This is a genomic window from Pseudoduganella sp. GCM10020061, from assembly GCF_042683405.1.
GTDB lineage: Bacteria > Pseudomonadota > Gammaproteobacteria > Burkholderiales > Burkholderiaceae_D > Telluria.
Window position 1 is genome coordinate 55,929 of sequence record NZ_JBHUJS010000006.1, and the last position, 56,325, is coordinate 112,253.

Annotated in this window: 52 protein-coding genes (2 of these 52 running past the window's edge); 25 read left to right on the plus strand and 27 right to left on the minus strand. The window is 65.8% G+C overall.

Annotated elements, in window-relative coordinates:
• The 12 genes in view from ACFSQR_RS11965 to ACFSQR_RS12020 are tightly spaced (at most 55 nt apart) and all read right to left on the minus strand, a layout consistent with a single transcriptional unit that may run on beyond the window.
• Positions 1-8: the 5' end (the start) of an ABC transporter permease gene (locus tag ACFSQR_RS11965; protein ID WP_377730029.1), read on the minus strand. Its footprint begins 745 nt before the window's first position; the window shows 8 of its 753 coding nt (coding positions 1-8); the start codon lies at positions 6-8; the stop codon falls past the left edge of the window.
• Between the two features lies 1 nt (position 9).
• Positions 10-717 carry a type II secretion system protein gene (locus ACFSQR_RS11970; RefSeq protein ID WP_377730030.1) on the minus strand — a complete coding sequence of 236 codons (708 nt, stop codon included), beginning with the start codon at positions 715-717 and terminating at the stop codon, positions 10-12.
• Positions 714-1,430: a hypothetical protein gene (locus ACFSQR_RS11975; RefSeq protein WP_377730031.1), complete on the minus strand. Its 717-nt coding sequence runs from the start codon at positions 1,428-1,430 to the stop codon at positions 714-716. Before ACFSQR_RS11975 ends, ACFSQR_RS11970 begins: the two co-directional genes overlap by 4 nt.
• Positions 1,417-1,839, minus strand: coding sequence for a hypothetical protein (locus ACFSQR_RS11980; RefSeq protein WP_377730032.1), 423 nt, complete (start codon positions 1,837-1,839; stop codon positions 1,417-1,419). The genes ACFSQR_RS11975 and ACFSQR_RS11980 overlap by 14 nt, the downstream gene beginning before the upstream one ends.
• Positions 1,836-2,525, minus strand: coding sequence for a hypothetical protein (locus ACFSQR_RS11985; protein ID WP_377730033.1), 690 nt, complete (start codon positions 2,523-2,525; stop codon positions 1,836-1,838). The genes ACFSQR_RS11980 and ACFSQR_RS11985 overlap by 4 nt, the downstream gene beginning before the upstream one ends.
• On the minus strand, positions 2,513-4,075 hold the full coding sequence (locus tag ACFSQR_RS11990) for a hypothetical protein (protein WP_377730034.1): 1,563 nt from the start codon (positions 4,073-4,075) through the stop codon (positions 2,513-2,515). The genes ACFSQR_RS11985 and ACFSQR_RS11990 overlap by 13 nt, the downstream gene beginning before the upstream one ends.
• A 5-nt stretch (positions 4,076-4,080) precedes the next feature.
• Complete coding sequence (locus tag ACFSQR_RS11995) at positions 4,081-5,286, minus strand: type II secretion system F family protein (protein ID WP_377730035.1); 1,206 nt, start codon at positions 5,284-5,286, stop codon at positions 4,081-4,083.
• A complete protein-coding gene (locus ACFSQR_RS12000; protein WP_377730037.1) occupies positions 5,286-6,998 on the minus strand; it encodes a GspE/PulE family protein in 1,713 nt (570 codons plus the stop codon). Before ACFSQR_RS12000 ends, ACFSQR_RS11995 begins: the two co-directional genes overlap by 1 nt.
• A gap of 8 nt (positions 6,999-7,006) precedes the next feature.
• Positions 7,007-8,719: a tetratricopeptide repeat protein gene (locus tag ACFSQR_RS12005; protein WP_377730039.1), complete on the minus strand. Its 1,713-nt coding sequence runs from the start codon at positions 8,717-8,719 to the stop codon at positions 7,007-7,009.
• Complete coding sequence (gene mshL / locus ACFSQR_RS12010) at positions 8,716-10,626, minus strand: pilus (MSHA type) biogenesis protein MshL (protein ID WP_377730040.1); 1,911 nt, start codon at positions 10,624-10,626, stop codon at positions 8,716-8,718. The genes ACFSQR_RS12005 and mshL overlap by 4 nt, the downstream gene beginning before the upstream one ends.
• A 55-nt stretch (positions 10,627-10,681) precedes the next feature.
• Positions 10,682-11,566 (minus strand): ExeA family protein, encoded by an 885-nt coding sequence (locus tag ACFSQR_RS12015; RefSeq protein WP_377730042.1) that lies wholly within the window; start codon positions 11,564-11,566, stop codon positions 10,682-10,684.
• A 9-nt stretch (positions 11,567-11,575) separates the two neighbouring features.
• Positions 11,576-12,292, minus strand: coding sequence for an ABC transporter ATP-binding protein (locus tag ACFSQR_RS12020; RefSeq protein WP_377730044.1), 717 nt, complete (start codon positions 12,290-12,292; stop codon positions 11,576-11,578).
• 151 nt (positions 12,293-12,443) lie between these two features.
• On the opposite strand from ACFSQR_RS12020, the gene ACFSQR_RS12025 reads away from it, so the two are divergent.
• From ACFSQR_RS12025 to ACFSQR_RS12100, 16 genes are all read left to right on the plus strand, one after another.
• The gene (locus ACFSQR_RS12025; RefSeq protein WP_377730045.1) at positions 12,444-14,147 is read left to right on the plus strand and encodes a GspE/PulE family protein; all 1,704 of its coding nucleotides are present in this window, start codon (positions 12,444-12,446) and stop codon (positions 14,145-14,147) included.
• Between the two features lie 3 nt (positions 14,148-14,150).
• A complete protein-coding gene (locus tag ACFSQR_RS12030) occupies positions 14,151-15,380 on the plus strand; it encodes a type II secretion system F family protein (protein ID WP_377730046.1) in 1,230 nt (409 codons plus the stop codon).
• Positions 15,377-15,883, plus strand: coding sequence for a hypothetical protein (locus tag ACFSQR_RS12035; protein ID WP_377730047.1), 507 nt, complete (start codon positions 15,377-15,379; stop codon positions 15,881-15,883). Before ACFSQR_RS12030 ends, ACFSQR_RS12035 begins: the two co-directional genes overlap by 4 nt.
• Before the next feature lie 83 nt (positions 15,884-15,966).
• Entirely contained in the window at positions 15,967-16,347 is a 381-nt protein-coding gene (locus ACFSQR_RS12040; RefSeq protein ID WP_377730048.1) for a type IV pilin protein, read from the plus strand.
• A gap of 72 nt (positions 16,348-16,419) precedes the next feature.
• Positions 16,420-16,944 carry a prepilin-type N-terminal cleavage/methylation domain-containing protein gene (locus tag ACFSQR_RS12045; protein WP_377730050.1) on the plus strand — a complete coding sequence of 175 codons (525 nt, stop codon included), beginning with the start codon at positions 16,420-16,422 and terminating at the stop codon, positions 16,942-16,944.
• The gene (locus tag ACFSQR_RS12050) at positions 16,934-17,503 is read left to right on the plus strand and encodes a prepilin-type N-terminal cleavage/methylation domain-containing protein (protein WP_377730052.1); all 570 of its coding nucleotides are present in this window, start codon (positions 16,934-16,936) and stop codon (positions 17,501-17,503) included. The genes ACFSQR_RS12045 and ACFSQR_RS12050 overlap by 11 nt, the downstream gene beginning before the upstream one ends.
• The gene (locus ACFSQR_RS12055) at positions 17,487-18,347 is read left to right on the plus strand and encodes a type II secretion system protein J (protein ID WP_377730054.1); all 861 of its coding nucleotides are present in this window, start codon (positions 17,487-17,489) and stop codon (positions 18,345-18,347) included. The genes ACFSQR_RS12050 and ACFSQR_RS12055 overlap by 17 nt, the downstream gene beginning before the upstream one ends.
• Positions 18,344-18,775, plus strand: coding sequence for an agglutinin biogenesis protein MshP (locus ACFSQR_RS12060; protein WP_377730055.1), 432 nt, complete (start codon positions 18,344-18,346; stop codon positions 18,773-18,775). The genes ACFSQR_RS12055 and ACFSQR_RS12060 overlap by 4 nt, the downstream gene beginning before the upstream one ends.
• On the plus strand, positions 18,772-21,813 hold the full coding sequence (locus ACFSQR_RS12065; RefSeq protein ID WP_377730056.1) for a DUF6701 domain-containing protein: 3,042 nt from the start codon (positions 18,772-18,774) through the stop codon (positions 21,811-21,813). Before ACFSQR_RS12060 ends, ACFSQR_RS12065 begins: the two co-directional genes overlap by 4 nt.
• A gap of 195 nt (positions 21,814-22,008) precedes the next feature.
• Positions 22,009-22,881 (plus strand): type IV pilus biogenesis protein PilM, encoded by an 873-nt coding sequence (gene pilM / locus ACFSQR_RS12070; protein ID WP_377730057.1) that lies wholly within the window; start codon positions 22,009-22,011, stop codon positions 22,879-22,881.
• Complete coding sequence (locus tag ACFSQR_RS12075) at positions 22,878-23,522, plus strand: hypothetical protein (RefSeq protein WP_377730058.1); 645 nt, start codon at positions 22,878-22,880, stop codon at positions 23,520-23,522. Before pilM ends, ACFSQR_RS12075 begins: the two co-directional genes overlap by 4 nt.
• Complete coding sequence (gene gspM, locus ACFSQR_RS12080) at positions 23,519-24,313, plus strand: type II secretion system protein GspM (RefSeq protein WP_377730060.1); 795 nt, start codon at positions 23,519-23,521, stop codon at positions 24,311-24,313. Before ACFSQR_RS12075 ends, gspM begins: the two co-directional genes overlap by 4 nt.
• Before the next feature lie 29 nt (positions 24,314-24,342).
• Positions 24,343-24,657, plus strand: a complete 315-nt coding sequence (locus tag ACFSQR_RS12085; RefSeq protein ID WP_377730061.1) for an MSHA biogenesis protein MshK — start codon at positions 24,343-24,345, stop codon at positions 24,655-24,657.
• A gap of 18 nt (positions 24,658-24,675) precedes the next feature.
• Positions 24,676-26,445 carry a secretin N-terminal domain-containing protein gene (locus ACFSQR_RS12090; protein ID WP_377730062.1) on the plus strand — a complete coding sequence of 590 codons (1,770 nt, stop codon included), beginning with the start codon at positions 24,676-24,678 and terminating at the stop codon, positions 26,443-26,445.
• The gene (locus ACFSQR_RS12095; protein WP_377730063.1) at positions 26,445-27,335 is read left to right on the plus strand and encodes an ExeA family protein; all 891 of its coding nucleotides are present in this window, start codon (positions 26,445-26,447) and stop codon (positions 27,333-27,335) included. Before ACFSQR_RS12090 ends, ACFSQR_RS12095 begins: the two co-directional genes overlap by 1 nt.
• Positions 27,332-28,444 (plus strand): tetratricopeptide repeat protein, encoded by a 1,113-nt coding sequence (locus ACFSQR_RS12100; RefSeq protein WP_377730064.1) that lies wholly within the window; start codon positions 27,332-27,334, stop codon positions 28,442-28,444. The genes ACFSQR_RS12095 and ACFSQR_RS12100 overlap by 4 nt, the downstream gene beginning before the upstream one ends.
• Before the next feature lie 138 nt (positions 28,445-28,582).
• Here ACFSQR_RS12100 and ACFSQR_RS12105 read toward each other — a convergent pair whose 3' ends face one another.
• A complete protein-coding gene (locus tag ACFSQR_RS12105; protein WP_377730219.1) occupies positions 28,583-29,023 on the minus strand; it encodes a putative toxin-antitoxin system toxin component, PIN family in 441 nt (146 codons plus the stop codon).
• A gap of 31 nt (positions 29,024-29,054) precedes the next feature.
• Here ACFSQR_RS12105 and yaaA point away from each other — a divergent pair, with 31 nt between their 5' ends.
• Positions 29,055-29,825 carry a peroxide stress protein YaaA gene (gene yaaA, locus ACFSQR_RS12110; RefSeq protein WP_377730220.1) on the plus strand — a complete coding sequence of 257 codons (771 nt, stop codon included), beginning with the start codon at positions 29,055-29,057 and terminating at the stop codon, positions 29,823-29,825.
• Positions 29,826-29,867: 42 nt separating this feature from the next.
• Here the strand turns inward: yaaA and ACFSQR_RS12115 are convergent, their stop codons facing one another.
• Entirely contained in the window at positions 29,868-30,662 is a 795-nt protein-coding gene (locus ACFSQR_RS12115) for an outer membrane protein assembly factor BamD (RefSeq protein ID WP_377730065.1), read from the minus strand.
• A 65-nt stretch (positions 30,663-30,727) separates the two neighbouring features.
• Between ACFSQR_RS12115 and ACFSQR_RS12120 the strand changes: the two genes are divergently transcribed.
• Together ACFSQR_RS12120 and pgeF are read left to right on the plus strand one after the other, a co-directional pair.
• Entirely contained in the window at positions 30,728-31,825 is a 1,098-nt protein-coding gene (locus ACFSQR_RS12120; RefSeq protein WP_377730067.1) for an RluA family pseudouridine synthase, read from the plus strand.
• Positions 31,818-32,597, plus strand: coding sequence for a peptidoglycan editing factor PgeF (pgeF, locus tag ACFSQR_RS12125; RefSeq protein WP_377730068.1), 780 nt, complete (start codon positions 31,818-31,820; stop codon positions 32,595-32,597). The genes ACFSQR_RS12120 and pgeF overlap by 8 nt, the downstream gene beginning before the upstream one ends.
• 1 nt (position 32,598) lies before the next feature.
• Here the strand turns inward: pgeF and ACFSQR_RS12130 are convergent, their stop codons facing one another.
• Complete coding sequence (locus tag ACFSQR_RS12130; RefSeq protein WP_377730069.1) at positions 32,599-32,802, minus strand: hypothetical protein; 204 nt, start codon at positions 32,800-32,802, stop codon at positions 32,599-32,601.
• Positions 32,803-32,834: 32 nt separating this feature from the next.
• On the opposite strand from ACFSQR_RS12130, the gene phaC reads away from it, so the two are divergent.
• The 4 genes from phaC (at position 32,835) to ACFSQR_RS12150 (ending at position 38,104) form a co-directional block, all read left to right on the plus strand.
• A complete protein-coding gene (gene phaC / locus ACFSQR_RS12135; RefSeq protein ID WP_377730070.1) occupies positions 32,835-34,556 on the plus strand; it encodes a class I poly(R)-hydroxyalkanoic acid synthase in 1,722 nt (573 codons plus the stop codon).
• A gap of 173 nt (positions 34,557-34,729) precedes the next feature.
• Positions 34,730-35,296 (plus strand): polyhydroxyalkanoate synthesis repressor PhaR, encoded by a 567-nt coding sequence (gene phaR / locus ACFSQR_RS12140; RefSeq protein WP_377730071.1) that lies wholly within the window; start codon positions 34,730-34,732, stop codon positions 35,294-35,296.
• Positions 35,297-35,504: 208 nt separating this feature from the next.
• Positions 35,505-36,950 carry a 30S ribosomal protein S12 methylthiotransferase RimO gene (gene rimO, locus ACFSQR_RS12145; RefSeq protein ID WP_377730072.1) on the plus strand — a complete coding sequence of 482 codons (1,446 nt, stop codon included), beginning with the start codon at positions 35,505-35,507 and terminating at the stop codon, positions 36,948-36,950.
• The gene (locus ACFSQR_RS12150; protein ID WP_377730073.1) at positions 36,947-38,104 is read left to right on the plus strand and encodes a cystathionine beta-lyase; all 1,158 of its coding nucleotides are present in this window, start codon (positions 36,947-36,949) and stop codon (positions 38,102-38,104) included. The genes rimO and ACFSQR_RS12150 overlap by 4 nt, the downstream gene beginning before the upstream one ends.
• Positions 38,105-38,173: 69 nt before the next feature.
• Here the strand turns inward: ACFSQR_RS12150 and ACFSQR_RS12155 are convergent, their stop codons facing one another.
• The 3 genes from ACFSQR_RS12155 to ACFSQR_RS12165 form a co-directional block, all read right to left on the minus strand.
• Entirely contained in the window at positions 38,174-39,124 is a 951-nt protein-coding gene (locus tag ACFSQR_RS12155; RefSeq protein ID WP_377730222.1) for a chemotaxis protein, read from the minus strand.
• Positions 39,125-39,251: 127 nt separating this feature from the next.
• On the minus strand, positions 39,252-39,608 hold the full coding sequence (locus tag ACFSQR_RS12160; protein ID WP_377730074.1) for a DUF4870 family protein: 357 nt from the start codon (positions 39,606-39,608) through the stop codon (positions 39,252-39,254).
• Between the two features lie 64 nt (positions 39,609-39,672).
• Positions 39,673-40,197, minus strand: coding sequence for a hypothetical protein (locus ACFSQR_RS12165; protein WP_377730075.1), 525 nt, complete (start codon positions 40,195-40,197; stop codon positions 39,673-39,675).
• A 96-nt stretch (positions 40,198-40,293) separates the two neighbouring features.
• Here ACFSQR_RS12165 and ACFSQR_RS12170 point away from each other — a divergent pair, with 96 nt between their 5' ends.
• Positions 40,294-40,641, plus strand: coding sequence for a GFA family protein (locus tag ACFSQR_RS12170; RefSeq protein ID WP_377730076.1), 348 nt, complete (start codon positions 40,294-40,296; stop codon positions 40,639-40,641).
• A gap of 61 nt (positions 40,642-40,702) precedes the next feature.
• Here the strand turns inward: ACFSQR_RS12170 and serB are convergent, their stop codons facing one another.
• The 9 genes from serB to ACFSQR_RS12215 form a co-directional block, all read right to left on the minus strand.
• Complete coding sequence (serB, locus tag ACFSQR_RS12175; protein ID WP_377730077.1) at positions 40,703-41,545, minus strand: phosphoserine phosphatase SerB; 843 nt, start codon at positions 41,543-41,545, stop codon at positions 40,703-40,705.
• 2 nt (positions 41,546-41,547) lie between these two features.
• Positions 41,548-44,994 (minus strand): transcription-repair coupling factor, encoded by a 3,447-nt coding sequence (gene mfd, locus ACFSQR_RS12180; RefSeq protein WP_377730078.1) that lies wholly within the window; start codon positions 44,992-44,994, stop codon positions 41,548-41,550.
• A gap of 55 nt (positions 44,995-45,049) precedes the next feature.
• Positions 45,050-45,991 (minus strand): 5'-nucleotidase, encoded by a 942-nt coding sequence (locus tag ACFSQR_RS12185; protein WP_377730079.1) that lies wholly within the window; start codon positions 45,989-45,991, stop codon positions 45,050-45,052.
• The gene (locus tag ACFSQR_RS12190; protein WP_377730081.1) at positions 45,991-46,983 is read right to left on the minus strand and encodes an HDOD domain-containing protein; all 993 of its coding nucleotides are present in this window, start codon (positions 46,981-46,983) and stop codon (positions 45,991-45,993) included. Before ACFSQR_RS12190 ends, ACFSQR_RS12185 begins: the two co-directional genes overlap by 1 nt.
• A gap of 10 nt (positions 46,984-46,993) precedes the next feature.
• Positions 46,994-47,989: an ABC transporter substrate binding protein gene (locus ACFSQR_RS12195; protein ID WP_377730082.1), complete on the minus strand. Its 996-nt coding sequence runs from the start codon at positions 47,987-47,989 to the stop codon at positions 46,994-46,996.
• Positions 47,986-49,989 carry an MFS transporter gene (locus tag ACFSQR_RS12200; RefSeq protein WP_377730224.1) on the minus strand — a complete coding sequence of 668 codons (2,004 nt, stop codon included), beginning with the start codon at positions 49,987-49,989 and terminating at the stop codon, positions 47,986-47,988. The genes ACFSQR_RS12195 and ACFSQR_RS12200 overlap by 4 nt, the downstream gene beginning before the upstream one ends.
• On the minus strand, positions 49,989-50,720 hold the full coding sequence (locus tag ACFSQR_RS12205; protein WP_377730083.1) for a hypothetical protein: 732 nt from the start codon (positions 50,718-50,720) through the stop codon (positions 49,989-49,991). Before ACFSQR_RS12205 ends, ACFSQR_RS12200 begins: the two co-directional genes overlap by 1 nt.
• Positions 50,721-50,789: 69 nt before the next feature.
• On the minus strand, positions 50,790-53,114 hold the full coding sequence (locus ACFSQR_RS12210; RefSeq protein ID WP_377730084.1) for a penicillin-binding protein 1A: 2,325 nt from the start codon (positions 53,112-53,114) through the stop codon (positions 50,790-50,792).
• Between the two features lie 158 nt (positions 53,115-53,272).
• Positions 53,273-54,778, minus strand: coding sequence for a peptide MFS transporter (locus ACFSQR_RS12215; RefSeq protein WP_377730085.1), 1,506 nt, complete (start codon positions 54,776-54,778; stop codon positions 53,273-53,275).
• A gap of 209 nt (positions 54,779-54,987) precedes the next feature.
• Here ACFSQR_RS12215 and ppnN point away from each other — a divergent pair, with 209 nt between their 5' ends.
• Positions 54,988-56,325, plus strand: the 5' portion of a protein-coding gene (gene ppnN / locus ACFSQR_RS12220; RefSeq protein ID WP_377730086.1) for a nucleotide 5'-monophosphate nucleosidase PpnN. The gene runs 33 nt beyond the window's last position; the window shows 1,338 of its 1,371 coding nt (coding positions 1-1,338); the start codon lies at positions 54,988-54,990; its stop codon lies beyond the right edge, outside the window.

Here is a 56,325-nt window from a genome sequence, read left to right on the forward strand (position 1 = left end):
GTGTGCATGTCAGCGGGGCAGTACGCCGCCGGCGACCATCCGGCTGTACAGGATGTTGGGGGAAACCCAGACCACCAGGTCGTCGAATTCGCCGCCGGGCGCCGAGGCATCGCTTGGCGTGCGGCTGACGAACGCGATGCCGGCCGGGCCCGCGTTGGCGCGCTCGTCCGCGTTGCCCGCGATCTCCGCGCCGACCGGCACGCCAAGCTCGCTGAACCCGCCGTAGCCGTTGCGCCCGTGCGACATGACCACCGCCGGGATGTCGCCGATGCCGGTCGCTGCGACCAGGTTGCCGGACGCGTCGCGGGTGCCGATGGTGATGTCGCGCGGCGTGCCGAGGTTGAACAACAGCTGGCTGTTGCTGAAGGCAGGCGTGACGCTGTAGCGCAGCATTCTGCCCCAGCCGTCGGCGCGCTGCACGCCAAGCGTGGCCCATGGAATGAAGCCCTGGCGCTTGCCGCCGGTGCAGTAGCCGCCGCTGCGGTCCTCGAGGCCGTTCTGCGCCGAGACCGCGGGGCAGGGCAGGTAGCCGTTGCGCAGCGCGAAACCGACCAGCGCTTCGCGCGTTTCTTCCAGCAGGCGCTGGGTCTCCGAGATGCGGCGCTGTTCGAACTGCGTGGCCAGCGGCGTGAGCAGGCCGCCGATCAGCAAGCCCACGATCACCAGCACGATCGCCAGTTCCACCAGGCTGAATCCACGTTGCGTCAGGGTTCTCATGGCAGCACGTTCGCCCTTGTCATTTGCACGTACAGTACCTGCGGGTCGATGTAGTCGACGAAGTCGTCGAACACGCCGCCGGGCATGCGCGGATCGTCGGTAGCCGGGCGCCGCATGAAGTTCTGGACCGCAGCGATGTTCGCAGCCTCGTCGACGTTGCCGGCGGCGCCATTGGCCAGGATCGCGCCGGTGTCGCTGACGCCGAAGTTGTCGCGGCCGGCCGAATGCAGCACTGCCGCCATGCAGGGGCTGGCGAGCGAGCAGTTTGGATTGCCGGCGATGTAGGCGATCGCGCCGCCCCCGCCCCGCGTGAGCACGGTCTTGGTGCCGAAGGCGGAGGTGCGCTGCACGGGCGACTCGGTGAACACCGGGGTCACGCTGTAGCGAATCAGCTTGCCCCATGCGTCCGTGCGGCGCACGCCCAGCGTTGCCCAGGGCAGGAATCCGGTACACGCGGCCTCGCTGGCGCACGGCGTGGTGCGCTCGAAGCCGTTGGTCACCGAGATGGCGGGGCGGGGCAGGCGCCCGTGGGTGGTGGCAAAGCCGACCAGCGCTTCGCGCGCGTCGCGCAGCGCCTGCAGCGTGCGCTGCTCGCGGGCCGCTTCCAGGCGCGGCTTGCCGACCGTGCCCAGGAACAGCGAAGCCGCTCCCAGGCCGAGGATGGCCACCAGGAGCAGCAGCACCTGGCCGCGTTCCCGCTCAGCGGCGCGCATCGCCAACCGCTCCCGTGGTGACGTCCACCGCCTGCCCGGCCTTCACCGTCGCCCGTTGTCCCGATGGCAGCGTGACCGTCGCGGCCGGCGTGCCGCCGGCGGCAGTGCTGACCGGCTGGCCGGACTGCGGCGAGCCATTGATCCAGACCACCGACTTGCCGTCGCTGCGGGTGACGATGCCCGTCACCGCGATCGGCTCCGGCGGGGGCGGCGGTGCCGGCGGCGCGGCCGGTTCGCTGGCGGCCGGCGCCTGCGGCTGCGCAGCTGCTGCCTTGCGCCCGCCGGCCTCGCGCAGGCGATCCAGTTCCGCGCGCTCGTCCGGCGTCGTGAACAGGCGGCCGATGTACGGTGGCTGCGCTGCCGCATACCCGGCGGCCGCGAGCAGGAGAAGGCCGGCAAGCTGCCTCATGGCGTCCCCACCGGCGCAGTAGGCGTGGCCGCGACCGGCGGCGCGGGCGGCGGACCCAATGTCACCCAGACCAGCGTGCAATCGGCGGTGATGCGCGGCGACAGCCCGGCTTCGGCCGGGACTTCCGTGCGGCGCATGCGGCAGTCCTGCACCGTGTACAGGCCGGCGTGGTTCAGGTCGTCGAGCAGGTTGAACAGGTCCATCTCGTGCAGCAGGCCGGCGCGCAGCATCATGCGGCTGGCGCGCAGCTGGTACTCGCCCATCGCCATCGGCGCGGACAGGCTGACCCATTGCTGCGGTTCGATCTCGTAGCTGACGGAGAGCAGTTTGCGCATCTGCTGGGAACGGTCGATGGTTTCGATCCATGCCAGGCGGTTCTCCACGCCCACCAGGCCCGCAGCCTGCATTTGCAGGAAGCGCGGCTGGTAGGTGCGGATCTCCTGCAGTTCTTTTTCCGCGCTCTGCAGGCGCGCGAGCGCCTGGTCGTGGCGTGCGCGCACGGATTCCAGTTCCTGCGCGCGGGCGGAGCGGATCCAGTCCGACACGCCGACCAGCAGCACGGCGCTGGCCAGCGTGGCCAGGAACAGCAGCAACGGCCGGCGCAGGAAGGAGAATTCGTCGCGCAGCGCGTCCGCCGCCGCCGTGGCGCGGTCGCGCTGGGCCGTGGCGCCCGTCATGGTAACCATGTGAGCCTCATGACGAATTTCGGCTTGGCGCCGGGTGCATCGAGGCCCGCCTTGCCGGACAGGCGCACATTGGGGCGCACGTCCAGCGGCGGATTGAGGATCTCGACCGCGATGCGCGGGTTGCGCGCCAGGTCGCCCGCGAATGCGTTCATCGCCGCGAGCACCTCGCGCGAGGCGTTCTGCGGCACGTCGATCTCGCCGTCGATGCGCAGCGTCTGGGGCGGGCGCAGCGGTATGCCGATGTCGGCCGAGTACAGCTGCGCCGCAGCCTCGCTCGGCTGGCCCATCGCGGTCGGATCCCGGGCCGCGGGTGCGCCGCCTTGCGCCTGCCGGATGCGCCACTCCAGCGCATTCAGGCGCACCGCCGGCGCGCGCTCCAGCGCCGCGCTGAGCATGGCCACCAGCGGCTCGGGCCGCGGGCCCTGGGCCCGGATCATCGCGTCGATGGTGACCGCCGCGCGCATGTTGGAGGTGCGCGTTGGGACCGGCGGAACGCTCGCCATGACTTCGTTGTAGCGCGCCTCGTGCTGCGGCGTCGCCGCCGCCAGCCGGCTGGTCTCGCCCGAGTACGAAACGGCCAGCCAGGCGTTCACCACGGTCCACAGGAGGCCCGCGGCAGCAGTCGCAATGCTGGCCGTGTACAGGCCGAGCCGCGCCTGCCAGAGCTTGAACAGGCGGCCGGCGCGGCCGGTGTCGAAGTGCGATGCCGGCGGGCGCTTGCCGGCCAGCGTGAGCATCAGGCGGTCCGCATGCTGCGGCACCGAGTCGGCGCCCACCCGCACCGCGGCCGTCTCCATGTCCACGAAATGAAAGGAGATCTCCGGCTCGTCGCGGCACTCCGCCTCCAGCGCCGGGATGTCCGCGGCGCCTGCCAGCACCACCACCTGCAGCATGTCGCCGCGCCCGGTCAGGCGGGTGCTGGTCAGGAACTGGCGCATGCGTTCGGTTTCCTCGGCCACCTCGCGCGCCAGGGTATCGTCCGGCGCCAGGCGCGTCAGGCGGCTGAACTTGATGAAGCGGCCCTGGAAGTACGTCTGGCGTAGTCCGCCCGCTTCGTGGGTAATCAGCAGCAGGTGCGGCTGCACCAGCGCCAGGCGCCGCACCAGCAGCAGCGACAGGAAGGTGGCCGAATACACTGCCGCCAGTGGAATCCCCTCGTGCTCGATCGCCTTGATCCAGGGCTGCACCAGCGACGGATTGGTCAGCGCGGCAAACAGGTAGATGTCGTCGCGCCGACCGGCCGCATCGCGGCCCTGCTGCAGGGCCATCCGGAAGGGCGTGTCGCGGAACAGCAGCTGCAGGCGCCGCTCGACCATGCTGCGGCGCGCCGCGCCGCGCACGTGCGGCAGCAACTGGCGATGGAACTCTTCTTCCACCATGTCGGCGATCACGTAGGCCGGGCGCACCGGCTCGCGCCGCAGGTAGAGCGCAAAGGCGTCCAGGCCTGCGCGGTCATTGGTGAACAGTTCCGGATCGGACAGGCGGCCGCGCTCCCACTGGTAGGCGCACAGCGCGTCGCTCGTGATCAGGAAGAGTTGTTTGGCGAGCATGTCCGTCAGGTCCTCAGTGTGCTCATTGTGTCGTAGATCGGGCCGAGCACGGACAGCATGATCCAGCCCAGCATCAGGCCCAGGACCACCGTCATGACCGGTTCGATCAGCGACTGCACCCGGTCGATCAGTTCCTTCACCTCGCGGTTGTAGAAGTAGCTGACATTGCCAAGCGCGCCTTCAAGGTCGCCGGTGGTTTCGCCGACCTTGAGCATGCGCAGCACCAGCGGCGGGAAGATGCCGGTCTGCTGGAAGGCGCCGGTCACGCCCTGGCCCTCGGAAATCAGCTGGCTGGCGCGTGCCAGCGCGGCGGCGATCTTGCGGTTGCCGACGATGCCCTCGGACAGGCGGATCGATTCGAGGATGGTGATGCCGGACGCGTACATCAGGCCGAAGAAGGTCGCGAAGCGCGCCAGGATCATCTTGTGCAGCACGGGGCCGATCAGCGGAATGCGCAGCTTGAGGGTGTCGGCCGCCAGGCGCGCTTCCTCGCTGCGGCGCAGCCAGGCGCGCAGGGCGAACGTGGCCACGATCGGCACGCCGATAATCAGGTACCAGTAGTCGATGAAGATATTGGAGACGAAGATCAGCGCGCGCGTATGGAGCGGCATCTCGCCGCCCATGTTGGCGATGAAGGACGTCAGCTGCGGCACCAGCACCGTCATCAGGAAGAACATCACGCCCAGCACCACGACCAGCACCAGCAGGGGATAGCTGATCACTTTCTTGAGTTGCGCCGCCTGCTCGTCCTGCCAGCGCAGGTTCTCGGTCAGGTTGCGGAACACCTCGGCCAGCCGGCCGCTGCTCTCGCCTGCCCGCACCAGGCTCGTGAAGGTGCTGTCGAATACCTCGTCGTGGTGGCCCAGCGCCACCGACAGCGGCTGGCCGCCCTCGATGCTCTCGATGATGTCGGTGACGATCTCGCGGAAGCGGGGGTGGTCCAGGCTGTCGCGCAGGTCGGCCAGCCCGTCCAGGATCGGCACGCCGGCGCCGGTCAGCTGTTCCATGTGGAAGGCGAAGTTGATCAGGTCGGCGCGCTTGACGCGACGCTTGCCGAATGCGACGTCCTTTTGCGCGGACAGGCGGAAATCGATCAGGTCCAGGTCCATGCGCCGCAGGCGCATCTCCAGGTCGGCGCTGTTGGACGCGTCCATCGCGCCCGGCACGATGTGGCCGGCGAGGTCCATGGCGCGGAAGGCGTAGAGCGGCATCACGCAAGCCTGTCTGTCAGGTCGACCACGCGCGACACCTCGTCGAGCGAGGTGGCGCCTTCCAGCACCCTGCGCATGCCGTCGTCGACCAGCGTGCGGAAACCGTGCGCCACGGCGAAGTTGCGCAGTTCGCGGGTGGAGGCGCGCCGCGCGATCATCTCGTCGATCTCGGGCGTTACCTTGAGCAGTTCCATGATCGCCATGCGGCCCTTGTAGCCATGCCGGCTGCACTTCTCGCAACCGACCGCGCGGTAGATGGTGGCGGGCGGGTCCTCCTGCGCCAGCCCCAGCAGGCGCCGCTCCATGTCGTCGGCCAGGTGCGCCTGCTTGCAGTGCGGGCACAGGCGCCGCACCAGCCGCTGCGCGATGACGCCGATGATGTTCCCGGCCATGACGTCGGGCACGATGCCGATGTCGAGCAGGCGCGAGACCGAGCCGAGCGCGGAGTTGGTGTGCAGGGTCGAATACACCTGGTGCCCGGTCATCGCGGCCGAGAATGCCATCTCCGCGGTCTCGCGGTCGCGGATCTCGCCGACCAGGATCACGTCCGGGTCCTGGCGCATCATCGAGCGGATGCCGTCCGCGAACGACAGCTTGACCGCCTCGTTCACCGACGTCTGGCGGATCATGTTCATCGGGTACTCGACCGGATCCTCGAGCGTCATGATGTTGATGTTCTCGGTGTTGATGTGGTTCAGGATCGAGTACAGCGTGGTGGTCTTGCCGCTGCCGGTAGGTCCGGTCACGAGGATCACGCCGTCCGGACGGGCGATCAGCACCTTGAGCAGGTGCAGCTCTTCGGGCGCGAGGCCGAGTCCTTCCAGCGGCACCAGGCCCTTCTGGCGGTCCAGCACGCGCAGCACGAAGTTCTCGCCGTGGGTGGTCGGCTGGGCGGAAGCGCGAAAGTCGATGGTGCGGCCCGAGAACTTGATCGAGATGCGGCCGTCCTGCGGCGCGCGCGATTCGGCGATGTTCATGTTGCTCATCACCTTCAGGCGCACCACCATCGCCGGCCAGTAGGATTTGTGCAGGCTGCGGATCTGGCGCAGGATGCCGTCGATGCGGTAGCGGATCCGGAGGAAGCTCTGCTCCGGCTCGAAGTGGATGTCGGAGGCGCCGTTCTGCACCGCGTCGGCCAGCAGCGCGTCGATCAGGCGCACCATCGGCTGGCTGTACTCGTCCGAGGTGGAAGTCAGGCTGGCGTAGCTGATTTCGCCCGTCTCGATCTCGTGCAGGATGCCGTCGATCGACAGCTCGAAGCCGTAGTACTGGTCGATCGCGCGGCCGATGTCGGTCTCGCCCACCAAAATGGGGGTGATGGTGATGCCCTTGACCAGCATGGCGCTGATCTGGTCGAGCGCCACGATATTGCTGGTGTCGGCCATCGCCAGGATCAGGTTGTCCGTATCGCGTTCGTACACGATCGGGAACACCCGGTAGCGCTTGGCGACGTCCTTGGGAATCAGCTGGAGCGCGATCGCATCCACCACCAGGTTGGTCAGGTCGGCGCTCTGCTGCTTCAGGTTCTCGGACAGGGCCTCGCGCACCGTCGCCTCGGTCACGAAGCCGAGCGAAATCAGCAGCTTGCCGAGCGGTTCGTTGGTGCGCTTTTGCTCGATCAGCGCGATGCGCAGCTGGTCCTCGCTGATGACGCCTTTCTGGATCAGCAGTTTGCCAAGCGGGATCTTGGGGTGGTGGTTCTGCTCCGCCATCTCGTCCCTCACCGCCCGCCGAGTTCCCGGATGCGGTTGGCCACGGCGCTGGTGTTGAAACCGGCCGCGCCGCCCGGCGCGAGCGCCAGCGCGCGCTGGTAATAGGTGAGCGCGAGCTTGGGCTGGTTGATCCGGTCCAGGCCCACGGCCAGGTTGAACGCGTTCTCGGCGCTCTGCGGCGTCACCGCATAGGCCTTGAAGTACTGCTGCTGCGCTTCGGACCAGCGCCCCTGGCGGGCGTACAGGTGGCCCAGCGCCGACAGGGCCGATGCGGCTTCCGGGTTGAGGTTGATGATGCGGCGCAGGCGCGCCTCGGTCTGGACCGGGTCGGCCTGGCGGATCGCAACCAGTCCGGCCAGTGCGTCGGCATCGTTCGGGTCCGCATCGAGCAGCCGCGCGTAGATGTCGGCCGCGCGTTCCGGCTGGCGGTCGCGCAACGCGATCGCGGCGGCGCCGAACAGCACGTCGCGGTTGCGCGGGTCGGTCTGCAGCAGGGCGTTGTACTGCTCGCGCGCGACGTCGATATCGCCCTGTCGCAGCGCGGCGTAGGCCGACTGCAGCGCCGGGTTGACCTCGCCGGACGTGGTGCGCTGCTGTACCTGCACCGGTGCGTTGCCGCTGGTGGTGGGCGGCATGGCCGCGACCGGTGAAGTGGTGACGCCGGAAGATGCCGGTGCTTGCGGGACTGCCGGCGGCGTCGTGGAAGGCGTGATGGTTACGCCGGAAGCCGCACCGGGGTTCGCCGCCGCGGCGGCTTCGGCCGCCTGGCGGTCGATGCGCGCATAGTCTTCCGGCGTCATGCCCTGCATTTGTTCGGGAGTTGGCGGCGGCACTGCTTGCGGGGCGGCGGCCACTGCCGGCGCCTGCTGCTGGACCGGAGCCGGGGCCGGGACAGGCGCGCCAGCGGCGGCGGGCGCTGGCACGGGGGCGGCGGTAACAGGCTGGGCCGGCGCTGCCGACATGTCCGGCGGGGTATAGGCCTGCGCCTCGTAGCCGGGCGCCGCCGGGTAGGCGGGGGCAGCGCCGGGGGCGACCACGATGGCGCCGCTTTCAGGTTGCGCCGGCATCGCGGTGCTGCCGGCCATGCCTGGCATCGGCACCGGCGGCAGGTTCTTGCTGGAGCCCGGGCCATACACGGCGCGCCAGTACAGGTAGCCGAAGGTCGCCACGATCAGGAACAGGATCCCCAGCAGCGCGGCAAGGCGCATCGTGCGCGGATTGGGTGCGCGCATGGGCGCCGCCGGCGCCTGCCGTGGCGGCTGGACAGGCGGGGGCGTACCGGTGCGCGAACGCTGGCGCGCCGCCTCTGCGCGTGCAGCGCGTGCGGCACCCGCTTGCGGCGGCACCGGCTTGCGTGCGTTCGCGGTCGGCGGGCCTTCGCCGGGCGGCTCGCTGGCGGCGGGCGGCACCGCCGTGTGCATGGCGTCGGCAATATCGGCCGGATCTTGCGGCTCGTTCCAGTTGGGGACGGGCAGGTCGGGGAGGGTGGCGTCGTGGGCAGGCGCCGGCGGATCGATCGGTTCCAGGCTGAAGTCGGCGGCGTCCGCGGGAACGTCCAGTTTTACCGGGTCGGTCGCGCGGCGGTTGCGCGGCAGCGGCTCCTGCGGCGCCAGTTCCAGCACCTCGTCGTATTCCTCGGAAGGCTTGACCAGGTCATCTTCGCCCGCGTGGCTGCGCTTCGCCTGCTCCGCCTTCTTCAGCGCCTGCATCAATAGGCTCATGGCTTTTGCCCTTTCACGCGGCGCGGATCGGTGGCCGGCTCGGAATACGGATGCTGGTTGATCCGGTCCTCGTTCGGCAGCAGGTAGCGGTAGTTGCGGTAGTCGCCGTTCACGCTGGCGCTCTTGACCACCACCGGGCGGATAAAGATCACCAGCTCGGTCTTGCTGCTGGTCTCGTTACGGTACGAGAACAGGTTGCCGATCAGGGGCACGCGGCTGACCAGCGGGATGCCGTCGCGGGTATTGTCCGCCGAATCCTGCATCAGGCCGCCCAGCATCGCGATATCGCCGCTGAACACCTTGAGCACGGACTCCACTTCGCGCGCCTGGATGACCGGCACGCGGCTGACCACGTTCTCGGCGGCCAGCGCCGGGTTGGGGTCCTGCTCGAAGCCGACCACGCGCGTGATCGTCGGACGCACGTTCAGGGTGACTTCGTCGGTGTCCGCGATCTGCGGCGTCACGCTCATCACAAAGCCGACCGGCACCGTTTCGAGCTTGGATTCATAAGTGGCCGGCGTGGCGATCACGCCGTTCGTGCCGACCACCGCAGGGGTTACCTTGATCGTGAAGAAGACATTGTTGTCGACCACCTTGAGCATGGCGGTCTGGTTGTTCAGGACACTGATCTTGGGGCTGGACAGCACCTTGACCTTGCCGAACGATTCGAGCAACTGCACCGCGGTGCTGATATTGCCCAGCGCCGATTCCGGATTCAGGTAGTTGAGCGTGAAGATGCCGGGCGTCGACCCGATCGCAATGCCGGAGGGCAGGGTGCCGATGCGGCCCTGCGTCAGGTTCAGTCCCCCCGAGCCCAGACGGCTCCAGTTGATGCCCTGCTGGTAATCGTCCGACAGGCGCACTTCGATCACGGTGGCCTCGATCAGCACCTGGCGCCGCGCGCTGGAAAGCACGATGTCGAGGAATTCCTGGATCTTCTCGTGCTGGCGCCCGGTCGCGCGCACCGTCAGCAGCCCGCTCTCCGGATTGATGATCACCGAAGACAGGTCGCGCTCGCGCGTGCCGGCCGTACCCGATGCGCCGCCGAACGCCGCGATGACGTTTTCCGGCGGCGTCGTTTGCAGCGGCGGCGCGGCCGGCTGGAAGGTGCCGGGCTGCTGCTGCGCGGTGCCGCCCTGCGCGCCTTGCGCCTGGGCGGACGATTGCGACGGCGCCTGCTGGGTGGGCGAGGTGCGCGCATTGATGGCGGTGAGCGGATCGGCCAGGGTCGAATCGCGCAGCATGTCGCGCACGTTGCGCTCCAGGTTGGCCCAGAAGTTGTTCTCGGAGCGGTTCACCACTTCCGTGGTCGAGTTGTTGTTGCCGGATCCGGTGGATTGCCCGCCGTAGGACGGCTGCTGCTGCGACTGCTGCGAACCCTGGGTCTGCGACGCGTAGCCCGACTGCTGCGGTCCGCCGCCGGTGGTCGAAATCTGGGTGGCGATATTGATGGAGCTGTTGGTGCTGCGCGCCATGTTCACATAGTCGATCTTGTAGTTGCGCCACTCGGGCGTGTCGCGCTCGACCACCAGCGTGCCGTTCTCGATCCGGTAGCGCATGTCCACCTGGCGCGAGATGCGGTGCAGCAGCTGGGGCAGGGTCTGGTCGATCGCGTTCAGCGTCACCTCGCCCTGGATGCCCGGATGGACATCGACATTCATGCCGGCGTCGCGCGCCAGCGCGAACAGCACCGACTGCACCGGCACGCCGGTCACGCTCACGCTGTAGGTCTGCACCTGCGGCGCGGCCTTGGGCGGAGGCAGGGGGGCCGACTGGGCCACGTCGGGAATGGTGCCGCCCACGCGTGGCGCTTCGCTCACGTGCGCCATCGACCCCGGCAACGTGGTGGTGACGCAGCCCGAAAACAGCGGGCAGGCCAGCAAGGCGAGAGATGTCTTTTTGATCATATGAACCATGTCCTGATAATGGCTGAAAAACAACTCTTCAGCAAATGAGCCGCCCTCAATCGTGCCGCGCACCGGGCGCCAGCCAGCGCACCCCGCCCAGCAGCGCCGCGCCCATGCGCGGCAGCGCGGCGCGCGGCCGGAACGGGCTGTCGCGCAGCGCCGCTTGCGCGTGTCGCAGTTCGACCCGGCGCGCGTCGTCGATATAGGCCGCCAGCAGCGCCTTGTCGGCCAGGATGCTGATCCGGCGCACCACGCCGCGCGCCGCGCGCGAGATGCAGCGGGTGGCGCCGACCGAGAACACGCGCTCGCCGCGGTAGCCCGCGGCATGCAGGCGGAACGCGAGGAAGTCGTACACCGTAGGCTCCGGCATCAGCGGTACGGAAAAGCTTTGCGTGATGCGTTCGCGCAGCTGGCGCATGTGCGGCAGGTCCAGGTGGCGGTCCAGCTCCGGCTGCCCGAACAGCACGATCTGCAGCAGCTTGTCGCGCGATGTTTCCAGGTTCGACAGCAGGCGCAACTCCTCCAGGGTCTCGAGAGGCATGGCCTGCGCCTCCTCGACCAGCAGCACGACCTGGCGGCCGCGCTCGTGGCGCGCGATCAGGTCCGCCTGCACCAGCCGGATCGCCTCGTCCAGCCGCAGCCCCGCGGTGTGCAGCCCCAGTTCGCTGGCCACCGCGTGGCAGACCTCGCGCGGCAACAGGGTCGGGTTGGCGATGTAGATGATGTCGATGTGCGGCGCCAGCCGGTGTTCCAGCATCCGGCACAGCATGGTCTTGCCGCTCCCTACCTCGCCGGTCACCTTGACGAAGCCTTCGCCGGCCTCGATCGCGCAGCACAGGGCCTCGAGCAGCTCCCCGCGCATATTTCCTTCAAAAAAGAAGTCCGGGTTCGGCGTGATGCCGAACGGCGGTTCCCGAAGGCCGAAGTGGTCCAGGTACATGGCGGGGGTCTAGTGAATGCAGCGCAGGAAGGCTTGTTCTAATGAGCTTGCATCGTAGCGCGCCCTGCAATCGGATGGCGTCCCGGTGAACAGCAGCCGTCCACGGTCGAGTATCGCGACCCGGTCGCACAGCTCTTCCACGTCGGCCAGCGCGTGGGAGGTGAAGAACACGGTGCGTCCCTGTTCGCGCAGCCGCCGGAACTGGCGCTTGACCAGTGCCCGCGCCTTGGGGTCGAGCCCGCTTGCCGGCTCATCCAAGATATAGAGCTGCTTCCCGGCCATCAGGCAGGCGGCCAGTCCCAGCTTCTGGGCCATCCCTTTGGACATTTGCCGGGCCCGTTTGTCGAGCACGCCGCGCTCGAGTTCCAGCTCGCCCAGCAGGGCCAGCGCGGCCGCTTCGTCATAGGGCAGGCCGTGCAGCCGTAGCATGTAGCGCAGGAAGTCGCGGCCGGTCAGGTAGTACGGCGGCGCGAAGCGTTCGGGAAGGTAGCCCAGCGGCGAGCGTGAGGCGCTGTCGCGGTGGTCGATGCCGCAGATCTCGATGGTGCCGGCATCGGGGCGCGTGAAGTCCAGCAGGCAGCGCAACAGGCTGGTCTTGCCGGCCCCGTTGACGCCGACCAGCGCCACGCATTCGCCGGCGCCGACCTGCAGGTCGACGGCGTCGAGCACGCGGGCGCCTCCGTACTCCTTGGCAACCCCGGAAAAGTTGAGGACAGTGGCGTTCATGGCGATGTGGTCAAAGTGGTCCTGCCGACTCTAGCGGAATTGAATGCATTACGACAACACGATTGGCCGGGGCGATGTGTTCTGGAATAGAATGACCGTTGGCATTCAATTAGAAAAACAAGGCGCTCGCGCCGTTCGTCCAAGGGTTGGTATGGCTAGGCCAGAAAAAGTTCGCCTCGGGGAGATCCTCGTCCAGCAAAAACTGCTGTCCGAAGAGCAGCTGGCGCAAGCGCTGCAGGAGCAAAAGCGCAGCGGGCGCAAGCTGGGCCGCGTGTTCATCGAGAACGGGTTTGTTACCGAGGAGCAAATCTCCGGCGCACTGGCGCGGCAGTTGGCCATCCCTTACATCAACCTCAAGTTCTACAACACCAGCCCGGACGTCGTGCGCCTGCTGCCCGAAACGGCTGCACGCCGCTTCCGCGCGATCGTGCTGGAAGACCGCCGCGGTTCGCTGCTGGTTGGCCTGTCCGACCCGACCGACCTGTTCGCGTACGACGAGATCACAAGGCTGGTGAAACAGAACATCGAGCTGGCCGTCGTGAACGAAACCGAAGTCCTGGCCGCGATCGACCGCATCTACCGCCGTACCGAGGAAATCACCGACTTTGCGCGCGAGCTGGAGCAGGACCTGGGCGACAGCTACGTCGACTTCGGAGCGCTGGCCGGCAACACCAACCTCGAAGAAGCGCCGATCGTCAAGCTGCTGCAATCGGTGTTCGATGACGCCACCCAGGTGCGCGCATCGGACATCCACATCGAACCGCAGGAGGCGCGCCTGCAGATCCGCTTCCGCATCGACGGCGTGCTGCACCTGCAGACCGAGGCGGACATCAAGATCGCCACGCCGCTGGCGCTGCGCCTGAAGCTCATGTCCGACCTGGACATCTCGGAAAAACGCCTGCCCCAGGACGGCCGCTTCGTGATCAAGGTGCGCAACCAGCGCATCGACGTTCGTATCTCGACCATGCCGACCCAGTACGGCGAGTCGGTCGTGATGCGTTTGCTGAACCAGGCCGGGATGACGCTGCGGCTGGACGCCATCGGCATGCCGCGCACGCTGGTCGAGCGCTTCCGCTCGATCGTCGCGCGCCCGAACGGGCTGGTGCTGGTGACCGGGCCGACCGGTAGCGGCAAGACCACCACTTTATATAGTGCGCTGGCGGAGCTGAACTCGGTCGAAAAGAAGCTGATCACGGTCGAGGACCCAGTCGAATACCGGCTGCCGGGCATCAACCAGGTGCAGGTCAACGAAAAGATCGACCTGTCCTTCGCCAAGGTGCTGCGCTCGGCGCTGCGCCAGGACCCGGACATCGTGCTGGTCGGCGAGATGCGCGACCAGGAGACAGCCCAGATCGGCCTGCGCGCCGCGATGACCGGCCACCTGGTGCTGTCCACGCTGCACACCAACGATGCCGCCAGCACGCCGCTGCGCCTGATGGATATGGGCGTGCCACGCTACATGGTCGGCAGCTCGCTGCAGGCGGTGCTGGCGCAGCGCCTGGTGCGCGTGATCTGCGAGAGCTGCACCACCGAATATGATCCGACGCCGACCGAGCGCGAATGGCTGCGCTCCGAACTGCACGAGCATGCCGCCACCACGCGCTTCCAGTACGGGAAAGGCTGCTCGCACTGCAACGGCATGGGCTACCGCGGCAGGACGGGCGTGTACGAACTGCTCGAGATGACGTCGCATGTGGTGGACGCTGCCAATCATCCCGATCCGACCCACTTCCTGAAAGCGGCGCACGCGGAGATGCGCGGCGAAACGCTGCGCCGCCATGCCGTGCAGCTGGCGGTGCAGGGCAGGACCACGGTGTCCGAGGCGATGCGCATCAGTAACCAGCTCGAGGACTGATCGGTGCCTTTCTACGCCTACAAGGGACGCAACGCGCGCGGCGAATTGATGCAGGGCGTGCTGGAAGGCGCCGACAGCGGAGCGGTCGCCGACCAGCTGTTCAGCACCGGCGTGACGCCGATCGAGATCAGCGAAACCAAGCGCGCGGTCTCGGACGGCAAGATGACGGTGTGGGAGCGTCTCACCGAGAAGAAGCCCACCTCGATGGACGTGCAACTGTTCAGCCGCCAGATGTACACCCTGCTCAAGTCGGGCGTGCCCATCATGCGCGGGCTGGCGGGATTGCAGGAGTCGGCGATCAGCAAGTCCTTCGCGCGCGTGATCAAGGACCTGCGCGAGTCGCTGGACTCGGGCCGCGAGCTGTCCTCGGCGATGCGCCGCCACGAAGGCGTGTTCGACAACTTCTACCTGTCCATGGTGCGGGTGGGCGAGATGACCGGCCGCCTCGACGACGTGTTCCTGCGCCTGTTCAATCATCTTGAATTCGAGCGCGACATGCGCGACCGGGTCAAATCGGCCATGCGCTACCCGAGCTTTGTGCTGATTGCGATGGTCATTGCAATGTTCGTGGTGAACCTGCTGGTCATTCCCCAATTCACCAAGGTGTTCGCCTCACTCAAGGTCGAGCTGCCGATCATGACCCGGATCCTGATCGGCACGTCGAACTTCACCACCACGTACTGGCCGGTGATGCTGGTGGGCGCGATCGCGGCGTTCTTCCTCGTTCGGGCCTGGATTGCCACCCCGTCCGGGCGCTTCACATGGGACAAGAAGAAGCTGAAAATCCCGATCGCCGGAAAGATCATCCTGAAGGCGACGATGGCGCGGTTCGCGCGCAGCTTTGCCCTGTCCTCCAAAAGCGGCGTGCCGATTGTCCAGGCGCTGACGGTCGTGTCGCAGACGGTGGACAACGCCTACCTCTCGGCCCGCATCGAACAGATGCGCGACGGCGTCGAACGTGGCGAAAGCATCCTGCGGACCTCGGTGGCCGCCGGCGTATTTACCCCGATCGTGCTGCAGATGATCGCTGTTGGCGAGGAGACTGGCTCGCTTGACGACTTGATGGATGAGATCGCGGCCTTGTACGAACGCGAAGTGGACTACGAACTGAAGACACTATCGGCGCAGATCGAACCCTTGCTGATCGTTTTCCTGGGCGTGATGGTGACCATCCTGGCGCTGGGCATTTTTGTGCCGCTGTGGGACATGGGGAAGGCTGCGCTGCCTAAATGAAGGGTTCGCTTTCGCGCAAATACAACGCTACCAGCCTGCTACGGTCACTCCTGCTGTTCAAGATGCTTGAACTTCTGGTCGTCATCTTTGTACTGTCATCCCTCTATTACGTGCTCATTGACCGGGTCATGTATTACCGCAAGCAGTACGAACAAGCAGAGGTCAGTTGGACGCTGGCGGCAATCAATAGTGCCAGACGCACCGAGCTTGCCATGGACGAAGTCTACCGTGCGCTTGGGCGCAAGGCGCATCCGGCACGGATTCGCTCAAAGCACGGAAACCCGATACAACTGATGAATCCCCAGCCGCGTAATTACATTGGGGAAATATGCGATCCGGATATCCGGGTCATCGAAGGCGGTAGCTGGTACTTTGATAAATGTAATTCTTGGTTGGTATATGTGTTTTCTAACGAAAAGATTTTTTCTCGGGAGTATCCGAAGGTGCTGAAATTCAATGTAGAATCGCTACGCTTGCTCACTGATCCTGCGGAGACTCAATAAGCGTTTCTCTACGGAAATTTTACGGGTGCAGTGAAAACATAAATAGTAACCTGAGAGAAATCTGGAGAACCTGAAAAATGAAAATGAAATATAAAGCCAGCGCCAAGCAGGCCGGTTTCACGCTGATCGAGCTGATCGTCGTTATCGTCATCCTGGGCATCATGGCCGCGACCGCTCTGCCGAAGTTCGTTGACATGGGCACCGAAGCGCGCATCGCCAAGATGCAGGCTGCTGCTGGTTCGATCAAGTCTGCGGCGGCAATGCAGTATGCGAAGACCGCTGCGACCGGGACGGCGAGCTACCCGGACGCCGCAACCGTGATGGCGGAAGCCGGCCTGGGCGATTATGTTGTCGCTGGCGCGGACGTCACCCCGGATGCAGGCCATGCTGACTGCAAGATCACCTACGTTCCAGCGGACGGCACGGTTACTGTCTCCGGCCTGACCACCGCGAACTGCGATTAAGCCAGAGCACGTAGAATAACAGGCCAAGACACAACGGTGTCTTGGCCTGTTTTACTTGGAAAACAGATTCGAATGCGTCGAGCAATCCCTGCTGGATTTACCATGGTTGAGCTGATTGTTGTAATCGTGCTCATTGGTATTATCTCCACGGTTGCCGTTTCCCGCTTTCAGGACACCCGGCAATTCACTGCATTATCGTTTTCCCAGGAAATCAAATCGCTCGCACAGTTCGGCCAGAAACTGGCCATCGCGCAGAATCGAGCCGTGTTTCTTGCCGTGTCCGCATCGCGAGCAGCCCTGTGTTATGACGCCGCGTGTACCCAGCCGGTGGTTTCTGCTGCGATGGGCAATAGTAAGCGCACAGCAACCGTCACCGCGTGCGCCAACACTTCCTGGCTCTGCGAGGGCACCCCTGGGGCGCTGGCGATGACATCGACTTCACCTGCAATGTTCTTCAATGCTGTCGGGCGGCCGTTCGCTTCGGGTGACTCCACGGCGTCCGACACCTCTACGTTCGCTAACTTCATCATTACCATTACTGGCGGTGAAGCGCCTCAGACGGTCACCATCGAGCGGGAAACCGGCTATGTCCACTAAGCGCCGCCAGTTGGGCGTCACGCTGGTCGAGCTGATCGTATTTGTTGTGATTGTCTCGATAGCGGTAGCCGGGATCCTTGGCGTGATGAGCCTCACGACGGCGCAGAGCGCGGACCCGCTGCGCCGCAAGCAGGCGCTGATGATTGCCGAAAGCCTGATGGAAGAAGTGCAGATGGCCGATTTCACGGTATGCGATCCGGCCTCGCCCGATGCAAATAATGCGACCAATGCCTTTGAATGCGCGATCGCGGAAAACTGGGGTCCGGAGGCGGGCAATTCGCGGCCCTTTGATAATGTCAACGATTATGTCGGCGGGTCCGGCACGCCAAGCACGGTTTTCATGGCTGGCCAGAATATCATCGACGCCACCGGCAGCGCATTCAATGTCACCGGTTATAGCGCCACGGTGACTATTACGCCCACGACGCTGGGCGGCATTGGTGGGGGCGGCGCATCCGCCGATACCGCCGTGCTGCACATCCGGGTGGCGGTCTCCTATGACGGCGCCAACTCCATTGTCCTCGACGGTTACAGGACCCGCCATGCGCCAGTCATCTAGGCACGCGCAGCCTGGCTTCACGCTGGTCGAGATGATCGTGACGATCGTCCTGCTGGGGATCGTCGCGTCCATGGTCGCGGTCTTCATCCGCGCGCCGGCGCAGGGCTACAGCGATGCCGTGGGCCGCGCCGAAATGTCCGACCTGGCCGATACGGTCATGCGCCGCATCGCACGCGACATCCGCATCGCGTTGCCGAACTCGGTGCGGGTCTCCGGCGATGGCCGCAGCATCGAAATGCTGGCCACGCGCACGGGCGGACGCTATCTCAGGGAAGAAGACGGGGCGTCGCCTGCCTTGCCGGTACTGGATTTCCTGCGTCCTGCGAATACCACTTTTACCCTGGTGGGCGATGTCCCCAGCGGCAAACAGGCGATCGTCTCCGGTGACCGCGTGGTGGTGTTCAACCTCGGTCCGGGCTATTCGCCGGCCGACGCCTACGCAGGCGGCAACAGCGCCGCCGTGGTATCGGTGGACGCGGCCAGCAAAGTTGTCACCCTCGCTTCCAACCCATTCGGGAACCAGGCGCCGCCGATGCCGTCTCCCAGCGGGCGCTTCCAGGTCGTGAGCGGACCGGTGCGCTATGTCTGCGCGCCCGGAGCAAACGGTTCGGGCACACTGCGCCGCCATTCCGGCTATGCGATCGTGCCCTCGATCGCAACGGCGCCCGCGGGCGGTGTCAGCGCGCTTGCCGCGAACTGGGTCACCGGCTGCCAGTTCAACTACGTATCCCTCGCCAATACGAGGACGGCGCTGGTGGTGGTGACGCTGACGCTGCAAAAGCCGGGCGGCGCGGACGGCCCGATGACACTGACCCATCAGGTCCACGTGGACAATACGCCATGAATGCGCGTTTCATTCCCACGCGCCGCCAGCAGGGCATCGGGCTGGTGACCGCCGTCTTCCTTCTGGTGGTCCTGGCCGGGCTCGGCGTGGCCATGGTCAGCATCTTCCGCGCGCAACAGGCCACCACGGCGCTCGACGTAATGGGTGTGCGCGCCTATCTGGCCGCACGCGCCGGCGCAGAGTGGGGCATCTACCAGCAGAGGATCGTCAACTCGTGTGCGCCATCGACGACGTTTGCCATGCCTGCCGGGACGTCGCTGACGGGCTTCAGCGTGACCGTCAACTGCACGCAGGTGACGCAGGCGGGCATCAACCGCTACCGCGTCACCGCTACCGCCTGCAACCCGCCGGGAGCCGGTGGCTGCCCCAACGCCGCGGTGACGGCCGACTACGTGCAGCGCGTGGTCGATGTCCGATTCGGAGAATGATTTTGCTTCGCACCTTCCTTGCCCTGATCCTGGTCGCACTGGCCGCAATCGCGCAGGCCCAGACGCCCGTCTCGCTGTACGAGAGCTTCGCCGGCAACGTGAATTTTACGGGGACGCAGAAGACCATCCGTACCGGCAGCAACCAGACCAGCCCGTGCTCGGTGGTGAGCCAGAATACCTATGTGTCGGCAACATTGTCGGGCATCCCGAGCGGCGCAACCGTGCTGCGCGCCATCCTGTACTGGGCGGGTTCCGGCGCCACCCCGGATTACAGCGTGGCGCTGGAGAACACGACGGTCAACGCGCCTGTCAATCGCCAGTACCGGGTCACCGCGAACGGCCGCAGCTATTTTGGCGGTGCTGCCGACGTGACGAGCTATGTGGCATCGCGCGGCAACGGCACCTACCGCTTCCGCCGCCTGACCGTCGATACCCAGAGTGCCTACTGCCAGGTGGAAGGCGTCACCGGCGGCTTCGCGCTGCTGGTGGTGTATTCGCACGCGAGCGAACCGTTCCGCGTCCTGAACGTCTACGAAGGCTTCCAGCCGACCTACTACAGCAACGTGATCCTGTCGCTGTCGAACTTCCGCATTCCGAACCCGCTGGGCAGCGCCACCGGCCGCATCGGGCACATCACGTGGGAGGGCGACTCGACGCTGGGCAACACCAACGCGGAGGACCTGTTCTTCAACGAGGTCGAGCTGTACGACACTCGCAATCCGCGCTACAACCAGTTCAACTCATCGAGCAACATCAATAACGATGCGGCATCCTACGGCATCGATTTCGATGCCTACACGGTTGCCTATCCCACCATCCAGGCGGGCCAGACCGTCGCCACCACGCGCTACCAGTCGGGGCAGGACTTGGTGCTGCTGCATTCGGAAGTGGTGGCGGTGCCTAACGTGCCGGTGTCGGACCTGGCCACGACGATGACGGTGGCGAACCAGATGATGACGCTGAACGTCAACAACAGCTATACGATCCGCGTGACCAACAACGGGCCCAACACAGAGCCCGGACCCATCGTCGTCACCGACATGATCGCTCCGGAACTGGCCATCGTCTCGGTGGCGGGGACCGGCTGGAGCTGCACGACCAGCGGCAGGCTGGTGACATGTACGCGGGCAGGCACGCTGGCTGCAGGCGCCGTCACCAATCCGATCACGATTACCGTGCGCCCGACTGTCAGTCCGCCGATCATCAGCAACAGCGCCACGGCGACCGGACAGAACTTCGACAACAACGAGGAAAACAGCACCGCCACGGTCGTGACCGGCGGCGCCGCCGGCGACTACGTCTTTACCGATGCCCCGTGCACGCCCGGCCTGGCGTTTTCCGATGCGAACCAGCCATGCAAACTGTATCAGTGGGATACGCTGGTCGCGGGAACGGACGCCACCAATATCTACATCACGGCGCTCGATACCAATGGCCGGCCCAAGAAGCTGCATAACAACCAGGCCGTGACGGTGAACTTCTATTTTGGCCTGTCCTGCATTAACCCGGCGACGACAGCGAACGTGGTACCGACCTTCACTGCGCGCAATCCCATGACGGTCTGCGCGCCGAACGGCACCAAGCCCGTGGGCACGCGCAATTCGGCGGTCACCTTTGCCGGCGGATTGGCCAGCAGTTCGGTCGCGTACAGTTTCCGGTACCAGGACGTCGGCCAGGTGCAGCTGTACATGGTGGACGACAACAACAACATGGGCAGCAGCAGTGCATTTGTCGTCAAACCGGACAAGATCGTGCTCAGCAACATCCTGCAGACCAGCACCTCGGCAGCCAACCCGGCCGCGACGACGCCCACCGGCGCCAAATTCGTTCGCGCGGGAGAAGCGTTCTCGATGACGATCTCTGCGCGCTCCGCCACGAACGCCGTCACCCCGAACTTCGGGCGCGAACTCGTGCCGGAAACGTTCAAGCTGGTGAGCAGCGGCGCCATCGATCCGGCCACTTCCGCCGTGTTCGCGGAAATGACCAATATTCCGGGAATCTCGGGCAGCTTCGGCGCCATCACGGCGGGTCAGGCATCCGGGGCGAACTTCTCCTGGCCGGAGGTCGGCATCCTGAGCCTGATCGGCGGCATCGCCAGCGCGAACTACCTGAACAGCGGCGACGTGCCGGGCGAGTCCGTCAACGTGGGACGCTTCTTCCCCCATCATTTCGATACCGTGACCGACGAGCCCATGCCAACCTGTCCGGCCTCCATGGCATGTCCTGCCGGCGTCGGCGCGGCTTACTCGGGACAGCCGTTCGAGGTCGAGGTCAGCGCGCGCAATGCGGCCAATGCCATCACCGCCAACTACAATGGCAGGTTTGCGCGCCAGGTCACGCTGAGCGCATGGAGCGCAAATGGTTCGGGATCCCAGAACCCGCCGGCCAGCCCGGTCGGCTCGGTGCTGTCCAATCCGACGGTCGCGGCGACCGCCTTCGACAACGGCACCGCGACTGTGGCGACGCCCGCATACACCTTCCCCAACGCCTTCACCAGCACCGCCCCACGGGGAACGAACGGGGCGCTGGATTGGGTTCCTCCCACCACCATTTACCTGCGCGCCATCGAGGCGGCGGACAGCACGGTGACATCGGCCATCGGCGCCGGTTCGCAGGAGGGGCCCATCCACATTGTCGCCGGACGCCTGCTGGTGCCCAACGCCTACGGTTCCGACCTGATCAATCTGCCGGTCGAAGTACGTGCGCAATACTGGAGCGGCGCGCGCTGGGAGAACAGTATTACCGACAGCCTGGCGCTCACCGCGATGGCCAGCGTGGTCACGCCGACAGCCGCCAACCTGGAGTTCTCGGGCTGCACCGGCGGTTTTGCCGCCAACTGCGCCACCGCCTTGTCGGCAGCGTCGGCGGCGGGGTTCGCCCTCGAATCGGGGGCGGGGACCTTCCGGCTGCGCCCCCCGGGGGCGGCGGGGAGTGTCCTCATGAAGGTGAACGGCATCCCGTGGCTGCCAAGTACCGCCGGCAAGATCGTTTTCGGCGTCAAAAAAGCGCCGGTCGACTATATCCGCGAGGTGTACTGACGTCTTTTTCCGACAGTCATCATGGGTATGAGATACGGGGAAACAAATTGTATGAATTTGTCATGTTTCCCAATATAATCAAGCAATTAATCAGCAATTCTCGATTGGAATTGCTCAAGTTGACTGCGCATGCAATTTTTTCGAAAAGCTAAGATCACGGACGGGTGGCTCACGCTGGCATTTCACGCAGACGGCGTGAGCGCTGCGTACGTGTCCCGTCCCGCGTCCGGATCGCCGATCGTTGCCGCATGCGAGTGGTTCGAGGGGGCCGCCACCGCGGACAACCTGGAACGGATCGGCAAGGAATTGCACGCCGCGCGCTACCAGTGCAGCACCCTGCTGGGTGCCCGTGAATACCAGTTGCTGTCGGTCGAAGCGCCGAACGTGCCGCCGGACGAGCTGCGCACCGCGATCCGCTGGCGCCTCAAGGACATGCTCGACTTCCACGTCGACGATGCCACAATCGACGTGCTCGACGTGCCGGTCGAGCCGAACGCGCCTTCCCGCACCCACAACATGTTCGCCGTGGCCGCCCGCAACAGCGTGGTGCGCAAGCGCATGCAGCTGTTCGGCGACGCGCGCATCGACGTGACCGTCATCGATATTCCCGACATGGCGCAGCGAAATATCGCCGCGCTGGTCGAGCCGGAGGGCAGGGGACTGGCGATGTTGTCGTTCACCGACGAGGGCGGCCTGCTGACGGTGACCTACCGGGGCGAACTGTACCTGTCGCGCCGCATCGACGTGCCGGTGGCCCAGCTGGTCGAGGGCGACTACGAACGGCGCAGCGCCGTGTTCGACCGCGTCACGCTGGAGCTGCAACGCTCGCTCGACCACTTCGACCGCCAGTACCACTACATCAACGTGGCCAAGCTGGTGCTGGCGCCGTTCAACGCCGACGGCCTGGCGGCCTACCTCACCAGCAACCTGTACGTGCCGGTTGAAACGCTCGACCTGGCCAGCACGCTCGATATCGCGTCGGCCCCGCTGTTGGCCGATCCGGCGATGCAGCAGAAGTTCTTCCTGACGCTGGGCGCTGCCCTGCGCTACGAGGAGGTCAAGCTGTGAGCCAGCAGATCAACCTCTTCAACCCGGTCTTCCTCAAGCAGCGCAAGATCTTCACCGCGCTGGCGATGGCGCAGGCGCTTGGCGTGCTGGTGGTGGGGATCGCGGCCCTGGCCTGGTACAGCCAGCGCAGCGAGGCCGAGCTGGAAGAGCAGGCCGCGCAGGTCACGCGCCAGCTGGAGCAGCGCCAGCAAAGCCTGCAGAACGCCAGCGCACAACTGGCGCCTCGCAAGAAGAGCGTGGAGCTGGAAGCGCAGATCGCGATCATGGAAATGCAGCTCAAGGCGTTGCGCGACGTCGGCGGCGTGCTCGAACGCGGCGCCTTCGGCAATACCCATGGCTATGCTGCCTACTTCCGCGCGTTCGCGCGCCAGGACCTGCCGGGCCTGTGGCTGACGGGCGTGTCGATCGATGGCGCGGGAACCAATATCGGTATCGAGGGACGCGCGGTCGATGCGGGCATGGTGCCGGGCTATATCAACTTGCTGTCGCGTGAACCCGTGCTGAAAGGGCGCACCTTCGGCAGCCTGCGCATTACCACCCCACAGCCCGCCGAGCCGGGGGCTGCTGCCGCGCCTGCGCAGGCATCGGTGCCCTTTGTCGAATTCCAGCTGCGGGCCGAGCCCGTTCGGGCCGAGGGATGAAGCAGTACTGGATCCGCATCTCCACCCGCATCGACGCGATGTCGCTGCGCGAACGGGTCATCCTGTTCGCGGCGGTGCTGGCCGCTGTGGTGTTCCTGTCGTACTGGATGGTGCTCAGTCCGATGTTCGAGCGTCAGGAGACGCTGTCCGAGAACATCACGCGCCAGCAGAAGACCATCGCCCAGATCGAAAGCCAGATCGGCGACGTGGCCAGCAAATCCTCGCTCGACCCGGACGCCGTCAACCGCGCGCGCCTTGCGGTCCTGCAGGGCGAAGTGCGCCAGTTGAGCAGCGACCTGCGCACCATGCAGGAAAGCCTGGTCGAACCGGAGCGCATCGCATCGCTGCTCGAAACGATCCTGCGCTCGAACGGCCGCCTCAAGCTGGTGTCGCTGCGCACGCTGCCTGTGACCGGCCTGTCCGAAGCGCTGCCGACGGGCGACCCTGCCGCGCCGCAGGCAGGCGCGGTGTCCGTGCCGGCCGCACCGATTCCGCCGGAAATGATGGCTGCCGCGTGGATCGCCCGCAGCCAGGCCGGGTCGGCCAAGCCGGCGGAAGGCGAGCCGGCGCCGCCGGAACTGAAGCTCCCCGAGCTGGTGTATCGCCACGGCGTGGAACTGACGCTGGAGGGTGGATACGTTGATATGGTCAACTACCTGTCGCAGCTGGAGGCGATGCCGGTGCGCCTGATCTGGGGGCGCGCGCGCCTCGATGCGAGCAACCATCCCCGCACGCGCCTGACGCTGACGCTGTTTACGCTCAGCCTCGAAAAAGATTGGATGAAGTTATGATGCGCCGTCCTGTATGCTTGGTATTGGGGATGGCATGCGCGCTGCCGGCAATCGCGCAGATGCGCGATCCGACCGCGCCGCCCGTCTCGCTGCGGCAGTCCGCGTCTGGCGCGCACGAGCAGCTGGAGGCGCCTGTCGCGCCGCGCCTGCAGTCGGTCTTGATCTCGTCGAAGCGCAGGGTGGCGGTGATCGACGGCCAGACCGTACGCCTCGGGCAGAAGCATCGCGGCGCGGTTGTCGCAAGCATCACGCCGACGCAGGTGGTGCTGGTGCGAGGCAGCGCAAGAGAGACACTGAAGTTGTACCCAGCCTCACCCGGCGCAGCCGGGCAGGGGCAACGATAAGAGAATAGACGGATACCCATGCGAACATTTCTTTTGACGTCCAGCCTGGTAGCGGCGCTTGCGCTCAGCGCATGTGCCACCACCTCGCCGACATCGACGTACGACGCGATCCGCGATGAAGTGTCGGCAGCGGCCAGGCCGGCGCCCACCGTGCAGCTCGACGAAGCCGTCTCCAGGGCGCTGCTGCCTCCGGTCTCCGAGCTGGCGCAACAGATGCCGAAGGCGCGCCAGGCGCTGGACGAACGCTTCGACGTCGCTTTCAATAACGTTCCGGCGCAGCAGTTCTTCAATTCCCTGGTCGCGGGCACCCGCTACAACATGCTGGTCAGCCCGCAGGTCAGCGGGAACATCTCCGCCAACCTGAAGGATGTGACGCTGACCGAGGCGCTCGATGCGGTGCGCGACCTGTACGGCTACGACTACACGATTGAGGGCACCCGCATCTACATCCGTCCGCTGACGATGCAGACGCGGATGTACCGCGTGAACTACCTGGTCGGCATGCGCCAGGGCGCGTCCAACCTGCGCGTATCGTCCACTTCGGTCGGGACCGCGGTCGAGAACAACAACCCGAACGGCACCAACCTGAACCAGCAGAACGGCACCGGCGGTTCGCAGCCGCCCGGCCAGAACCAGAACAACCAGAACAACCAAAACAACCCGAACGGCCAGCAGAACTACCGCAGCGACAGCTCCGCGGTGCGCACCACCTCGTCCAACGATTTCTGGGGCGACCTGAAGGAAGCGATCGAGGCGATCGTCGGCAAGGAGCCGGGCCGCAGCGTGGTCGTGAGCGCGCAGTCGGGCGTGCTGGTCGTGAAGGCCATGCCGGACGAACTGCGCAACGTCGACCAGTTCCTCAAAGCGACCCAGCTCGCCGTGGACCGCCAGGTGATCCTGGAAGCGAAGATCCTCGAGGTCGAGCTGAACGATTCGTACCAGAGCGGGATCAACTGGGCCTCGTTCGGGACCTTCTCCGGCGGGAACGGAGCGAGGTCCGGCGGCATGATCAACCCGGGCTCCCAACTGTCGACCGGCGGCACCTTGACTTCCGGCCCCTTGTCGGCGGTGCCGGGTTCCACGCTGTCGCTGGCCAACCAGGGCGCCAACGCGCTATTCGGCCTGGCTTTCCAGACCCAGCATTTTGCCGCACTGCTGTCCTTCCTCGAGTCGCAAGGGACCGTGCACGTGCTCTCCAGCCCGCGCGTGGCCGCCGTGAACAACCAGAAGGCCTTGCTGAAGGTGGGTACGGACGAATTCTTCGTCACGGGCATTACCACCACCACCACGACCAACGCAGGTGGCAACACCGTCATTCCGAGCGTGACGGTGCAGCCGTTCTTCTCCGGCGTGGTACTCGATGTGACGCCGCAGATCGACGAGAACGACAACATCGTGCTGCACGTACACCCTTCGGTCAGCCAGGTCAGCACGGTCAACAAGACGGTCAACCTGGGTACGCTGGGGAATATGAGCCTGCCGCTGGCTGCATCCGATACGTCCGAGATCGACACCATCGTGCGCGGCCAGAATGGACAGGTGGTGGCGATCGGCGGCCTGATGCGCCAGTCCGCCAGCGACGACATGGCCGGCGTGCCAGGATCGTCCAGGCTGGGTCCCGTGATTGGCAGCCTGTTCGGCAACAAGTCGCGCGTCAGCCAGAAACGTGAGCTGGTCGTGCTGATCAAGCCCACCATCGTCGAGGGCAGCGCCAGCTGGAACGACAACCTGCTGGACACCTCGCGCCGCATCGAGGCGCTGAACCCGCGTGGAAGGAACGCCCAGTAATGTATACAGCGCACTTCGGACTTCGTGAAACGCCGTTTGGCATCACTCCAGACACCAGCTACTTCTTCACCGCACCGCATTCCCAGGAAGCGCTCAACACGCTGCTGGTCGCCGCGCGCAATGGCGAAGGCTTCATCAAGATCACCGGCGAAGTCGGCACCGGCAAGACGCTCCTGTGCCGCAAGTTCATGGCGATGCTGGAGGATCATTTCGTCACCGCCTACATCCCCAATCCCTACCTGGAGCCGCGCACGCTGATGCTGGCGCTGGCCGACGAGCTGGAAATCCGGCTGGACAAGGACGTGGACCAGCACCAGCTGCTCAAGTCGATCACGCAGCGCCTGATGGACCTGGCGGCTGACGGCAAGCAGGTGGTCCTGTGCCTGGACGAGGCGCAGGCGATCCCGGTCGAGAGCCTGGAGGCGCTGCGCCTGCTGACCAACCTCGAGACGGAAAAGCGCAAGCTGCTCCAGATCGTCCTGTTCGGGCAGCCCGAGCTGAACACCAACCTCGAACTGAACTCGATCCGTCAACTCGCGCAGCGGATCACTTTCTCGTACAACCTCGGCCCGCTCTCGCGCGACGACATCGAGTACTACCTCGCGCACCGCCTGCGCGTGGCCGGATTCACCGGCAGCCGCCTGTTCACGCGCGGCGCCGTGACCAAACTGTACGCAGCCAGCCAGGGCGTGCCGCGCCTGGTGAACATCCTCGCGCACAAGTCGCTGATGGTGGCGTACGGCCAGGGCAAGCAGCAGGTGTCGGCCGGCCACGTGACGGCAGCTGCGAACGACACCATCGAGGCAAAGCGCAAGCTGTGGCCGTGGGCCGCGGGACTGCTGTCGCTGCTGGTTGCGGGAGGCTCGATCGCCTGGGCGCTGACTCGATGAGCCTGATTAACAAGATGCTGCAGGACCTGGACGCGCGCCGGGTCCAGCATGGCGGCGCCGCGGACCCCGTGATCAAGCCGATGGCCCGCGCCAGCCGCAGGTCGGCCAGCACGATCGTCACCAGCATCGCGGCGGTGCTCGCGGGCGGCCTGATGATCGCGGGCAGCATCGCGGCGTGGCGCTTCTATGAGCAACGCCAGAGCGCCGTGCCGGTTCCGCAGAAACCCTCCGTCATGATGGTCAACGCGGCAGCGCCCGCAGCGGTCAGACCTGCCGCGACTCCAGCTGTGATGCCAACAGTGACTCCAGTGGCGGCGGCCGTCCAGGCGGCTCCCGCGCCCCAGCCGGAAGTGCAGGCGCCTGCGCCGCAACGGGCGCCGGTCCAGCAACCTGCGCAAGAAGAAGCCGTGCTCGATGAGCCGGCGCCGGAGCCTGTGCGCCCCGCACCCAAGCCACCTGCACCGTCGCCCGCGAAGCGCGCGAAAGCGGTGGTTGTCGAAGAGACGCCAGCGCCCGCGCCGGTGCAGGGGCGCGTCATGTCGGCCCAGCAGCGCGCCGAGGGTGACTACCGCCGTGCGACCGCTGCGCTACAGGAAGGCCGCGTACGCGAAGCCATCGAACGCCTGCAGGATGCGCTGGAAGCCGAGCCGCGCCATGATGCTGCGCGCCAGACGCTGGTGCGACTGCTGATCGAAGCGCGCCGCGGCGAGGATGCGATGCGCGTACTGCAGGCAGGACTGGTGCTCGATCCGCGCCAGCCGGCGATGGCGATGCTGCTGGCGCGCCTGCAGATCGAGCATGGCGGCACCGGCATCGAGACGCTGCAGCGCAGCCTGCCGTATGCGAAGGGCGATGCCGATTACGAAGGGTTCCTGGCCGGCGCCCTGCAGCGCGCCGCACGCCACCGCGAGGCGATCGAGCAGTACCAGGCGGCGGTGCGCAGCGAGCCGGGTAACGGCATCTGGTGGATGGGCCTGGGCATCTCGCTGCAGGCCGAGAAGCGCGCAGCCGAGGCGGCCGATGCGTATGCGCGCGCGCTGTCGAGCGGAGCGCTGACGGGGGACCTGCGTACCTTCGTGGAGCGGCGCCTGGAGCAGGTGCGGCGCTGATCCGGCATGGGTTCCCGCGTCCGCGGGAATGACGCAGGGGGAGTATCCGACGTTTTTCCGTCAGGCTGTCCATATAAGGGGGGTATCGCCGCGTTTTCGGCATCGCGCTGAAAAACAGGGGGGTATGCCAGCGCGCCCTTAGCCGCCGGCTTCCTTGATCCACAGTTCGGGCACCATGATGCGGAACAGGCCCGCCTGCGCCGTCTTGCGTCCCAGTTTGAGCAGCGCCTTGTCCTTGGTGATCAGGATGTGCGCGCCGGCGTCGCGCGCCAGCTCCAGGAATTTCTGGTCGTCCTTGTCGGTGCAGACCGGCAGGCGCACCGGCTTTTGCGCCGGTTCGACCACGCGGATCAGCGCATCGAAGCGTTCCGCCGATTGCGTGCGGCCGGCGTCGTCCACCGGCAGGTGCGGGTAGTGCAGCACGATGCGGTACTCGTCGCGGCAGTCCGCGCGCGTCACCGCTTCCACCGCGCCGCTCTCCAGTGCAGCCAGCAGGCGCTCCCAGCGCGGATCGCGGAACACGAACAGGTCGAGGCAGACGTTGGTGTCCAGCACGATGCGCTGCGGGGCGGGTATGATGTCGGTCTTTGTGTCGTTCATTACGTTCTTTATGCTGATTGTCCTGTCGCCGGCCAAGTCCCTCGACTTCGAAACACCCGTCAAAACCAGGCTCTCCACCACGCCCCGATTCCTCGACCGCTCCGCGCAGCTGATCGACAAGTTGCGCATGCTGTCGCCCGCCGCGCTGTCCGAGCTGATGGACCTGTCGGACGCGCTGGCCGTGCTCAACGTGGGCCGCTATGCGTCGTGGACGGGGCAGGACGATCATGCGCGCCAGGCCGTGCTGGCGTTCGACGGCGACGTCTATGCGGGCCTCGAGGCGCGTTCGCTCAAGCCGAAACAGCTCGACTACGCCCAGCAGCACGTGCGCATCCTGTCAGGCCTGTATGGCCTGCTGCGCCCCTTCGACCTGATCGAGCCGCACCGGCTCGAAATGGGCACGCGCCTGGCGAACGGGCACGGCAAGGACCTGTATGCGTTCTGGGGCGAGGCGATCACGGACCTGCTGCGCGCGGATATCGAAGAGCAGGGCGCCGAGGCGCTGGTCAACCTGGCTTCGGAAGAATACTTCAAGTCGGTCCGGCCGAAACTGCTCGGCGTCCCGGTGATCACGCCGGTATTCGAGGACTACAAGAACGGCAGGTACAAGATCATCTCGTTCTTCGCCAAGCGTGCGCGCGGGATGATGGCGCGCTATGCGGCGCTCAAGGGCGTGACCAATCCGGAAAAGCTCAAGAAGTTCGACCTGGACGGCTACGCGTTCGTAAAGGGCGAATCGACCGACACCACCTGGCTGTTCCGGCGCCGCGTCGACGCCTGAGCAGCAGCGGGACCGTCCCTGCGGGACAGTCCCCTCAGTACTTCAGTTCCAGAACTTCCACCACTCTTTTTGCGCTTCCGGCTGCAGGAAGCGGCTGTTCGGGAAGCTGCGCACGAACACGCGCTGCGCATCGTCGCGCAGGTCCGCCATGCCCATCTTGTCGTACGAGCGGATCATGATGAACAACGCTTCCTCGATGGCGGGGGCGTCGCTGTAGTCGCGCACCGCGCCCTGGGCGCGGTTCAGCGCGGCGAGGTAGGCGCCGGTGCGGTAGTAGTAACGCGCCACGTGCACTTCATAACTCGCCATCGCGTTGACGAGGTAGTTCATGCGCGCGATGGCATCGGGCGTGTACTTCGAATTCGGGAACTTGTCGACCAGGACCTTGAATGCGGCGAACGCCTCGCGCGTGGCCTTCGGGTCGCGCTCGGTCGGGTCCTGGGTGTAGATGACGTTCAGGAAACCGACCGTATCGTTGAAGTTGATCAGGCCGCGCAGGTAGTACATGTAGTCCACTTGCGGATGGTTCGGATGCAGCTTGATGAAGCGCTCGACCGCGGCCAGCGCCTCGGCCTGGTCGCCGGCCTTGTACCAGGCGTAGGCGATTTCCATCTGTGCCTGAGCGGCGTAGGTGCCGAACGGATAGCTCGACTCCAGGCGTTCGAACAGCTTGACGGCGGATTCATACTGACCCGCAGTCATCTCGTCGCGCGCCTCCGAGTATAATTTCTCCGCGGGCCAATTGCGGGTCTCATCGGCTTTTTCCGGCAACAGGCTGCAAGCGGATAGACCCAGCAGGACGCACGTTGCAACCACTACTTTCAAATTCTTTTGCATAGATTTGTGCAGAAAACGTTTTAACCGAGATTCAACGAAGGCTGATTATAGCCTATGGGACAGCTGTGAACTTAACTACGAAGCCGATTCCGGCCGACCTGCCAAACGAGCTCGATCTTGACGAGGACCTGGAGGGCGATTTTGCCGCCGCCGGCCCGCAGGCGAGCGCCTCCCCGATCACGCTGGAGCTGACCCCGGACGCCTGCGGTCAGCGCCTCGACAAGGTCATCGCCGGCCTGGTGCCCGAGTATTCGCGCGCCCGCCTGCAGCTGTGGATCGACAGCGGCCACGTCACCGTGGACGGCAAGCCGGCGCGCGGCAAGGATACCGTGTACGGCGACGAAACGGTGGTCATCCTGCCGCAGGCAGCGCCCGAGGACGAAGCCTACAAGCCCGAGCCGATCGAGCTCGATATCGTCCACGAGGACGAGCACATCATCGTGATCAACAAGCCGGCCGGCCTGGTCGTCCATCCCGGCGCCGGCAACTGGGCCGGCACGCTGCTCAACGGCCTGCTGCACCACTGCCCGGACCTGCTCAAGGTGCCGCGCGCCGGCATCGTGCACCGCCTGGACAAGGACACCAGCGGCCTGATGGTCGTCGGCAAGACGCTCGCGTCGCAGACCGACCTGGTGCGCCAGCTGCAGGCGCGCACCGTCAAGCGCGAGTACTACGCGCTGGTGTGGGGCACCCCGCACCTGTCCGGCACCATCGATGCGCCGATGGGCCGCAGCCAGAAGGACCGCGTCAAGATGGCCGTTACCGCCAGCCTGACCGCCAAGCCGGCGATCACGCACTACGCCCGCCTGGCGCAGGGCGACCTGGAGCGCCGCCCGGTGAGCCTGGTGCGCTGCCGGCTGGAGACCGGCCGTACGCACCAGATCCGCGTGCACATGCAGCACCTGGGCTTCCCGCTGGTCGGCGATACCGTGTACGGCAAACCGCACCTGGCGCCGTTCTTCCACCGCCAGGCGCTGCAGGCGCGCCGCCTCGGCCTGGTCCACCCGGGCACGGGCGAACCGTGCGAATGGACCGTGCCGCTGGCGGACGATTTCGCCGAGCTGATCGCGCGCGCCGGCATCGAGGAACCGCAGGACCTGCCGGACGACTACGATCCTGAAAGCTACGTCGGTGGCGATTTCGACGACGACTACGATGAGTAATCCCTTCGTCCTGGTGCCGCACTGGCCGTCCATGCCCAAAGGCGTGGCGGCGCTGTCGACCACGCGCTGTGGGGGCTTCTCCACCGGCCCGTACGACGACGGACGCGGCGGCGGGGGCTTCAACCTGGGCCTGCACTGCGGCGACGACACCGACACGGTGTACCGCAACCGCGAGCGCCTGCAGCACCTCCTGCCGGGACAGCCCGCGTGGCTCTCGCAGGTGCATGGCGCCGCCGTGGCCGACGCGGCGAAGGTGCTGGCCGGCGAACCGGCGCGCGCCGATGCCAGCGTCGCAACCGAACATGGCGTGGTGTGCGCCGTCATGACGGCGGATTGCCTGCCCGTCATCCTTGCCGATACTGCCGGCAAGGTGGTCGGCGCGGCGCACGCCGGCTGGCGCGGGCTCGCTGCAGGCGTGCTGGGCGCAACGGTAGGCGAGATGCGCGCGCGCGGGGCCGCAGACATCGTCGCGTGGATGGGGCCAGCGATCGGTCCCGGCCAGTTCGAAGTCGGCCAGGACGTGCTGGACACGTTCATGTCGGTTGGATGGGGGGAGGGCGCAGCGGTCCGTAAATGCTTCGCCACGCACCAGGAGCACGATGGAAAATACCTCGCCGACATCTATGCGCTGGCCCGCATTGCGCTGGCCGCGGAAGGCGTCACCGATGTCGCCGGCGGCACCCACTGCACCTACACCGAGCGCGAGACCTTCTACTCGTACCGGCGCGACCACGTCACCGGCCGCCAGGCCACGCTCGTCTGGCTGCGCTGATTCACTCCGGGCCGCTGCTGCCGTCCTGCGCGGGCGGCGGTGCAGGCGGCCGGCGCGGCTTTCTCCTGCGGCCGAAAATGTAATAAATAATTGACAGGGGCAACACGCAGTAGCTTAAAAAAGTCATAATTCCGGCAACAACCGTCGGTTCGGTCAGCGCCATCAGTCCGACCACGTAGATCCAGGCAACTGCAACTATCAACATACGATTCTTCTCTTTCTATGGACGGAACACAGATGATGCGGGATACCCAAGCGATGACCCACGCATGGATGCAGCAATTCGCCGACCCGTCGACATGGCAACCCTGGCTCAAGCTGCCCCAGGCCGGCGCGGCGCCATTCGGCGGCATGCTCAAGGAACTGAACGCCGGGATCGATCCGGCCGCGCTGGACGCGATCCGCGCGGAGTATATGCAAAAGGCAGCGGCATTGTGGCAGGATTTCATCGCCTCGAAAACGCCGGAGCTGAAAGACAAGCGCTTCGCGGCGCCCGAGTGGGCGGAAAATCCTGTATCGGCCTTCAGCGCCGCCTCCTACCTGCTCAATGCCGAATTCATGACGCGCATGGTCGATGCCGTGCAGGCAGCGCCGCGCGACAAGCAGAAGATCCGTTTCGCCGTCAGTCAGATGGTCGATGCGATGTCGCCCGCGAACTTCCTCGCCACGAATCCCGAAGCGCAGAAGAAGATGCTGGAGACGAACGGCGAAAGCCTCGCCAAGGGCCTGCAGAACATGCTGGCCGACCTGCAGAAGGGCCGCATCTCGCAGTCCGACGAATCGGCGTTCGAAGTGGGCCGCAATGTCGCGACCACGCCGGGCAAGGTGGTGTTCGAGAACGAGCTGTTCCAGCTGATCCAGTACGCGCCTTCCACGCCGACCGTGCACGAGGTGCCGCTGGTGATGGTCCCGCCGTGCATCAACAAGTTCTACATCCTCGACCTGCAGCCGGAGAATTCGCTGGTGCGCTACGCGGTCGAGCAGGGCAATACCGTGTTCCTGGTCTCGTGGCGCAATCCGGGCCAGGAGATGGCCGGGGTGACCTGGGACCAGTACGTGGAAGACGGCGCGATCACCGCGCTGAAGGTGGCGCGCGAGATCTCGGGCAAGGACAAGGTGAATACCTTCGGCTTCTGCGTGGGCGGCACCATCATCGCGACCGCGCTGGCGGTACTGGCGGCGCGCGGCGAAAAGCCAGCTGCCAGCCTGACCCTCCTGACCACGCTGCTCGACTACGCCGACACGGGCGTGCTGGATGTGTTCGTGGACGAGATCCAGGTCGCGCTGCGCGAGCAGCAGCTGGGCAGCGGTGGACTGATGCCGGGACGCGACCTGGCCACCACCTTCTCCGCCCTGCGTCCGAATGACCTGATCTGGAATTACGTGCAGTCGAACTACCTGAAGGGCAAGGAGCCGCCGGCGTTCGACCTGCTGTACTGGAACGCTGACGCGACCAACCTGCCCGGGCCGATGTTCTGCTGGTACCTGCGCAATATGTACCTGGAAAACAGCCTGAAGGAGCCGGGCAAGCTGACCGTCGCCGGTGCCCAGGTCGACCTGGGCGCGATCGACATCCCGGTCTTCATCTACGGCTCGCGCGAAGACCACATCGTGCCGTGGCAGGCGGCCTACGCGTCGATGCAGATCCTGAACCGCGCCAATCCGAAGCAGAACCGCTACGTGCTGGGCGCGTCGGGCCATATCGCGGGCGTGATCAACCCGGCCTCGAAGAACAAGCGCAGCTACTGGGTCAACGGCAATGGCCGCGCCAGGCCGCTGTCGGCCGACAAGTGGATGGAAGGTGCGACCGAGAAAAAAGGCAGCTGGTGGCCGGAGTGGGCCGCGTTTCTTGCCGAAAACGGCGGCGGCGACATCCAGGCCCCGTCCAAGTTTGGCAACCGCAAGTACAAGCCGCTGGAAGATGCACCGGGTAGTTACGTCAAGGTAAGAGCTGGTTAATACCGGAAATTTTCGGGGTGCGGTGCAATATGTGGTGCCAACCCGCCCCGGACATGGTATTTTCTGGTTTTTCGCTGCGTAGAAGGGCGAAAAACAGTTGGTGACGAGGGGGCCTGCGCCGCCTTTTCGACGGTTTTCCAGCAACTGCGCTGCGGCGCAATACAGGACACGAGATGAGTAGTGCTAAGAAAAGCAACGAACGCCTGATCAAAAAGTATCCGAACCGACGTCTGTACGACACGCAAACCAGTTCCTACATCACGTTGACGGACGTGAAGCAACTCGTGCTCGACAATGACGACTTCATGGTCGTCGACGCCAAGACCAACGAAGACCTGACCCGCAGCATCCTGCTGCAGATCATCCTGGAAGAAGAGGCGCACGGCGCGCCGATGTTCTCCAGCGGCGTGCTGGCGCAGATCATCCGCTACTACGGCCACGCCATGCAGGGCATGATGGGCTCGTACCTGGAAAAGAACGTCCAGGCATTCACCGACATCCAGAACAAGTTCACCAGCACCGCCGCCGGCGCGCTGGAGGGCAAGCCGTTCAGCCCGGAGATGTGGACCCAGTTCATGAACGTCCAGGGCCCGATGATGCAGGGCATGATGAACAACTACATCGACCAGAGCAAGAACCTGTTCGTGCAGATGCAGGAGCAGATGCAGAACCAAAGCAAGGCGATGTTCGGCGCGTTCCCGTTCCCGGGCGTGACCCCGCCGCCCACCGACAAGAAGTAGCAAAGAAGGGGACTGGACTGCCCGTTCAGCGGCTGCGGGTCCGTTCCCGGACTTTCGTCGATCCGCCCACAAGACCAGAGTCGAGGGACAGTCCCGTAGGGACACTCCCTATCGTTGTCATGCATGCCAAAAGGCAGGGGACAGTCCCGCAGGGACAGTCCCCAAGGTACAATAGAGGATTGCCCTGAATGTTCGTGGTCCTCTTACTATGCATGAAATCCGCCGTATTCCGTCCCAAACGCCATCCACGCCGGCCGCTGAACAGGCTGCGCCCGCGCCGCTGACGCTGCCGGTCGCGCCCCCGGGCGCCGCGCCGAAGGTCGGCTTCGTGTCGCTCGGCTGCCCGAAGGCGCTGGTCGACTCCGAACAGATCCTGACCCAGTTGCGCGCGGAAGGCTACGAGACCGCCAAGACCTACGACGGTGCCGACCTCGTGATCGTGAATACCTGCGGCTTCATCGACGCGGCCGTGCAGGAATCGCTCGACGCCATCGGCGAAGCGCTGGCCGAAAACGGCAAGGTGATCGTCACCGGTTGCCTGGGCGCGAAGAAGGATGCGTCCGGCGAAGACATCATCACCAAGGTGCACCCGAAGGTGCTGGCCGTGACCGGCCCGCACGCAGTGGGCGAAGTGATGAACTCCGTGCACCTTCACCTGCCCAAGCCGCACGAGCCGTTCTTCGACCTCGTGCCGCAGCAGGGCGTCAAGCTCACGCCGAAACACTACGCCTACCTGAAGATATCGGAAGGCTGCAACCACCGCTGCTCGTTCTGCATCATCCCGTCGATGCGCGGCGACCTCGTGTCGCGCCCGATCGCGGACCTGATGCTGGAAGCGGAGAACCTGTTCAAGGCCGGCGTCAAGGAACTGCTGGTGATCTCGCAGGACACCAGCGCCTACGGCGTGGACGTCAAGTTCCGCTCCGGCTTCTGGAACGGCCGCCCGGTCAAGACCCACATGACGCAGCTGACTGAAGCGCTGGGCCAACTGGCAAAGCAGTACGGCGCGTGGGTGCGCCTGCACTATGTGTACCCGTACCCGCACGTCGACCAGGTGATCCCGCTGATGGGCGACGGCCACGTACTGCCGTACCTGGACGTGCCGCTGCAGCACGCGCACCCTGAAGTCCTGCGCCGCATGAAGCGTCCGGCCAGCGGCGAGAAGAACCTCGAGCGCATCCAGGCCTGGCGCGCGATGAACCCGGACCTGACGATCCGCTCCACTTTCATCGCCGGCTTCCCGGGCGAGACGGAAGAGGAATTCGAATACCTGCTGGACTTCCTGAAGGAAGCGCAAATCGACCGCCTGGGCTGCTTCGCCTACTCGCCGGTCGAGGGCGCGACCGCCAACGACATTCCTGGCCAGCTGCCGGACGAAGTGCGCGAAGAGCGCCGTGCCCGCGTGATGCTGCTGCAGGAAGAGATCTCGGCCAAGCGCCTGCAGGCCAAGGTCGGCCGCACCATGCGCGTGCTGATCGACGAAGTGGGCGGCAAGGAGGCGATCGGCCGTACCGCTGCCGATGCGCCGGAAATCGACGGCGTGGTGCACGTGCGCCGCTCGCTCGTGCCGGGCAAGAAGCTGGCGGTGGGCGAGTTCGTCGACGTCGTCATCACCAAGGCTGACGCGCACGACCTGTGGGGTACCGTGGCATGACCAAAGGGCGCCAGACCAGCATCCTCCACAGCGATTACGTTGCGCCGGAAGGGTTTGGCGCTTTTCCTCCCGCGATCCACTACGGATCGACGGTGCTGTTCCCGAACGTCGCGGCGATGCGCTCGACCGAGTGGAAAGAGAAGAACGCCTATACCTACGGCCTGCACGGCACGCCAACCACTTTTACGCTGGAAGCGCGGCTGGCCGAGATCGAAGGCGGCAAGTACTGCCTGCTGGCCCCGAGCGGGCTGGCGGCCATTTCGATGGTCATCCTCGGCATGCTCAAGAGCGGCGACGACCTGTTCATTCCCGACAACGCCTACAATCCGTGCCGCGAACTGGGCAAATGGCTGCAGCGCGACTACGGCATCACGGCGCGCTTCTACGATCCGATGGCCGGCAGCGGCATCGCGGAACTGATCCAGCCGAACACCAGGCTGGTCTGGACCGAGTCGCCGGGTTCGGTGACGATGGAAGTGCCGGACCTGCGCGCCATCTGCGCAGCCGCGCACGGCAAGGGCGTGCCGGTCGCGATCGACAATACCTGGTCGGCTGGCCTGGGCCTGCAGGCCCTCGACGTCGGCGTGGATATCGTGGTGCAGGCGCTGACCAAGTACCAGTCGGGTGGTTCGGACGTGCTGATGGGCGCTGCGATCACGCGCGACGCCGCGCTGAACGAGCGCATCGCGCATGCGCACATGCGGCTGGGGCTGGGAGTGTCGCCGGGCGACGCCTACCTCGTCATGCGCGGCCTGCCGTCGATGAAGCTGCGTTTCGAAGCCCACGATGCGGGCGCACGCGCGGTGGCGCAATGGCTGAAGGGCCGCGCTGAAATCGCCAGGGTGCTGCATCCGGCGTTCGAGGAATGCCCCGGACACGAGTTCTTCCAGCGCGACTTTACCGGCGCGGGCGGGCTGTTCTCGGTGGTGTTCGATCCCGGCTACACGGAAGAGCAGACCGACCGCTTCGTCGATGCGCTCAAGCTGTTCAAGCTGGGCTACAGCTGGGGTGGGGCGCACAGCCTCGTGATGCCCTATCGCGTCGCAGCCATTCGCAGCAGCTGGAAGCAGGGCACGCTGGTGCGCTTCAATGTCGGACTCGAAGATCCGGCCGACCTGATCGCCGACATCGAGCAGGCCCTCGGCGTTCTCTGAGTCGGCGCACCGCATCCGTCGTCCCCGCCTGCGCGGGGATGACGGTTGACGTTTGCGGGGATGAGGCGGTCAGCGCAGCGCGCGGCGGATCGCGTCCGCGAAGTCGTCGGTATTGAACTTGGCCACGTAAGCGTCCGCGCCCACCGACTTCACGTGGTCCTCATTGGTGGTGCCCGACAGCGACGAGTGGATCACCACCGGCAGTGCGCCAAACTTCGGGCTCTGCTTGATGCTGCGCGTGAGCGTAAAGCCATCCATCTCCGGCATCTCCAGGTCGGTCAGCACCAGGGCCACCTTGTCCGTGATTGCCTTGCCTTCCTTCTCGCAGGCGTCGTTGAGCTGGTTCAGCTTGTCCCACGCTTCCTTGCCCGACTTGACCATGATGAAGTCGGCGCCCAGTGCGGTGAGGCCCTGTTCGATCATCGCACGCGCGACCATCGAATCGTCCGCAGCCAGCACCATGGTGCCAGCCCTGAGCTCCAGCTTCGGACCGATCGTCCCGGGATCGACGTCCGGCGTGTCGGACGGGTTCATGCGGCGCAGGATCGTTTCGACATCCAGCACCTGCGCCAGGCGCGTGTTCTCGCCATCTTCGATGCGGGCGATCGAGGTGACCATGCCGCCGACCGTGCTGCCTTCCGCGGTCATGACCTGGTTCCAGTTCAGGCGCACGATGTCTTCCACCGACTCGACAGCGAAGGCCTGGGTGGTGCGTGCGAACTCGGTGACCAGCATGATGTTCAGCCCCGTTTTCGGCGTGCAGCCGGCAATGGCGGGCAGGTCGAGCACCTGGATGATCTGGCCGCGCAGGTTGACGACGCCCAGCACGTGCGGCAGCGAGCCGGCGACGGCCGTGATCTCCGGCATCGCCACGATCTCGCGAATCTTGAATACGTTGATGCCGAAGAGTTCGGCCCGGTCGCCATGGGCATCGACGCCCAGGCGGAATAACAGCAGTTCGAACTTGTTGTTCGCCGTTAGGTTGCTGCGCTCATCCACTTCCTGCTGTACTGATTTCATCATTTTCCGGTTTTCTCGTTAAGACAGATCCACAACCATGAGATTGTATGTCTTTACGCCAGAAAACTAATGCATTAAAGCAAGGAATGTTGCATTTGCGCAGCATGGCAAGCCGGCAAGCTGGGCCTCAGGGCATGGGCTTGTTGCTGTTCAGGTCCATAAATCCCCTGAACAGCCGGTAGGCGTACCAGATCCACGCGCCGACCCATACCAGCCAAGCGACCGGGATCAGGAGGATGGTCACGAACATGATGCCGCCGGCCATCACGAGCGCGATATAGATCCAGAACGAGCGCAGCATCCAGCCGTGGTGCGAATACACGAACGTCCCCTGCGTTTCCGGGCGCTTGATGTAGTTGATGATGAGCGGAATGAGGTTCAGCAGGCCCAGCGAAAACAGGAAGGTCACTGCGTGGCCGATGTAGAGCAGGCGAGCGGCCTGCTTGCTGCCTTCGAGGGGAATATCGTTGACGACGGTGTTCATGGGGCGGCTCCTTTATCTTCCAGCCGATTGTAGCAGCCGCCGCCCATGTGTGTTGCCAGCTTGTCTAGCGGTGGCCGCGGCGTCCGTCGCCCCTGCGGTAGCCGCCATGGTGCCGGCCTCCGTGATGGAAGCGCGAGCCGCTGTAATGGCGCGACGAGAAGATGAAGCTGCTGCTCGGCCAGTAGCTGTACGGCGCCACGTACGGGTAGCCGCCGAAATGCTGGTTGATCCCGAGGAAACCGTGGCGGCCGATGCCGAAGCCAAGGCCGATCGAGACTTGCGGCTGGTTGTAGTAAGGCTGGGCAACGACAACCGGCGCGGGCACATAGCCGCCCGGACCATAGGTGTAGACCGGCACGGTGCCGGCCGAGCTGTAGGTGACGCTGTTGCCCGGTGGCGCTGCAGGGATCGACTCGACGTAGCGGGACGTGTAATTGTCGGGGCGCGGCGCGCCTGGCGGCAGGTCCACGTTGGTGACCGACACGGTGCGCCATTCGCGCGGATCGGCCGGCTGTTGATAGGCGGTCGGCTGCTGGGTTGCGCAGCCTGCCAGCGTTGCGAGTGATGCGATAATGATCAGGGATTTCATGGCGAGGCTCCGGTAGATATCCAACACTATAAGGAATCGGGTTGCACCGGGCGCGCGCTTTAACAAGCTGTTACACCTGTCGGGGAGACGTGAAACATGAACTACAAGGGAAGCTGTCATTGCGGCAACATCGCATTCGAGGTCGAAGGTGAGATCGGCGGCGCGCTGTCGTGCAACTGTTCCATGTGCCAGCGCAAGGGATCGCTGCTCTGGTTCGTTCCGCGCACCAGCCTGCGCCTGCTGACGCCCGCATCGAACGCCAGCACCTACCTGTTCAACAAGCACGTCATCAAGCACCAGTTCTGCGGCGTGTGCGGGATTCACCCGTATGGCGAAGGCAAGTCCCCGGACGGGTCCGAGACCGCGGCGATCAATATCCGCTGCCTCGAGGGCATCGAGCTCGAGAGCATCCCTGTCCAGCACTACGACGGACGCAACCACTAGGGCTTTTTGGCGGAATCGGCCATGAATTGGTCGATTCCGCCAGGGGACGGGGACTGCCGCGCTAACCGAGGATGGTGAGGATGGCGTCAAGGCCGCTGTAATTGAGCGCGACATCGGCCTGCTCGCGCACGACCGGCTTGGCGCGGAACGCGACCGACAGGCCGGCGGCCTTCATCATTTTCAGGTCGTTGGCGCCATCGCCCATGACGATTGCCTGGCGCGGGTCGATGCCCATGCCGGCGCAGGTTCGCAGCACGGTGTCGCGCTTGGCGTCGGCGTCGACGATGCCGCCCACGACGTGGCCGGTCAGCTTGCCGTCCACTACCTCGAGCACGTTGGCGTGCGCCACATCGAGGCCCAGGCGCTCTTTCAGGCGCTCCGTGAAGAAGGTGAATCCGCCGGACACCAGCAGCGTCTTCAGGCCCGCTGCCTTGACGCCGGCCAGCATCGCCTCGGCGCCCATCGATAGCGCGAGCCGCTCGTCGTACACGCGCTCGAGGGCCGATGCATCCAGTCCCGCCAGCAGCGCCACGCGCCGCGTCAGGCTGGCGGCGAAATCGAGTTCGCCGCGCATCGCCGCCTCGGTGATCGCCGCGACCTGGGGCTTGAGTCCCTGCATGTCCGCGATCTCGTCGATGCATTCGATCGTGATCAGCGTGGAATCCATGTCCATCGCCAGCAGGCGGAAGTCCGACAGCGTGCGGCCCGCTTCGATAAAGGTCGCGTCGAGTTGGGCGGCGCCGGCCGCCTCGCCGACGGCGCGGCGGGTGGCTGCGCTGTCGTCCGCGCCTTCCGCGCGCAGTGCATGGGCGCCCAGCATGGTGACTCGTGCGGGACTGGCCAGCGCGGCGACGCGCTCCAGCACTTGCGCGTCGGCGCGCGGGCCTTGCAGGACCAGGTTCATGTTCAGCTGACGAGTTGTTTGATGGTTTGCTTGAGCTGGTTCACGCGCGCCTGCAGGTCCGGCATCGCGGCCGTGATGCGCAGCTTGTCCTGGCCGGCGAGCTTGATGTGGCGGTTCTTCTGGATCAGGGTGATGATCTTGATCGAGTCGATCGGCGGGTTCGGCATGAACTGCAGGTTGGCCGCCTCGCCATGCGCGTCGATCTTGACGATGCCGGCGCTGGTGGCAAGGATGCGCAGCCGGTGCGTCTCGATCAGTGCTTTGACGGCGTCGGGCAGCTTGCCGAAGCGGTCGATCAGCTCTTCCTGCATGTCGTCCACCTTGTCCAGCGTCTTGCAGTTCGCCAGGCGCTTGTAGACCGACAGGCGCTCGTGCACGTCGCCGCAGAAGTCTGACGGCAGCAGCGCCGGCACGTGCAGGTTGATTTCGGTGGTGGTGGCGAGCGGCGCCGCCAGGTCGGGCTCCTTGCCTGCCTTGAGCGAACGCACCGCCTCCTGCAGCATGTCGGTGTACATCTGGAAGCCCACTTCCAGCATCTCGCCCGACTGGCTCTCGCCCAGCACCTCGCCCGCGCCGCGGATTTCCAGGTCGTGCATGGCGAGGTAGAAGCCGCTGCCCAGTTCTTCCATCTGCTGGATCGCGTCGAGGCGGCGCTGCGCCTGCTTCGATAGGCTCATGACGTCGTTGACCAGCAGGTAGGCGTAGGCCTGGTGGTGCGAGCGCCCGACGCGGCCGCGCAGCTGGTGCAGCTGCGCCAGGCCGAACTTGTCGGCGCGGTGCATGATGATGGTGTTCGCGGTCGGCACGTCGATGCCGGTCTCGATGATCGTGGTGCACAGCAGGATGTTGTAGCGCTGCGTGACAAAATCGCGCATCACCCGCTCCAGGTCGCGCTCGTGCATCTGGCCGTGCGCGACGCCGATGCGCGCCTCGGGCAGCAGTTCCTCCAGCATCGCATGGCGGTTGGCGATCGTGTCCACCTCATTGTGCAGGAAGTAGATCTGGCCGCCGCGCTTGAGTTCGCGCAGGCAGGCTTCGCGGATGATGGAGCCGTCTTCGCTACGCACGAAGGTCTTGATCGCGAGGCGCTTCTGCGGCGCGGTCGCGATGACGGAAAAGTCGCGCAGTCCCTCCAGCGCCATGCCGAGCGTGCGCGGGATCGGGGTCGCGGTCAGCGTCAGCACGTCTACCTCGGCGCGCAGGGCCTTGAGCGCCTCCTTCTGGCGCACGCCAAAGCGGTGTTCCTCGTCGATGATGACCAGGCCCAGGCGGGTGAACTTCACGTCCGGCGAAAGCAGCTTGTGGGTCCCAATCACGATGTCGACGGTGCCGTCGGCCATGCCCTTGATCGCGTTGTTGATCTCCTTGCCGGTGCGGAAGCGCGACAGCTCGGCGATGCGGACCGGCCAATCGGCGAAGCGGTCGGCGAAGGTTGCGGCATGCTGCTCGGCCAGCAGCGTGGTCGGCGCCAGGATGGCGACCTGCTTGCCGCCCATGACCGCGATGAAGGCGGCGCGCAGCGCCACCTCGGTCTTGCCGAAGCCGACGTCGCCGCAGACCAGCCGGTCCATCGGCTTACCGGAGGTCATGTCGCGGATGACGTTGTTGATCGCCTCGCGCTGGTCGGGCGTCTCCTCGAAGCCGAAGCTTTCGGCGAATGCCTCGTAGTCGTGCGCGGAATATTCGAACGCGTGGCCCTGGCGCGCGGCGCGGCGTGCGTACAGGTTGAGCAGTTCCGCCGCGGTGTCGCGCACCTGTTCGGCGGCCTTGCGCTTGGCTTTTTCCCACTGGCCGGAACCGAGCGAGTGCAGCGGGGCGTCCTCCGGCGAGGCGCCGGAATAGCGCGAGATGACGTGCAACTGCGATACCGGCACGTACAGCTTGGTGTCGCGCGCGTATTCGAGGTGCAGGAATTCGGTCTCGCCTTCGCCCAGGTCCATGCTGACCAGGCCCATGTAGCGGCCGATGCCGTGGTTGGCGTGCACCACCGGGTCCCCGATCTTGAGTTCCGACAGGTCGCGCACCATCGATTCGACCTGGGTGACCGCCTCCTGCTTCTTCTTGCCGGTGCGGCGCACGCCGCCCGCGTACAGTTCGTTCTCGGTGATGAAAGCCAGTTCGGCGCCGTCGTCGCCCAGCAGGATGAAGCCCGACTGCAGCGGCGACACGCCTAGCGCTACGCGCGCGGACGAGACGCGGAAGCCTTCGAAGCCTTCGACCGGCGTGGTCGGCAGGTCGTACTCGTTGAAGTACTGCTGCAGCGTCTCGCGCCTGCCGTTGGAGTCGGCGCAGATCATGACGCGCCGGCCCGGCTGCATCAGGAACGCGCGCAGGTTGACCAGCGGGTCGTCGGCGCGGCGGTTGGCCGCGATGTTCGGGATTGGCGCGGTGATCGCGGACGGTTCGCCTTCGTCGGCCTTGCCGATCGCCCAGCGCCCGAACGGCTTGGCCTGCACGAAGAACTGCTCGTCGCCCAGGAACAGCTCGGACGGCTCGAGCAGCGGACGTTCGCGGTCGGCCTTGAGGAATTTGTAGCGCGACTCGGTGTCGCTCCAGAAGCGCCGGATGGCCGCCTCGATGTCGCCCACGAACGCCAGGCTGGCCGCTTCGGGCAGATAGTCGAACAGAGTTGCGGTCTGCTCGAAGAACAGCGGCAGGTAGTATTCGATGCCGGCCGAGGCGATGCCCGCGCCGATATCCTTGTACACGACCGAGCGCGAAGGATCGCCTTCGAAACGCTCGCGCCAGCGGCTGCGGAACGCCGTGCGGGCCGCCTCGTCCATCGGGAATTCGCGGCCCGGCAGCAGGCGCACCTCGCGCACCGGATACAGCGAGCGCTGGGTGTCGGCATCGAATGTGCGAATGGTTTCGATCTCGTCGCCGAACAGGTCGAGGCGGTAGGGCAGCGCGGAGCCCATCGGGAACAGGTCGATCAGGCCGCCGCGCACCGAGTACTCGCCCGGGGACATCACCTGCGAGACGTGGGTGTAGCCGGCCAGCGTGAGCTGCGACTTGAGCGCGGCCTCGTCCAGCTTTTCGCCCTGCTTGAAAAAGAACGTGTAGGCCGCGAGGAAGGACGGCGGCGCCAGGCGCACCAGCGCGGTGGTAGCGGGGACGACCAGCACGTCGCACTGCCCGTTCTGGATTTCGTGCAGCGTCGCCAGGCGTTCCGACACCAGGTCCTGGTGCGGCGAGAACGCGTCATAGGGCAGCGTTTCCCAGTCCGGCAGCAGGCAGCACTTGAGCTTGTCCTCGGCGAACCACGGGATTTCATCCAGCAGGCGCTGGCCGTCGCTGGCCTGGGATACGAACACCACCAGCATCTGCTTCTTCGATTTCAGCTCCACTGCGGCCTGCGCGAGCGCATACGCGTCGGCCGACCCGTGCAGGGCAGGCAGCGCGAATCGGTGGCCGGGCTTGGGGAGGGATTTTTTTAAATCGAAGGGCATGCAGGGACTTGGCGAGTGTGAATCGGGGAGTTGTCAATTATATGACAAGGTCCTCTCAGGCGTTGTTCGCGCGCCGGTTGGCCACGCCGAACGGGACATGCACCATCGGGACGTTGGCGCCACTCGGGCGCAGGTGCGTCAGCTGGTCGTCGAAGAAGATATGCGGACGGAACACCGACAGCACGCGCGACTTGTCCATGCCGCCCAGGAAGAAGGTTTCGTTGGCCGAGACGCCCCAGCTTTTCAGGGTGTTGACCATGCGCTCGTGCGAGGGCGCATTGCGGGCGGTGATGATGGCGATGCGCAGGATCTTGCGGTAGCCAGGATCGCGGCGCGCGCGCCGCTCTTCGATGCGCTGCATCAGCGCCAGGCGCTGGAACATGTCCGCCAGTGGCCCGGGGCTGTGCGGCCGCGCCATATGGGTGGTCTCGTGGGCGTGGAATTCGTCGAGGTCGTTGTTCCTCTTGAAGATGGTTTCCGATTCGTCGTCCGCGATCACGCCGTCGAAGTCGAATGCCACGCGCAGTTCGATGTCCTCGTCCTCATCGGCGATCGGGGAGGGCAGCACCAGGCCGGCCGAGTAGCCTGCGTCGATCGCCTTGCGCACGTCCTCTTCGTTCGCGGACAGGAACAGCGATGCGTTGAAGGCGGGCAGGTACTCGAAGGCCGATTTGCCGGTCATGAAGGTGGCGCGCGTGATGTCCAGGCCATAGGCGGCGATCGAACGCATGACGCGCAGGCCCGTCTCCGGCGAGTTGCGCGACAGGAGCACGACCTCCACCGGCGACTGGCGCGGGAAGCACTTGTTGATGCTCAGGAAGCGGCGGATGAAGGGGAAGGCCACCCCCTTGCCCAGCAGCGTGTCGATGTGCTGTTCCTGGTAGCGGCGGTATTGTTCCGGCCCGCTCTCCAGGTAGACCCTGTGCGATTCAGACAGGTCGAACAGGGCGCTGGAGGCTACCCCGATCACGAGTTTATGTTCGATCTGGAAGGGCATCAGCCGGGTTCCTTGTCCTTGAGTTTGTCGAAGCACTGCAATTCGGTCGCGTCCATGCCCGCGCGCGCGGCGTCGATGCCGACCCGCCCGCTGTCCGCCAGCAGCCGCAGCTTGCTGATGCGGTCCGCCTTGCCCAGCGCTTGCGCCAGCGGCGGGCCGTCCGCTTCGCCCGCCTGCGCGATGGCCGTCACCACGTTGGGCGGAAAGTCCCACAGCATCGCGATGCGCGCCGAGATCATGCGCGCATAGCCGAACAGGCCGCGGCAGAACTGCGCGGAACCGGGCAGCACGGCCTTGTCGCCGAAACCCTGGTCGATCATGCGGAAGGCCACGATCAGGCCGACATTCTCCATCAGGCCGGCGAGGTAGGCTTCGAACGGTTCTGCGCCATGCTCGTAGGCCAGCATGCTGGCGGCGAGCGCACATTTTTCGGCCTGCGCCCAGATCGGCGGGGCCGACAGGCGCGCGAGGCGTCCGCTCTGCTGGCTGATGACCGGGCGGAAGGCGACGCGCGCCAGCAGCATGCGCAGGCCGTTCTGCCCCAGCATCAGCACGGCGGCTTCGAGGTTGCGCACCGGCGTGGCAGGCGAGTAGTAGGAGCTGTTCGCTTCGCGGATGACTTCACCTACCAGCACCACGTCCTGGGCGATCTGGCGCGCGAGGTCGGAGCCGGACAGGCTGGTGTCGCGCAGGCTGCGCAGCAGCGGCGGGATCACCGCGGGTACGCGCGGGACCAGGCTTGCGGCGCTATCGGGGGCCTTCACGAGCCGCAGCAGCGACTCCAGGATCAGCTGTTCGGTCGCGGCAGGTACGTCCTCGTGTGGGTCGCCGGCCACCAGGCAGTAAAACGCCGCATTGATGTCGCCGGCCGATGCGCGGACGCCCTGCGCCTGCACTGCTGCCGGCCGCACGGGCTCGCTGGCCCGCGTGTCGGCTGGCGCAATGGCGTCGCTGCGCCGTCCGAACAGGCGCGAGATCAGTCCTTTTAGCATTCCGGCAATTCTACCCGAGCGCGTGGCGCAGGACTTCGGCGCGGGCCAGCATGGCCATCGGCGGATACAGGTCGAGTGCGGCGGCGGCCGACATGTTGATGATGAGCGAAGGCCGCGCCAGCGTATCGGCGCGTACCTGCGCAGGCGCCACGCCGCCCAGCAGCACGGCTGCGGCCTTGCGCGCCGTGAGCCGGCCAAGGCTCTCCAGGCCGGCCGCGAGTCCGAACAGCGCCTGGCCGTCGCGCAGCACCTGCTCGTTGGGGGAGAAGGTGGCGAGGCGGTGGGCGGTCGCGGCCTGCATCACCGCGCGCCGGTGGTCCACCATGAACTGTTCGCTGCCCGTATAGAGCGCCTGGGCTCCCTGGCGCGCGATGGCGGCTACCAGTGCGGGCAGGCTGCTGGCGATCGGGGCGCCGTTGCGGTCCAGCGGCGGATGCCGCTCGATCAGCTCGAAGCCATGGCGGGCGCCGAGCGCGCGCAGGCGCGCCACCGTGCGCATCGCGCCTTCGCTGGCCGGGTTGGCGATCACGGCGATGCGGTTGAAGGGGCGATAGGAGCGCATGGCCGCCACCTGCTGGTCGAGCGGAACTTCCGCCGTGGTGCCGGTCACGTTGCGGCCACGCTCCGGTCCTGCCAGGGCCGGGGCATCGTATTCGGACAAGCCGGCGAACACCACGGGGATGTCGGTGACGTGCCGGGCCGGATCGGCGGGAGGGATGCCGGCCACCGCAAGCGTAACCGCGGCGCCGGACGTGTAGATCAGGTCCGTGCCGCGCGAGCGCGCCTCGCGCAGGATTGCGGGAATGCGCACCATGCCGGCGCCGGCCTCGCGCATGGTGAATTCCGCGTCGATCGGCAGTTCGGCGAAGTAGGCGCGGAAACCGCGCTCCAGCGCCGACTCCGGTCCGGGCAGGATCATGCAGATGCGCGCGCGGCGCGGGGCGGCCGCCAGAGGCATGGCGGCCAGGGCCAGGGCGCCGCCGAGGAAGGTGCGGCGCGCCGTCATCGTGGGCTCCGGTGCGAGAGCAAATAGGCACTGAGGCCCGTGAGCGCCGCGGCTGCGGCAACCAGGCACGCCAGCGCCACCATGGCCTTGCGCGGACCGGCGAGCGTGAACAGTGCGGCCGCGCACAGCGGGCCGGCGACGAAGGCCAGGCCCTCGGCAAACACCAGCGCGGGCGGCGTGTCGATGTCGCCGCGCCGCAGCATGGCGCTGCGCATGCTGCGCGAGACGATCGCCAGCTGCGCGCCGCCCGCCAGCACCGCGCCGAATCCGAGCAGCAGGAGGCCGGCCAGCTGGCGCGCAGGATATGCCGCCTGGCCGGCGAAGGGCAGCGACCCGGCGATGGCCAGCGCGCAGCCGACCAGGCCGAGCAGCCAGTAGGACGAGGTGCGCCAGGCGCGCAGGCGCGCGAACAGGGCCGCCAGCGCGAGCGCGGCGCCGAGTGCAAGGAAGTAGCGGCCCGCGCCCGCGGGGCCATGGCGCATCAGGATCAGCCACGACGGGACCGCGAATGCGAACAGGGCGCCGAACAGGAAACGCTGCGAGCCGCTTGCCACGGTCCACATCAAGAGCAGCATGTGGTCGTGTCCCGCATCCGCGCGGCGCGGCGGGGCCGGCAGCAGCACAACGGGCGCGCGCTGCATGCGGGCAGGGCGGCCCTCCAGCAGAGGCAAGGCGGCCAGGACGGCGAGCAGCATCAATGCTGCCGCGAGCGCGAACACCGTGCGCGCGCTGGTGGCCTCGGCCAGGATGCCGCCAAGGGCCGGGCCGCAGGTTTCCGCCGCCAGCAGCGCGGCGGCAACCATCGCCAGGCGGGCATTGGCATTGCGGCGCTCCTGGCTGTGCGCGTCGATGCGGGTGCAGGCGCGCAGCATCATGGCGAACCCCGCGCCTTGCGTGGCACGCGCGATCACCAGCACGGCGTAGTCGGGCACCCACGCACAGGCAGCAAACCCGATGCCCGCGACCAGTGCGCCGGCAGCGTAGGTGCGCAGTGCGCCGAACTGCGCGTGCCAGTCGCGCGCCATTGGCGATGCCAGCACCAGCCCGGCAAATGCCGCCGATGCGGGCAGCGCCTGAGCCAGCGCACCGGGCAGCGGTAACGGCGCCAGACTGGCGAGGGCGGCGGCGTAGGAAGGCAGGAAGGTCCGGGACAGCGCTTCGCCGAACAGGAACAGGAACGCAAGCAGGCGCATCACAATGCTGCGGTCGCGCACCAGGTCGCGCGCGAAGCCGCCCTCGGCGAAGCGGTAGCTCACGCGCAGCTGGCGGATCGCCGGGTGCAGCGACTTGCGGCGCAGCGCGGCAGGCATGCGGTTTAGTTCGAAGAACGCCTGGTTCAGGCGCGCCTGCATCGCGTTGGCCGCTTCGGTCATGACGCCGGGACCGGCGCGGTAGCGGAAGTCGCCGCTGCCCATGCGCCCGAGCAGCTCGGCGAGCTGGCGCAGCGGGGCCACGAACCTGAGCGTCAGCGCGAACCAGGCCAGTTCCAGCGCGAGCAGCACGCTGGCGAATGCGATCACCGCCCCGTCGATGCGCGCGGCCGCCATGCGCGAGCTGATGAAGCGGCGGTCCACGCCGACGTGGACCTGCGCGTACGAGACGTAGCGCCGCTCCACGCTGCGCACCGAGGTGACGTACTGTTCCGGCGCCAGCACCTCGCCTCCGCGGCCGGAACGCACCAGCGGCTTGCCGGCGTTGTCGGCCAGGATGATGTAGGCCAGGTCGGGATTGTCGGCCAGGGTCTGGTCGAAGTACTGCTGGATGCCTTCCACCTTCTCCCAAGGCACGCCGGAGGCCATGGCGCGCGTGAGGTTGCGCGCCAGCGCCAGGCCGGTGTTCTGCGCCTTGCTCTGCAGCGCCGGCACCAGGAACTCGTCGGCCAGTGCCTGCGCATACAGTGACAGCGCAGCGTGGCACACCAGGATGGCCAGTGCCAGCCAGGCGAGCACGCGCCGCACCGCCGGCACGTACAGTCCGGGACCGCGGCGCGCCAGCTGCATCACCGCGCGGCCTCCGGCTGCGACACCACATGGCGCGCGGCCGTCAGTTCGACCAGGGCGGTGGCCGAGGTTTGGTTGACCTTGTCAACCAGTTCCGCCAGTTCGGTTTCGGTGCCGGCCGGGATGCGGCTGGCGCCCACGGCCCTGTCCACCTGCGCGCCGAGCGCCGCGCGGCGCCGTTCGAGCGTGCGCAGCCCGGCCACGAAAGCCATTGTCGAGAGCACGGTCAGCGCGGCTGCGGCCAGCGCCAGGCGCAGCACCAGCGCGCGCATGATCTGGTCGTGGGCGCGGTTGGAGTAGCGTACCAGCAGCGTCCCGGCCCGAACGCCGTAGTTATAGGTGAGGGTGGTCGCGGCGGTGATGGCATCGGGGCCGCGCTGGAAGCCGGCGCCCTGCCGCAGTGACGCCGGGGGCAGCGGCTCGCCCGTGTGGAACAGCCGGCGCCCGTTCGCCCCCAGCACGGTCAGGGAAAGGATGTCGGGATCCTGGCGCGCTTCGGCGTCCAGCGCGGCCTGCGCATTGGCCAGTCGGTCGATCGCGAAGCCCCGGTCCAGGCTCTTTTCGAAATCGGTCTGCAGGTCGGCCAGCGTGAAGCGCAGCCGCGACGCTTCCACCTGCGCCAGCGTCTGTTCCAGCCGCACGCCATACATGGTTGCAGCCAGTCCGAAGGCCAGTGCACAGGTCGCGGCAAACAGCGCCGCCAGGCCGGCGTGGGATCGAGCGAGGGACATGGGGCGACAAAGTTATTCTCTTGGAAACAAGTGTACATTGTTCCCAAGCACGATGCCGCACCGGCGCGCTTATTGTGTGACGGGTGGCATGACGGGTTCCGGCGCCGGTTCGGCGGGCAGCTCTTCCTCCGCCGCCGCTTCGGGCAGCGGCGCGATGTCGAGCAGCCGGATAGCCGCGCCGTCCGCGTTCTCCGCATACATCCACTCGCCGTTTTCCTGCACCAGGCCCTCCGGCGGCGCCGGGATGCGCGGCGGGACGCCCGCCAGCGCGCGTTTCATGTAGTCGATCCAGATTGGCAAGGCCAGCGTGGACCCGTATTCCCGGCTGCCCAGCGAGCGCGGCTCGTCATAGCCCATCCACGCGACTGCCACCACGCCGCCGCCGTAGCCGGCAAACCAGCCGTCCACCGTGTCGGTGGTGGTGCCGGTCTTGCCGGCCAGGTCGTTGCGACCCAGGGCGGGCGACGCCGCGGCGGCGGTGCCGTACACGGTCACGTCGCGCAGGATGCTGTCCATGATGAAGGCATTGCGCGGGTCGATCGCGCGTGCGCTCTCCTGGCGTACCGCAGGCCGCTTCGCTTCCATGATGACGTTGCCGGCGCCATCGGTGATCTTCGAGACGAGATAAGGATTGACGCGGTAGCCGCCGTTGGCGATGACGGAGTAGGCAGCCGCCATCTGCAGGGGCGTCACGGCGCCGGTGCCCAGCGCCATGGTCAGGTTGCGCGGGTGGCGTGACGGTTCGAAGCCGAAGCGTTCCATGTGCTCGTGCACCTGCTGCACGCCGACCGCGCGCATCAGGCGCACCGTCGGCACGTTCTTGGAGCGCGCCAGTGCGCGGCGCAGCGTGACCTGGCCTTCGAATTCGCCGTCGTCGTTGCGCGGCGACCAGGTCTCGCCCGCGTCCTCGCCGGGCATGTCGAGCGGCTCGTCGAGGATCATCGTCCCGGGCCAGAAGCCCTGTTCCAGCGCCGCCGAATAGACGAAGGGCTTGAATGCGGAGCCGGGCTGGCGCCAGGCCTGCGTCACGTGGTTGTATTTCTGGAGGTTGAAGTCGAAGCCGCCGACCAGCGCACGATAGGCGCCGGTGTCGGGATCGAGCGACACGAACGCCGCCGCCACCTGCGGCACCTGCGCGATCGACCAGCGCTTCTTCGCGTCCTGCGACACGCGGATCACCGCGCCGGGCGTGATGCGCAGCGAGGCCGACGCTTCCGGCGAGAGTGCCTTCGCGGCGAATTTCAGCGCATCGCCTTCCAGTTCCAGCGTATCGCCCGCCAGCGTCTCGGCCACCACGCGCTTGCGCGAGGCCTCCAGCACCACGGCCGGCACGAAGCCGTCGCTGGCCGGGCGCTCCTGCAGCGCTTCGTCGATGGCGTCGTCACGCTCCGGGCCCGGTTCCGGCAGGTCGATGCGCGCTTCCGGCCCGCGGTAGCCGCGGCGCTGGTCGAATTCGGTCACGTTGCGTCGCACGGCGGCGTAAGCCGCGTTCTGGTCGGCGCTGCGGATGGTCGTGGTCACCACGAAGCCCTTGGTGTAGGCCTCTTCCTTGTACTGCGCGTAGACCTGCTGGCGCGCCAGTTCGGCGACGTACTCCGCATGGGTGGTGAACTGCTGGCCGCGGCGGCTGATCTTGAGCGGTTCGGCCAGCGCCTTGCGGTATTCGTCCTCGGTGATGTAGTCCAGCGCGCGCATGCGTGCCAGCACCTGGTGCTGGCGCTGGCGCGCGCGTTTCGGATTCGACACCGGGTTGTGGTACGAGGGATTCTGCGGCAGGCCGGCCAGCATCGCCATCTCCGCCAGCGACAGCTTGGCCAGCGGCTTGTTGAAGTAGATGCGCGCGGCACTGCCGAAACCGTAGGCGCGCTGGCCGAGGAACATATGGTTCATGTACAGCTCCAGGATCTGGTCCTTGGTGAGCTGTTCCTCGATCTTGTAGGCCAGCATGATCTCGACGGCCTTGCGTTCGAGCTTCTTCTCGCGCGAGATCACGAAGTTGCGCGGGATTTGCATGGTGATGGTCGAGAAGCCCGACAGTCCTTTCCCGGTCAGCAGCCCCTTGATGGCGCCGCCGGCACGGACCCAGTCCACCCCGTTATGTTCATAGAAGCGGGCGTCCTCGATCGCCAGCAGCGCTTTTTTCATCTGCTCCGGGATCTGCGCGATGGGAATGAAGTCGCGCCGCTCCTCGCCGAATTCGCCGATCAGCACATTGTCGGCGGTGTACACACGCAGCGGGATCTTGGGCTTGTAGTCGGTGATGACGTCGAGCGAGGGCAGCTTGGGCACCAGCGAAGAGATGGCGAGGGCGATGCCGGCTCCGACCAGCAGCACGATGACGAGAAGGGTGAGGAGAATGAATCCGCGGGGGCGGTTGGGACGGATGTGATGCACGGCTACCTCTTGCTATCGGGCGAGCGCCCGCGAACGCCGATTATAGCGGTAGCGCAGGCAACAATGATGAGGCCGGCCTGAAGGCCCACCGTTCGCGGCGAATGAGGGTAAACGAAAAACGGCGGCCGAAGCCGCCGTTTTTGTGAAGCGCGACAGGATTACTTCACGCCGTGCATCAGTTTCTGGATCAGCGGTGCGATCAGGAACAGCAGCACGCCGGCGCCGAGCAGTGCCCAGAAGCCGAAGGTGTAGCCGTCCAGCGCGGACGCGGTGGTCATGCCGGACTCGCCCGACACGTGCGAGGCGAAGATGCCCGACAGCGCGTTGCCGATACCGGTCGACAGGAACCAGCCGCCCATGCCGAAGCCGACCAGGCGCACCGGAGCGAGCTTGGTGACCATCGACAGGCCGATTGGCGACAGGCACAGTTCACCGATCGACTGGATCGTGTAGACCATGAACAGGGTCCAGAACGGGATCTTGCCGAAGCCGTCCACCATCGTGGACAGGGCGATCATCAGCAGGCCGAATGCCAGCGCGTTGAAGATCAGGCCCAGGCCGAACTTGCGCGGGATCGATGGATTCGCATCGCGGCGGCCCATGGCGACCCACACCCAGGCGATGATCGGTGCGAACACGATGATCGCGATCGAGTTCACCGACTGGAACCAGCCGACCGGGAACACCCAGTTGAACATCTCGCGGTCGACGATCTTGTCGGCCAGGAAGGTGAACGAGCTGCCTGCCTGTTCGAAGAACATCCAGAACAGGATGTTGAAGGCGAAGATGATCAGCATCGCAATGGTCTTGTCGCGAGCGACTTCGCCATTCTTGATACCTTCGACCAGCAGCATCAGCGACAGGCCGACGAACATGGCGCCGAGGATGTACATCAGCTTGTCCGCGCCCATGTTGAGCAGGAAGTACACCAGCGGGATCACGACGAGCGCGCCGACGACGGTGGCGATCACGCGGCCCGAGCCGGTTGCGCCTTCGATCGGTGCACCGATGCCCTGCAGGTTCTTGCGGCCGAAGTAGAACCACACCAGCGAAATCAGCATGCCGATACCGGACGCGAAGAACACGACCTTATAGGCTGGCATGTCAGGCGTGCCCCACAGCTGCTCGGCGAACCAGCCGGTCAGGATCGGAGCGATGAACGCGCCTGCGTTGATGCCCATGTAGAAGATGGTGAAGCCGGAATCGCGGCGGGTATCGGCAACCGAGTACAGCTTGCCGACCATGGTCGAGATGTTCGGTTTGAACAGGCCGTTACCGACGATGATCGTGGCCAGACCCAGGTTGAAGATCTGCGGGTCGGGCAGGGTGATCATGAACAGGCCGGCGGACATGAACAGCGCGCCGATCAGGATCGAACGCTGGTAGCCAATGATCTTGTCGGCCACGTAGCCGCCAAAGATGGCGCCTGCGTACACCAGTGCGAGGTAGGAGCCGTAGATCAGGTTCGCGGACTGTTGTCCGGACGGGTCGCCGCCGTGGAACTGGGCGACGATGTAGAGCACGAGTGCCCAGCGAATGCCGTAGAACGCGAAACGCTCCCAGAATTCGGTCATGAACAGCATCCAGAGCGGCGCCGGGTGACCCATTACCTGCTTGAATTCAGGAAGTGCTGCTTCCTTGGTTGTGGTGGCTGCACCGCTCATGCGGCTTCTCCTATTTATGTAGTTATACGAAACGGGTTTCACGCATTGATTCGTTGAGGGAAATCAAGTGCGCGGTGCATTTTAAGCCAATTTCCATCCTGTAAGTCAACTTTCGTGCCGACGGTAAACACAGTTGAAATTCTCTTCTTTGCCGGAATGGTATAGTGGGGTCGCTGGCCTGATTGTCATCGATTAAAGGAATGTGTTTTATGAATCACGACGTTGTCGATACCCTTATCTCCCCGGAAGGCCACCTCGAAATCCTGTCCAAGACAGAAGTCGCCAAGCTGCTCGACACGAGCCAGGGCGGCCTTTACCAGGTGTTCCGCAACTGCGCGCTTGCGGTCCTCAACACTGGCAGCACCATCGACGATGGCAAGGAGCTGCTGGAGCGCTACAAGTCATTCGAGATCAGCATCATCCAGCGCGAGCGCGGCATCAAGCTCGATATCCGAGGCGCGCCGTCGACCGCTTTCGTCGACGGCAAGATGATCAAGGGCATCCACGAGCACCTGTTTGCTTGTCTGCGCGACATCATTTTCGTCAGCAACGAAGTAATCGGAAACCCCAAGTTCGACATGCATTCATCCGAAGGCATTACGGACTCCGTTTTCCACATCCTGCGCAACGCGAACGTGCTGCGCCCGCAACTGAGCCCCAATCTGGTGGTGTGCTGGGGCGGCCACTCGATCAACCGCGCCGAATACAACTACACCAAGGAAGTCGGCTACGAAGCTGGCCTGCGCGAGCTGGATATCTGCACCGGCTGCGGCCCGGGCGCGATGAAGGGCCCGATGAAGGGCGCCACCATCGGCCACGCCAAGCAGCGCCTCGGGCGCGGCCGCTACCTCGGCATCTCCGAGCCGGGCATCATCGCGGCCGAGTCGCCGAACCCGATCGTGAATGACCTGGTGATCATGCCGGACATCGAAAAGCGCCTGGAGGCGTTCGTGCGCACCGGCCACGGCATCATCGTGTTCCCGGGCGGCGCCGGCACCGCCGAAGAGATCCTGTACCTGCTCGGCATCCTGCTGCATCCGGCCAATGCCGAGATGCCGTTCCCGGTCATATTCACCGGCCCATCGACCGCGGCGGACTATTTCCGCCAGATCGATGCCTTTATCGCGGGCACGCTGGGGCCGCGCGCGCAGGAGCGCTACAAGATCATCATCGACGATCCGGCGGCGGTGGCGCAGGAGATGCAGAAGGGTATCCGTGCCGTGCGCGAGTTCCGCAAGTCGCGCGGCGACGCCTACTACTTCAACTGGCTGCTCAAGATCGACCATGAGTTCCAGAAACCATTCCGTCCGACCCACGAGAACATGCGCAACCTGTCGCTGCACATGCAGCAGGACACGCACCTGCTGGCTGCAAACCTGCGCCGCGCTTTCTCGGGCGTGGTCGCCGGCAACGTGAAAGATGAGGGCATCCGTGCGGTCGAGCAGCATGGCCCGTTCGAGATCCACGGGGACAAGCAGATCATGGGGATGATGGACGTGTTGCTGTCTTCCTTCGTCGAGCAGAGCCGCATGAAGCTGCCGGGCAAG

Excerpts from the sequence above, each read along its gene's own strand:
- serB (WP_377730077.1), bottom strand. The coding sequence starts at position 41,545 with ATGAACCTGGTCCTGCAAGGCCCGCGCGCCGACGCGCAAGTGCTGGAG.
- ACFSQR_RS12160 (WP_377730074.1), bottom strand. The coding sequence starts at position 39,608 with ATGAACACCGTCGTCAACGATATTCCCCTCGAAGGCAGCAAGCAGGCC.
- ACFSQR_RS12015 (WP_377730042.1), bottom strand. The coding sequence starts at position 11,566 with ATGTACCTGGACCACTTCGGCCTTCGGGAACCGCCGTTCGGCATCACG.
- rimO (WP_377730072.1), top strand. The coding sequence starts at position 35,505 with ATGCATGAAATCCGCCGTATTCCGTCCCAAACGCCATCCACGCCGGCC.
- mshL (WP_377730040.1), bottom strand. The coding sequence starts at position 10,626 with ATGATCAAAAAGACATCTCTCGCCTTGCTGGCCTGCCCGCTGTTTTCG.
- ACFSQR_RS11980 (WP_377730032.1), bottom strand. The coding sequence starts at position 1,839 with ATGAGGCAGCTTGCCGGCCTTCTCCTGCTCGCGGCCGCCGGGTATGCG.
- ACFSQR_RS12045 (WP_377730050.1), top strand. The coding sequence starts at position 16,420 with ATGCGTCGAGCAATCCCTGCTGGATTTACCATGGTTGAGCTGATTGTT.
- gspM (WP_377730060.1), top strand. The coding sequence starts at position 23,519 with ATGAAGCAGTACTGGATCCGCATCTCCACCCGCATCGACGCGATGTCG.
- ACFSQR_RS12215 (WP_377730085.1), bottom strand. The coding sequence starts at position 54,778 with ATGAGCGGTGCAGCCACCACAACCAAGGAAGCAGCACTTCCTGAATTC.
- pgeF (WP_377730068.1), top strand. The coding sequence starts at position 31,818 with ATGAGTAATCCCTTCGTCCTGGTGCCGCACTGGCCGTCCATGCCCAAA.
- ACFSQR_RS12200 (WP_377730224.1), bottom strand. The coding sequence starts at position 49,989 with ATGCAGCTGGCGCGCCGCGGTCCCGGACTGTACGTGCCGGCGGTGCGG.
- ACFSQR_RS12025 (WP_377730045.1), top strand. The coding sequence starts at position 12,444 with ATGGCTAGGCCAGAAAAAGTTCGCCTCGGGGAGATCCTCGTCCAGCAA.
- ACFSQR_RS12115 (WP_377730065.1), bottom strand. The coding sequence starts at position 30,662 with ATGCAAAAGAATTTGAAAGTAGTGGTTGCAACGTGCGTCCTGCTGGGT.
- ACFSQR_RS12190 (WP_377730081.1), bottom strand. The coding sequence starts at position 46,983 with ATGCTAAAAGGACTGATCTCGCGCCTGTTCGGACGGCGCAGCGACGCC.
- ACFSQR_RS12090 (WP_377730062.1), top strand. The coding sequence starts at position 24,676 with ATGCGAACATTTCTTTTGACGTCCAGCCTGGTAGCGGCGCTTGCGCTC.
- ACFSQR_RS12170 (WP_377730076.1), top strand. The coding sequence starts at position 40,294 with ATGAACTACAAGGGAAGCTGTCATTGCGGCAACATCGCATTCGAGGTC.
- mfd (WP_377730078.1), bottom strand. The coding sequence starts at position 44,994 with ATGCCCTTCGATTTAAAAAAATCCCTCCCCAAGCCCGGCCACCGATTC.
- ACFSQR_RS11995 (WP_377730035.1), bottom strand. The coding sequence starts at position 5,286 with ATGCCGCTCTACGCCTTCCGCGCCATGGACCTCGCCGGCCACATCGTG.
- ACFSQR_RS12205 (WP_377730083.1), bottom strand. The coding sequence starts at position 50,720 with ATGTCCCTCGCTCGATCCCACGCCGGCCTGGCGGCGCTGTTTGCCGCG.
- ACFSQR_RS12130 (WP_377730069.1), bottom strand. The coding sequence starts at position 32,802 with ATGTTGATAGTTGCAGTTGCCTGGATCTACGTGGTCGGACTGATGGCG.
- ACFSQR_RS12155 (WP_377730222.1), bottom strand. The coding sequence starts at position 39,124 with ATGAAATCAGTACAGCAGGAAGTGGATGAGCGCAGCAACCTAACGGCG.
- ACFSQR_RS11975 (WP_377730031.1), bottom strand. The coding sequence starts at position 1,430 with ATGCGCGCCGCTGAGCGGGAACGCGGCCAGGTGCTGCTGCTCCTGGTG.
- phaR (WP_377730071.1), top strand. The coding sequence starts at position 34,730 with ATGAGTAGTGCTAAGAAAAGCAACGAACGCCTGATCAAAAAGTATCCG.
- ACFSQR_RS12065 (WP_377730056.1), top strand. The coding sequence starts at position 18,772 with ATGATTTTGCTTCGCACCTTCCTTGCCCTGATCCTGGTCGCACTGGCC.
- ACFSQR_RS12085 (WP_377730061.1), top strand. The coding sequence starts at position 24,343 with ATGGCATGCGCGCTGCCGGCAATCGCGCAGATGCGCGATCCGACCGCG.
- ACFSQR_RS12060 (WP_377730055.1), top strand. The coding sequence starts at position 18,344 with ATGAATGCGCGTTTCATTCCCACGCGCCGCCAGCAGGGCATCGGGCTG.
- ACFSQR_RS12020 (WP_377730044.1), bottom strand. The coding sequence starts at position 12,292 with ATGAACGCCACTGTCCTCAACTTTTCCGGGGTTGCCAAGGAGTACGGA.
- ACFSQR_RS11990 (WP_377730034.1), bottom strand. The coding sequence starts at position 4,075 with ATGCTCGCCAAACAACTCTTCCTGATCACGAGCGACGCGCTGTGCGCC.
- ACFSQR_RS12100 (WP_377730064.1), top strand. The coding sequence starts at position 27,332 with ATGAGCCTGATTAACAAGATGCTGCAGGACCTGGACGCGCGCCGGGTC.
- ACFSQR_RS12195 (WP_377730082.1), bottom strand. The coding sequence starts at position 47,989 with ATGACGGCGCGCCGCACCTTCCTCGGCGGCGCCCTGGCCCTGGCCGCC.
- ACFSQR_RS12150 (WP_377730073.1), top strand. The coding sequence starts at position 36,947 with ATGACCAAAGGGCGCCAGACCAGCATCCTCCACAGCGATTACGTTGCG.
- ACFSQR_RS12185 (WP_377730079.1), bottom strand. The coding sequence starts at position 45,991 with ATGCCCTTCCAGATCGAACATAAACTCGTGATCGGGGTAGCCTCCAGC.
- ACFSQR_RS12050 (WP_377730052.1), top strand. The coding sequence starts at position 16,934 with ATGTCCACTAAGCGCCGCCAGTTGGGCGTCACGCTGGTCGAGCTGATC.
- phaC (WP_377730070.1), top strand. The coding sequence starts at position 32,835 with ATGATGCGGGATACCCAAGCGATGACCCACGCATGGATGCAGCAATTC.
- ACFSQR_RS12055 (WP_377730054.1), top strand. The coding sequence starts at position 17,487 with ATGCGCCAGTCATCTAGGCACGCGCAGCCTGGCTTCACGCTGGTCGAG.
- ACFSQR_RS12005 (WP_377730039.1), bottom strand. The coding sequence starts at position 8,719 with ATGAGCCTATTGATGCAGGCGCTGAAGAAGGCGGAGCAGGCGAAGCGC.
- ACFSQR_RS12165 (WP_377730075.1), bottom strand. The coding sequence starts at position 40,197 with ATGAAATCCCTGATCATTATCGCATCACTCGCAACGCTGGCAGGCTGC.
- ACFSQR_RS12000 (WP_377730037.1), bottom strand. The coding sequence starts at position 6,998 with ATGGCGGAGCAGAACCACCACCCCAAGATCCCGCTTGGCAAACTGCTG.
- yaaA (WP_377730220.1), top strand. The coding sequence starts at position 29,055 with ATGCTGATTGTCCTGTCGCCGGCCAAGTCCCTCGACTTCGAAACACCC.
- ACFSQR_RS12040 (WP_377730048.1), top strand. The coding sequence starts at position 15,967 with ATGAAATATAAAGCCAGCGCCAAGCAGGCCGGTTTCACGCTGATCGAG.
- ACFSQR_RS12095 (WP_377730063.1), top strand. The coding sequence starts at position 26,445 with ATGTATACAGCGCACTTCGGACTTCGTGAAACGCCGTTTGGCATCACT.
- ACFSQR_RS12035 (WP_377730047.1), top strand. The coding sequence starts at position 15,377 with ATGAAGGGTTCGCTTTCGCGCAAATACAACGCTACCAGCCTGCTACGG.
- ACFSQR_RS11985 (WP_377730033.1), bottom strand. The coding sequence starts at position 2,525 with ATGGTTACCATGACGGGCGCCACGGCCCAGCGCGACCGCGCCACGGCG.
- ACFSQR_RS11970 (WP_377730030.1), bottom strand. The coding sequence starts at position 717 with ATGAGAACCCTGACGCAACGTGGATTCAGCCTGGTGGAACTGGCGATC.